Below are 54833 nucleotides of genomic sequence, written 5' to 3' on the forward strand. Positions count from 1 at the left end.
TTCAATCGACGTAAAATGAGTTTGAGCCGTTTGCATGATGATCCCCTTATTTGGATTGGTTAGCACCTCCAGTTTAGGAAATCGTTATGCCGACGGCTCTTTCTTTTACATCATAGGTTCTACGGGGGTGGCGTTACGGGTTTGGCGTCACAGGCCGGACGGATACGTTTCGGGCAATTCATCCCTGTGCCATAGCACCGACTGTTCCAGCGGCTGCACGGCATTGCTGCGGTCGACGTGGATCAGCGCATCGAACTGGCGTGTCACATCCGCGTGGAAATAGTGGCTGAGGCGCTCCGTGTCGGGGCGGTAAATCACGCCGATGGCCCGCTCCAGCTTGTCGCGCGGCATGCGCGCCTGTACCGTGCGGTTGCCCGTGATGGGCAGCAGGAAATCACCGATGCCATGGGCCACCGCGTGCATGACGCGCTCGATGCTGTCGATGCGGGACGGCGCCACGGGTTTCAACTCGGCATCGCCATCCCATTCCCCCGCCGCCGTGACAACACCCGTGTGCGTGGTAAAGCCGATCAGGAACGCTTCGCCGAGCCGGTAATTCTGGCGCACCAGTTGCCCCAGGTTCAATTGGCCGCGTTCGCCCATTTCCGTCGCCCGCGCATCGCCCAGGTGCGAATTGTGCGCCCACACGATAATGCGCGCGGGCTTGCGCCCCGGCCGGCGGTTCAGATGGGCGCGCAGCGCCTGCAGGGTGTCCGCCATGTGCGTATCGCGGATATTCCATGACGCATCGCCGCGCTGGAACATGGCGCGGTAATACGATTCCGCGTTTTTCGCCACCCGCGCATTTTGCTGCGCATAAAACAGTTCATCGGGCACGGCGCCGCCCGGGCTGCCCACGTACACGGCGGCTTCCGCATTCATTTCCCGCAACTGGCGCACCAGTTCATCTTCGCAATCCGCACGCAGCCCGAACGCGGCGGCATAACCGTAATGCTGCGGATCCGGCGACGCGTGTTCCATGCACGCATACCGTTCGCGCGCACGGCGCGCCGCTGCCGGGTCGGATTCGTCGAGATAGTCGATCACGGCTTGCATCGACGCGTGCAGGCTGTACAGGTCCAGCCCGTAAAAACCGATGCGCTGCTCGGGCTGCGGCACGTGGGCATTGTGGGCGCGCATCCATTCCACCAGCGACACGATTTCCGTGTTGCGCCACATCCATTGGGGAAAGCGCTGGAAGCCGGACAGCGCCTGCTCCGGCGACCTGTCCTCGGTGGCGCCATGCTGCACATAGCGGCTCACGCGCAGTGCATCGGGCCAGTCCGCTTCGACCGCGATCGCATCGAACCCCGCCTCGACAATCAGGCGCTTGCTGATCTCCGCCCGCAGCCGGTAAAACTCTTGTGTGCCATGGGTGGCTTCACCCAGCAGCACCAGCGACGCGTCGCCAATGCATTCCAGCACGTGGCTGTAATGTTCATCCAGCGCCAGCGGGATGGCTTCGCGCCGCAGCGCGTCGATGGTGGCGGTATCGGTCATGGCGGCTCCTCCCGCGAATCATGCTACCCGCGCCACGCCCGCCGCGTCGCACGGCTCACGCATGAAACCGTGGCATATGAGACACTAGCGCCCTTGCAAAATGGAAAGCTGAATCATGTGGAATGGCGTGGCGTGCGGGCTGCTGGCGGGGGCGATGTGGGGTATGGTGTTTATCGTGCCGGAACTGCTGTCCGCCTTTACGCCGGTGGAAATGGCCGTGGGCCGCTATACCGCGTATGGCGCCATCGCGCTGGGGCTGATGCTGCCACGCATAAAGAGGCTAATCAGCAGGCTGGACCGCAGCGATTGCCTGGCGCTGGTCCGGCACGCGCTGGCCGGCAACATCGTCTATTACATGCTGCTGGCGCTGGGCGTGCAATTGGCGGGCGTGGCGCCCACGTCGCTGATCATCGGCGTGCTGCCGATTTCCGTCACGCTGATGGGCCGCAAGGACCACGGCGCCGTGCCGCTGCGCCAGCTGGCCATGCCGCTGCTGGTGACGGCCACCGGCATTGCCTGCATCAATATCGATGTGTTTACCCATGCGCAGGCGGCTGGCGGCAGCCTGTGGCACACCACCTTGGGCGTGCTGTGCGCCGCCGGGGCGCTGGCGTGCTGGAGCTGGTACACGCTGGACAATGCGCGCTACCTGAAACAGCACCACCACTTCAGCAGCGCGGAATGGTCGGCGCTGTATGGCTTGTCCAGCGGATTGATTGCACTGGTACTGGGCGGTATCGCCTTCGCCATCTGGCATGCCGACATCACTGGCGCGGCCGGCGCCGCCAGCGGACGGGACTGGACCGCATTCTGGATCACCAATGGCTTGCTGGCGCTGGGCGCGTCCGTGATCGGCAACCATTTTTGGAATATTGCCAGCCGCCGCGTGCCCGTCACGCTGTCCGGGCAACTGATTTTATTCGAGACGCTGTTTGCGCTGTTGTATGGGTTTATCTACAAGCAGCAGTGGCCGCGGTTGCTGGAAGTGGCCGCGATTGTACTGCTGACTTGCGGCGTGCTGTGGTCGGTGCGGGTGCATGCTTTGGAGGAAGAGGTGCACGGGGGCTGATCGCGCTGGCGCTCGCAGCTGTGCGGGCATGTCGGCTTCCGCCTGGGGCGGAAACCGACCTACGGGGTTTATGCCAGGGTTGCCGCGACCAGGGCGGCCATGGCGCTTTCGCCATGCTGTTGCAGGCCGGCGGTGACGCCGGCGCGGTCTGCCGTGCTGCGGTTCTGGCTGGTTTTCCACTTGCCTGCGATCGCGCTAATCGGGATTTCAATGCCGACGATGGCGCGGCAGATGGATTCCAGGAAATCGGCGGGCGCATCGGCGACTTTCCACGGCTGTGGCATGCGCGCCTCGTGCGCGTCCGTCAAATCATCGAGCTGGCGGCGCAGCCACTGGCCGTCATCGACCAGCCGCGCATTGCCGCGCGCCTGCACCATCGTGAAGTTCCACGTCGGCACCACCTTGTGCGTTTCCGCCTTGCTGGCATACCACGACGGACTGACATAAGCATCCGGACCCTGGAACACCACCAGGCATTCCGCCCCCTCCAGCAAGGCGCCGCACACGGGATTGGCGCGCGGTGCATGGGCGCGCAGCACGCCGTATTCGCCTTCATCCGGATACAGGACAAATGGCAGCAAATCCGCCGTGACGCCGGACGGCGACGCGACAACCAGCGTGGCCAGCGGATGGCTGCGGATCAGCGCCTGCAGGATGGCGGGATCGTCTTGCTTGAATTGGGGCTGGCAATACATGGCGGCTCCGTTACTTAAAATTCAAGTATAACGGGCCGGTGGCGCTATCACGAGAGCCACAGCCGGTGGATTTTCTGGAGCCAGGCGGGAATCAGGTCAGCAAGCCGTTTTCGCTTAACACGTCCTGCACCAACTCCAGCCGCAGCACGGGATTCAATTGGGCCATCATGAGCTGCTTATGTTCCAGTCCCAGCCGCAGCAATTCGCACCAGCGGTTGGCGACCCAGCCGCAATCATGGAGTTTATAGGGTGGTCGCAGCGGCATTTGCGACGGCGGCATCTGGCGCTTTTCCAGCGAACGGATAATCGCGGCCAGCGCGTCGGCCACATCCTGCTGTTCTTCCGGCACGGGCAAGTTCATGTCCGGTTCCAGCATTTCCACTTCGCCCATCCACAAGCCATGTTTCAACTGTTCCGCCAATTCAATGCGGAAGCGCTGCGTACCGATGCAGGTAACTTGCAGCAATCCGGTCACGGGCGAACTCCATTGCGTAATGCGCGCCATGGTGCCGACTGCCGCCAGTTCTTCATGCTGTTCCGGGCGCTGCACTTCATCGCCGGCAAACAAGGCCACCACGCCAAATTCGTCACCATTGGCGATGCATTTGCGGATCAAGTCCAGATAGCGCACTTCGAACACCTGCAGCGGCAGGTGACCGTCCGGAAAAAGCACGGTATTGAGCGGGAATAATGGAATCTCGTGCATGTTTCATCTTCGCACGTCTTCGCGGAAATTTGGCTGCCGCGTGATGGAAATTCATGCTTCAGGGCCGGAACTGTCGCCTTTCAGCACGAAAGTCACCTGTTCCAGCCGCACAAAAAAAATCCGGCATAGCCCATCGCGGGGCCATGCCGGATTTCCCTTGCCTGCGCCGGATTGCCGGCGTTGCAAGTGGACGGCTTATTTAATCAGGAAGTCGTCCTTGTTTTTACCTTCGAGCCACTTTGGAGCACGGCCGCGGCCGGTCCAGGTCTGGCCAGTGGCTTCATCGCGGTATTTCATTGGAACCGGTGCGCGCGGTTTCAGGGTTTTAGCAGGTTTACCAACACCAGCCAGATCGGCCAGGCTCAGGCCGTATTCGCGCATAATCGTCGCGATTTGTTCCTTGGCTTTGCTCAGTTCCTCTTTGCGAGCGCTTTCAGCCAGGTTCTGGAGTTCAGCAATCTTTGCCTGATATTCCTGATAAGTAGTCATCTCTGCTTCCTTAATGATTGGTGGGCGAATTTTCCGACTGGCCCACGGTTGCGAGAAAAACCAGTGTGACAATCAGTGAGAATTCAATAACGCAATTTACCATAAGAAGACACACTTATTCTAGTCAATTTTAATATCGTGCGCATATCCGTTGCATGATGCGAAAATCGTACAACGCCGCGAAAGAAAATAAGGGAATTGCGTAGACGAAACTTATGATTCATGCCTTGCGCTTTTTCCTGCGCAGTAACCATGTAGTAATGCCGGTAAAAAAGAACAGCGCGGGCAGCAATCCGGCAAAGGCAATCAGCCATTTCACCACCGGTCCGCCCAGTTGACCTGAATGCAATGGGAATAGCGTGGCAAGGAAGGTATCCGCATATTCACCGGCGCGTGGATTGAATATCTGCAGGACTTTACCGGTCCGCATATCGATAAATAAACGGTAAGTACCGGTACGCTGCCAGTCGTCAGCCCGGCGCAGGCGGGCCTGATATAAACCCCGTTCGGGCTGGCGGGCAATGGCCACTAATTCGACGCCGTTTGTCATATACGGTACGGCGATAGCCTGCACGTCGTTCCACCCTATTGCCGCTTCACCTTTTTCCAGTGCAGGCAGCGCCAGTGCGCGGCGGTCCGTCGCCACCGGCGCCACGTTGGCCGCCAGCGAACGGCCCAGTTCCGGCAAGCCGTTATAAAAGCCCGTCAACGCCAGCACCAATAACAATGGCAGAAACAACAGGCCCGCAGCGCGGTGTAAATCGTAATGGGTGCGATAACGGTGCTGGTTCAGATTAACGTGCAATGCCCGGCGCCATTTCTGTATTCCCTTGCCGGATTTAGGCCATGCCAGTGCCAGGCCCGCGAGCATTAACAGCGCCACCGCCAGGCCGATATAGCCTTGCGCCATGCGGCCTTCTTTTCCCTGGAACATATTCAGGTGCCAGGTCTGCAAGGTGGGCATCAGGTGCAGCGCGTCGAACCGGCCCGCCTGCCGGTTGCGGCTGCCCAGCACGGCGCCACACTGGTCGACCATGGCTTCGTTATCGGTCACGCCCGGCGCCTTGAAGGTGACGCGGTACACGCCGCCGGCGCGCTCCGGCAACGCCACGAAGCCCGGCCTGGCGCCCGGCCAACGCGCCTGCACGGCTGCTGCGGCCAGCGCCGCCTGCGGCGTGCCGGTACAGGCGGCGGCTTCCCGGAACAGGGCCGGATTCAGTGCGGCATCGAGGTCATGCTCGAACACCAGCAAGGTGCCGGACAGTCCCATCAGCACGAACAGCAAGCCCAGCGTCAAGCCGGCCCACCGGTGCAGGGACGTCAGCAGGTGGCGCAGTGCGGGCGGCATGGCCTCAGAACGCGGTGCGCAACGTCACGTAAGCCATGCGCGGCGCGCCCGGCAGGATGCCGAGGTTGGTGTCCGTGGTGCGGGTATACGTTTTCTTGTTGGCCAGGTTGGTCGCGCCGGCCTGGATTTCAACGCGCTGGTCGCCGGGGATCACATAGGTGACGCTGGCATTCCACAAGCGGTAGCCACCGATCAGGCCCAGCGATCCGCTGGCGTTTTCCGCCACGGTATTGGCGTCATCGGCATATTGTTTGGACTGGTGGGTGGAACCGATGTCGGCGACAACGTTGCCGATCTTGTAGCGCGCCCCCACGGTGTCGACGATGCGCGAATAGAACGGCACGTCATTGCCCGCATACTTGCCCTGCCCTTGCGTGGCCTTGGTGTACGCAAACGTGCCATACACGGACAGACCGGCCAGTTTGCCGCCGAAGGCGTTGCCGAAAGCATATTCGGCGCGCGACTCCAGGCCGCGGTGGCGGGTCTTGCCCAGGTTCTGGTAAAACACCGGCGCCGTATTGACGAACACGATCTGGTTCGAGAAGTCCAGGTTGAACAGCGTGGCGTCCAGTTGCCAGCCATTGGCCGCATAGCGCGCGCCCAGTTCAGCCGTCTTCGCGGTTTCCGGCTTCAACGCATCGGCGGAACTTTGCAGGTTCAACTGCAAATGCTGGATGCTGCCAAACGACGTGTTGTAGTTGGCGAATAACGTGGTGGCCTTGTCGAGCAGGTACGCGACGTTCACCGATGGCAGCAACTTGGTGTTGCCAACCGACTGGCTGAATTTCGTCAGCACGTTATAGCGGCCCATGTCGATGTTTTCATAGCGCAGGCCGGGTGTCACGCGCCACTGGCCAAAGGCGATCTGGTCGTCCACATAGACGGCATGGGCGTCGGTGCTGTTTTCCGAATTGCGGGTTTCCGAGCGGACGCTGCCGGCCACGACGAAATTGATGTTCTTTTCATCGGCGCGCTCCTGCAGGTAGCGGTAGCCAGCCGTCACGTCGTGGCGGATGCCGCCCCACGTGAAGCGCTGCGTGTAGCGCGGCTCGATCGCGCCCACGTTGTAATGGCGCGGGCTGCTGGCAAGTTGCGTCAGGCTCGCGTCTTGCGCGTTGGCCAGCAAGCTCTGGCGGAAACTCTGGTTGAAATACGCGCGCACTTCCACTTCGCGGGTATCGGACAGCGTATTGACGTAGCTGACATCCAGGCCCTTGCGGTGCCCCTTCCAGGAGTCGACGCTGCGGAAAGCCCCATGGGGGTCGGCATCGTACTGGGCCCGCGTCAGGCCGCCCGGGGTATCCGAATACGCGTCGAAATACGAAAACTTCGCGTTGACTTCCGACGTGGCGCTCAGCGGATACGAGAACTTCAACGCGAAATCGTTGACCTTGTCGCGGTTGTGGACGCGCGGGCCGTCGCCTTCCAGGCCGGAATACATCATCGCCACGCCCAGGCCGCCATCGATGCGGCCGCCGACGAAGGCGCTGGCCATGGTCGCGCTGTTGCCGCCGTCATACTTGTTGACACGCACCGACGCATCCATGGCGGTGTCGCGCTCGGGAATCGCGCGGGTCTTGAAATTGATGATGCCGCCCACGTTTTGCGGGCCGTAGCGCACCGCGCCGCCGCCCCGCACCACGTCGACGGCGTCGATGTTGGCCAGCGACACCGGCGCAAACGACAGTTGCGGCTGGCCATACGGCGCCACCGACAGCGGCACGCCATCCAGCAGGATGGTGGAACGGGGCGAATAGCGCCCCTCCAGGCCGCGCACGCCGATGTTCAGGGAAATCGCGCTGCCGCCGGACGAGGAATTGTCGGTGACTTGCACGCCCGGCACGGCGCGCAGCACGTCGCTGATGCTGTCCGCGCCCGTCAACTGGAAATCGTCGCGCTTGACCACCGTGCGCGCGCCGCCAAAGTTCTTCACGCTGCGCTGGCCGGAACCCAGCCAGTTGCCCGTCACCTGGACGGTTTCCACCGTCGCCTCCGTGGTGTCGCTCTGCTGCGCGCAGGCGGCGCCGGCAATCAGGGTCAGGCAGGCGGCGGCAATAGCGCTGCGGCGTAAGGCGGGAACGTTGTACATGAGTGGCGAAATTATTTTATAAAGAAACTATTATAGTCATAATGAGAATTGTTCTCAATTACCAGAATGGTAACGATCGTGTAACATCGTGTAACCGCCACTGAATCGGAGCCACTATGAAAACCGTGCAACTGTCATCCGGCCGTACCGTGCCGTCCCTGGGACTGGGGACGTGGAACATGGGTGAGAACGACGCCCACCACCAGCGCGAAGTGCGCGCCCTGCAACTGGGGCTGGACCTGGGCATGAACTTGATCGACACGGCGGAAATGTATGGCGATGGCGGCGCGGAGGAAGTGGTGGGCGACGCCATTGCCGGCCGGCGCGGCAGCGTTTACCTGGTCAGCAAGGTCTATCCGCACAATGCGACATTCAAGGGCGTGCAGGCCGCCTGCGAGCGCAGCCTGAAGCGTTTGAAGACGGATTACCTGGATTGCTACCTGCTGCACTGGCGCGGTTCCGTGCCGCTGGCGGAAACCCTCGATGGTTTTAAGGCGCTGAAACAGGCGGGCAAGATCCGCGATTACGGCGTGTCGAATTTCGACCTGGACGACATGGAAGAAGCGCGTTCGCTCGATGGCGGCGACGGCATCGTCACCAACCAGGTGTTATATAACCTGACGCGGCGCGGCATCGAATGGAATCTGTTGCCGTGGTCGCAGCAGCACAATATTCCCGTGATGGCGTATTCGCCGCTGGAATCGTCGACGCCGGGCGAACAGCGTGTCTTGCTGGGTAACCGCAGCCTGCTCGCGGTGGCGGAACGGCACTCCGCCACCCCGGCGCAAATCGCGCTGGCATGGCTGCTGCGGCAAGACCAGGTGATCGTGATTCCGAAATCGTCCAACCCGGACCATGTGCAATTGAACCGCAAGGCGGCGGACATTATCCTGACGGCGGACGACCTGGCCGAGCTGGATAAAGGTTTTCCCCGACCGCGCAAAGGCACGCCGCTGGATATGAGGTGATTCGGCGCTGATTCGGCGTTGGTTTTATATGGCGGGACAGCCGCCGCCCTTATCCTTGCAATGGCAGGCAATCACGGAGCGGATAATTTGCACCAGCTGGCAGGCTGCAGGTCCCGGGCGCTCCGTATTGGCAATAATCAGCGACAGCGTGAGTTTGCGCTTTTGCCCGGTGCGCAAAGGCAGCGCCTTTAATTCGCCCCGTTCCAGTTCCCCTGCGATCTTGTGCGTGGCCATCCACGCATAACCCAGCCCCGCCTTCACCATTTCACTGCGGGTGGCGGGACTGGTCACGGTCCAGCGCTGCGTGGAATTGAGCCAGCCATAATCGCGGGGATTGAGCACGCCCGCATCGCGCACCACGATATGTAAATGCCGGTTCAAATCGTCTTCATTGAGCGGACGCCCCAATCCGTGTAACGGATGATCAGGATGGGCGACGGCAACGAATTCAATATCGAGCAAAGCGTCGCCTAAAAAACCCGCAGGCACATAATTGGCAATGACGATATCGGCGCGCTTTTCACGCAACACGTCTTCCGATTCCGACAGGATGGTTTCCGCCAGGTTGACCAGGGTATGCCGGGCCAGTGGTTCGAATTCGCGCAGGATACGCACCAGTAATTCGGAAGGAAACAGGCTGTCGACGGCAAAACGCAATTCGGATTCCCAGCCGTCATTCAGGCTGCGGGCAAATTCTTCCAGCTGGAACGCATCGTCCAATAACCTGCGGGCCCGTTGCAGCAGCGCTTCGCCATTTTTCGTCAGCCTGGCGCGGCGGCCATCGATTTCCAGCAATTCCACGCCCAGTTGTTCCTGCAGGCGCGCCACCATGTAACTGACGGACGACTGGCTGCGGTGCAGCGCGTCGGCCGCCTGCGCATAACCGCCGCAATCGACAATGGCTTGCAGCACCTGCCATTGTTCGAGCGTACTGCGGGGGATTTTCATTTACTTTGCATGATATAGACGCCATCCCAGTCTTCCGGCGGCGGATTCGCCTCCAGCCGGTCGCAGCGGTCGATATACATGGACGCCGCTTTATCGTCGGGATTTAACGCCAGCACTTCCTGGAACGACTGGCGCGCCGCCGCCCATTTCTGCTTGCGGTAATTGATGACGCCATTACGGAACAAGCCCATCGCGTCGATCAGGTGCGGATAGGTGTCCTCGGTGTGGAAATCCATCACTTCGTAAATCGACACGGGTTTGGTTTTACCTTGCACCACGACGATATCGAGTTCGCGCACGCGGTACGTGCCGCGCAGCGCGCGGTACGTGAATTCGCTGATCAGGATGTGCGCGCCATATTGCTTGCAGGCCGATTCCAGCCGCGCGGCCAGGTTCACGCCATCGCCAATGATGGTGTAGTCCATGCGCTTCTTGGATCCGATATTGCCCGACACCACGGAATCGGAATTCAAGCCGATACCGATATCGAGCGGCAGCTTGCCGTCGCGGATGCGCGGCAGGTTCCAGGCCCGCAGTTCGCGCATCATGGCAATGGCGGTGCGCACGGCGCGGTCCGGGTCGTCCTCGTGCGGCACCGGAATGCCGAACGCCGCCATGATGGCGTCGCCGATGAATTTGTCCAGCATGCCCTCTTCGCGCTGGATGCAATCGACCATCATCGTGAAGTATTCGTTGAGCAGCGCCACCGTTCCCTGCGCGCCCAGCTGCTCCGTGATGGTGGTGAATTTGCGCACGTCGGAAAACAGCACGGTCGCCGTGACGTTTTTACCGCCCAGCATTTCGGCCCCGTTGGCCACCATCTGGTCCGCGATGTTCGGGTCCATGTAGCGCGACATGGTGGCCTTCAGGCGCTTCTCGCCGGAGATATCGTCCAGCATCAGCATCCAGCCGATGCGCTTCTTTTCCACCGACAGCAGCGGCTGCACGGAAAAGTTCACGGAAATGGTTTCGTCACCCACGATCAGCGGCGCGTCCATCATGTGGCCCGCCGACTGGTTTTCCTCGACTTGCCGCAGTTTATCCACCACCCAGGTATTCGGCCCGGTGAAGAATTCGTTGGCGGAGCGGCCCAGCATGGTGGCGGCGTCGGCGCGCAGGATCGACAGGCCGGCGGCATTGCACGTGACGATTTTTTCCTGGCCGTCCAGCGTGATCACGCCGTTCGACATGGATTCCAGCATCGCCTCGTTGTAATTCTTCATTTGCTGGACGTCGGCAAACAGCTTGGCGTTTTCCAGCGCGATGGAAATCTGCGCCGTGAACGCCCGCAGCCGCGATTCGTCTTCGCTGGTGAACGGGCCGCCCCGCTTGTTCAACACCTGCGTCACGCCAATGGTCTTGCCGTTCTTGTTGACGATGGGGACGCACAGGATCGAACGGGTGAAGTAGCCGGTGCGCTTGTCGAACGCGGGGTTGAAGCGCAAGTCGGCATAAGCGTACGGGATATTGATGGTTTTGCCGGACGTGAAGACGGCGCCCGCGATACCGGCCGAATTCGGCAGCCGGATCTGCATCGATTCCAGCCCCTGCCCAACTTCGGACCACAATTCGTTGGTCTTTTCATCGTTGAGGAACAAGGTCGAACGCTCGGCGTTCAGCAGGCGCGTGGCTTCGCCCATCACGCGCTGCAGCAGCGACCCGAGCTTGATGTCGGCCGTCACTTCCGACACCACGTCGATGAATTCCATTTCCTGGCGCCGCACTTTCTTCATGCTTTCCAGGAAGCGCGCGCTTTGCAGCGCCAGCGTGCCTTGCGTGGTCAGCGCTTCCAGCAATTGCAGGTCGTTGCGCGTGAACTTGCCCTTGCGCTTGTTCAGCGTTTGCGACACGCCGATGATCTCGCCCTTGAAGGTGCGGATCGGCACGCACAGGATGTTGCGGGTCACGAAACCCGTTTGTTCGTCAATCGCGCGGTTGAAGCGGCCGTCGGCGTACGCATCGGCGATCATCAGCGGTTCGCCGGTGGTGAACACGTGGCCGGCAATACCGGACGTGTTCAAAAAGCGGATTTCACGCTGGGTTTCGCCCTGCGCGATGCGCGAAAACAGCTCGCCCGTTTCCGCGTCGTTGAGGAACAGCGTGCCCCGTTCCGCGCCCAGTTCTTCCGTCGTGACTTCCACCAGCGCCGTGAGGATTTCATCGAGCGTATCGAAGGCCGCCATGCGGCGCGATACTTCCAGCAACAGTTCCACCTGGCGCAGGCGGCGCGTTGTCGCGCCGGCCCTGGCGGCGGCGCTGCCCGCACTGGCGGGCGCGCTGTCAGGTTTTTTCATGCGCGGCTCGAGCGCGCTCTTGTCCATAAAGTTCATGCGGTCGACTATGCTTGCCTTGCTTCCAGTACATCGCGCAACGCGCGGATGGTTTCATGCAATTGCAACACTTCGCTGCGGTGGGCCGTGGCCGTTTGCTGCATGGCTTCGCCATGCTCGCGCGTGACCCGCTCCAGTTCCGACCGCAGCACCGCCACTGTCTCGCGCAACTGCGTAATTTCCGCCTGCGCTCCGGCCGTCGCGGACTTCAACGCCGCTTCCCGCTCCGCGCGCGATTGCTCCAGCGCGTCGCGCAAGGTCATCACGGTGGCGCGCACCTGCTGTACTTCATTGTGCGACGTGGCCAGCGCATCCTGCACTTGCCGTGCACGCTCGTGGTGCGCCAACTCCAACTCGGAACGCAATTCCATGATGGTCCGCTGCAACATGCGCACTTCCGACAGCGCCAGGTGCAGCGCATCGGGTTCCTCTGGTGCCGTGAGTAAATTAGCGTTCTTTGTCATGCATCAATCATACCATTCAGGCATGACCGAGTCATGGCCCCGCCCGCTGGCCATTCACGTCCAGCAAAGCAGATGCTTTTGCAATTTTTTTCCACAGACCAAACACGCCGTTATAATGCGTATTCATCTATATTGATAGGTAGCATAACTGTGTCCGACCGCCTTGCTGTATTACCGCAATATCTGCTGCCCAAAGGGGCGCTGACCAACTTTGCCGGCCGCGTTGCCGGTGCCAAAGGCGGCGCCATGACCACGCGCCTGATCCGCTGGTTTGTTGGCAAATATGACGTCAACATGGCCGAGGCGGCCAATCCGGACATCGCGAGTTATCACAGTTTTAATGAATTCTTTACGCGCGCGCTGAAGCCCGGCGCCCGTCCGCTGGCCAAGGCGGACTTCATCTGTCCCGTGGATGGCCGCATCAGCCAGTTCGGCCCCATCGACGACGACCAGATTTTCCAGGCCAAGGGCCACCGTTTTTCCACCACGGCGCTGGTGGGCGGCGATGCCGCGCTGGCCGCGAAATTCCGCCACGGCAGCTTCGCCAACCTGTACCTGAGCCCGCGCGATTACCACCGCATCCACATGCCGTGCGACGGCCGCCTGACGCGCATGATTTATGTGCCCGGCTCGCTGTTCTCCGTGAATCCCACCACGGCGCGCGGCATCCCCGGCCTGTTTGCCCGCAACGAGCGCGTGGTGTGCGTGTTCGACACGGCCAACGGCCCGTTCGTGCTGGTGCTGGTGGGCGCGACCATCGTCGGCAGCATGGCCACCGTGTGGCATGGCGTTGTGAATCCGCCACGCCATGCCGACGTCAAGGAATGGACTTACGACGACCAGCACATCGTGCTGAAAAAAGGCGATGAACTGGGCCGCTTCCTGCTTGGTTCCACCGTCGTCATGCTGTTCCCGAAAGACCAGTTGCACTTCAACGACGCCTGGCAACCCGCCGGCCCGGTGCGGCTGGGCGAGACCATGGCCAACCTTCGCTAATCCGTTCGTCAATCCGTTCGTTAAGGACTTCCTATGCGTATGATCCGTGCCGCCATGATGGCGGCTGCCCTGCTGTCGGCCGGCCTGGCCATGGCATCGCCCACCGCACCGCGCAACGGCGCGGAATACACCACGCTGGCGTCGCCGATGCCGGTGGCGCCGGCCGGCAAGAAAGTCGAAGTCATCGAATTTTTCATGTACCACTGCCCCGCCTGCAATGCGCTGGAACCGGCGCTGGCCGCATGGGTGAAAAAACAGGGCGACGCCATCAACTTCCGCCGCATCCACATGCCGCACATGCAGAATGATCCGGAAGCGCATTTGTTCCTGGCGCTGGAAGCGCTGCAACTGGATGTCGCCATGCACGACAAGGTGCTGCACACGTGGCACGTGGAACACCAGCGCCTGCGCAGCGACGACGACAATATCGCGTGGGCTGTCAAGCAGGGGATCGACAAGCAGAAGTTCCTCGACGCGTACAACTCGTTCGGCGTCCAGACCCGCCTGCGCAATCTCGACAAACTGCTCAGCAGCTACAACGTCGACAGCACGCCGACCCTGGTGGTCAACGGCCGCTACCTGACGTCGCCATCGATGGTGATGGAAAAGAACCCGGACGTGCCGCGCGCATCGCTGGACGCGGCCACGTTCCAGGTGGTCGATGCGCTGGTGCAGAAGGCGCAGCAGGAAATGGCGAAGTAGACTGCCATCGCGGCCAACCACGCCCGGGACTTGCCGCGGCGTCGGCTGCGTTTCCAGCATGCACCCCGGATGCAAAACTCATCCTGGCAACAGACCCGGCAACTCGGATATCGACACCGCGGTGCCGGTGACGACAATCCCGCCAGCAGCGGGAATATCAACCACAATCCGGCTCGGCCGTCCTATCGCTTCGCCCTGGCGTATAAGAATCGTCGCGGGCACGGAAACCAGACCGGCGTCCCGCAGGTATCCGCCAAGTGCGGCCGCCGCAGCGCCGGTAGCGGGGTCTTCGATGACACCTCCGACCGGAAATGGATTTCGTGAATGGAAAACGTCAGGGCGCTCTTGCCACACGAGTTGCAGCGTAGTGATCCCTTCACGAAGCATCACCGCCTTGAGCCGGTCAAAGTCGTATTCCAGCGCGGCCAGCCTCCCCTTGTCGGAAACAGCCAGCACCAGGTGCCAGGCGCCGGCAAAGGCCATGGCGGGCGGGATCGCCCGGTTCAGTTCACTTGATTCCCAGCCCAGCAACGACAACACTTCGCGGACGAGCGCATCGGGCGCGGGCTTATATGCCGGCTTGACCGAGGTCAGCGAGGCTTCACGCAAGCCGTCCCGTGACCGGACGGTCACCGGCACATCGCCAACGGTGGTCTCCAGCGTATAGATTCCATCTCCGGCGGTGTCGCCGAGAGCGACGCCAGTGGCGATAGTGGCATGGCCGCAAAATGGCACTTCCCTCTCGGGACTGAAGTACCGGATGGTGCGCGTCGTGCCCCGGCATGGCGCCACGAACGCGGTTTCCGAATAACCGACTTCCGCCGCGATTCGCTGCATGACATCGCTGGCTGGCAGCGTTTCCCCGATCCAAACGCCGGCAGGGTTGCCGCCGTCAGGCGTTTTGGAGAATGCCGACAACCGGTAAAGTGTTCCATTGTTCATGTGTGGTCCTGGATGAGTTTATTTTCAGCCGCCCCGCCTCAGGGAAGCTGCGTGACGGAATGGTTGCGCGGCGTGGCGTGTTCATGAAACAGGTCGGCCAGGTATTCCAGCAAATCGGCTTCCGCGATATCGCCCGGGACAATGAAATCCGCAGGCCGCCGCTTGCCGTCCGGCCCCGGATAAAACGCTTCCCATGCGCCGGCGCTGCCACGGATCAGCACCAGTTTGCCAAATACATTAAATCGGTATTCCGCCATCGGCGCCTCTCTTGCATAACTCCATCAAAACATCGCCGCCGTCGGTGCCAGTCATGCCCGGGATATCGCTGACCAATGCCTGCCGGATCACCTCACTCGCCAATTTTTTCTCCACTTTCATTCATCGATTCCAGCATATCCAGAAATGCCCGCGTCTTGGCCGGCATCAGCCGGCGCCCCGGGAACACGGCCCATCCCGTGACGGCCGGTATGCACCATTCCGGCAGGATGCGCACCAGCTCACCGCTTTGCAGGAATTTGCGGGCAAACAATTCCGTGCCCAGCGCAATGCCGGCGCCGGCGCACGCCATCCGCACCAGCAATTCCGGCGAATTCGCCATCATACGCACCGGCAGTTCGCGTTGCCATTCAGTCTTCCCCCGGTGCAGCGTCCAGCGCGTCATGCCGTTGTGCGCCTTCGGCAAGCTCAGCAAATCATGTTTGAATAAATCGTCCGGATGTTCCGGCAAGCCATGCACTGCCGTGTATGACGGCGCCGCATACAAGCCGATACGGCTGATGGCGACGGGCCGCGCGGCCAGGGTCGAATCGTCCGGCAAGGCGCCCATGCGGATCGCCAGATCGAAATTTTCCGCCACCAGGTCGACACGCCGGGGTGACAAGTCCAGTTCCAGTGAAATCGCCGGATATTGCTGCAGGAAGCGCGCCAGCACCCGGTCCATCGCGTAATTGGCGAAGTCGCCCGGCATCGACACGCGCAGCAAGCCGCTGGGCGCCTGTTGCCGGTGCTGTGCCAGCGCGCCGGCCGCTTCGGTTTCTTCGGCCACCTTGCGCGCATGATCCAGCAGGCTGGCGCCGAATTCCGTCAGCACCAGCTTGCGCGTCGTGCGCTGCAACAGCCGCTCGCCCAGCACGCCTTCCAGCAGCGACAGGCGGCGCGAGACGGTGGATTTCGGCAATTGCAGCCGGTCGGCCGCCAGGCTGATGCTGCCGCATTCGACGATGCGGGCAAACAGCAGTAAATCGTTGGGATCGATCGCCATCGCTCAATTGTTCCATTTATGGACGAATGTTATCCATTTTACCGTCTTTTTCTTCATTTTTGGAATTGGTAAAGTACACCCATCGCAGCAATCAATCGAACAATCACGAACCAACACCAAGGAGATCCACATGAACATCCTGCAAATCAACTCCAGCGCCCGCAGCACCGGTTCCGAATCGACCCGCATTGCCGACGCCATCGTCGCCAAACTGACCGCCACCAATGCCGGCGCCACCGTGACGCGCCGCGACCTGGCCACCGATCCGCACCCGGTACTGGATGAAGCGACGTTGCAGGCCCTGTTCACGCCGGCCGACCAGCGCACCGCAGCCCAGGCCTCCCGTGTGGCGCTGGACGATGCGCTGATCGCCCAGGTACAGGCGGCGGACGTGATCGTGATTGGCGCGCCGATGTACAACTTCGGCATCACCGTGCAGCTGAAAGCGTGGTTCGACGCGATTGCCCGCGCCGGCGTGACCTTCAAATACACGGCGACCGGCCCGGTCGGCCTGCTGGAAAACAAGAAAGTGTACGTGGCGCTGGCGCGCGGCGGCATGCACCGTAACGGTCCGACCGATACGCAGGAACCGCACCTGAAAGTGTTCCTGAAATTCCTGGGCCTGACCGACGTGCAGTTCGTCTACGCGGAAGGCATGGGCCTGGGCCCGGACGCCGTCGCCAAGGCGCAGGCCGACGCGGACGAGCAAATCAACGCCATCCTGGTTTAATTGAGTACAAGGGCGCCACCGGCGCCCCGGCTGTCCAACACAAGGAGCAAGACCATGAGTACCGTAAGCACAGAAACTGTCCGCCACCCGCGCGCCATCGAGCGCATCATCCAGGGGCAGTCCGTGATGGACGGCGCCGGCGTCAAAATCAACCGGGTGCTGACCAACACGCTGCAGCGCCGCCTCGATCCGTTCCTGATGCTGGACAACTTCGGCAGCGACACTGCCAACGATTACATTGCCGGCTTCCCCGACCACCCGCACCGCGGCTTTGAAACCGTGACCTACATGCTGGAAGGCCGCAAGCGCCACCGCGACAGCGCCGGCAATGAGGGGCTGCTGGCCAACGGCGGCGTGCAATGGATGACGGCCGGGCGCGGCGTGATCCACTCGGAAATGCCGGAACAGGAACAAGGCCGCATGGAAGGTTTTCAGTTGTGGCTGAACCTGCCCGCGAAAGACAAGCTGTGCAAGCCGTGGTACCGCGACTTCACGGCGGAACAGGTGCCGTCATTCACGACGGACGCCGGCGCCAGCGTGCGCGTGATTGCCGGCGGCAGTCACGGCGTGCAAGGCGCGGTGCAGCGCGCCGTGACGGAACCGGTCTATGTCGACGTGACCTTGCCGCAAGGCGCGGCGTTCAGCCAGCACATTCCGGCCGGGCATAACGCGTTCATCTTCGTCTACCGGGGCGCCGTGCAAATCGACGGCAAGCCGGTCGCCAGCGGCCGCATGGCCATCTTCGAGAATGCGGCCGACAGCGACGGCGTGCAGGTACAGGCTTCCGAAGACGCCCGCTTCATCCTGCTGGCGGGGCGGCCGCTGAACGAACCGATTGCCCAATACGGCCCGTTCGTCATGAATACACAGGCGGAACTGATGCAGGCGGTGGAGGATTTCCGCGCCGGCATCCTGGGTGAGGAAGCCCATACCGCGTAACAAACACACCACGATCACCATCGGCCTCTGGGGACGGCAACGCCCCAGGGCCGCTCTTTTTTGTGCGCATCCATTACAATGCCGGCATGAATGCACTGATGGATTGGCTCAAGCACCTGAGCCGGATTTGCGGCTTCGAGACAGCCGATTCGTTCCCGCCCGGGCACGCGTATGCGCGCACGCGCTGGGTTGCCGCGTATTTCGACATTGCGTCGGATGTGAAGCCCGAGGAAATGGAGCGCCGCATCTGCGACGCGATCGCCAACACCCCGCTGGTGTTTGCCCACATCACGAACCCGACCCCGCGCATGCAGCGCGCGCTGTTGGGCGTGATCGAAGCGCGCGTGCGCCACAACCGCCGCAACGATGCCGCGCCCTTGGCCGCCCTGCTGATCAAGGCATTCCACAGCCCCCATACGCAGGAATGCATGCCGGGCCTGCGCCACGCCATCGACAGTACGCGCGGTGAGGAAGCGCCGTACCGCGTCAATGCCCTGCTGGCGTTCCTGGCGGACGATACGCAGGCGCCGTTCGACGTGATCGAAATGCGGCCGTAACAAGCGCACGCCGCGTATTGGCCGGGAACCACCGGTCGCGCAGCTTCATGAACGGCGTCTCCACCACCGCGTACAACAGCCATCCGGCGGCGATGCTGGCCGCCGCCATCACGGCGGTCGACGCCGACGTATCCGGCGCCAAGCCCAGCTCCTGCAATTCCGGCTTCAGCAAGATGCACAACTGCTTGTGCAGCAAATAAATCGCATACGACCACAGCGCCAGCGACTGCGCGCCCGGAATACGGGTGCGCGCCAGCAGCCCGCCAGGGCTGAGCGCCGCCACCAGCAAAACAAACACCGCCAGCGCCAGCAGCGGGTAGCCGAAGACCGTCACGCCATGGCCGTAATGGTCGTCGTAAAACACGCGGCAGGCCAGGCCGAACAGCAGCGCGCCCACACCGAAGGCCGCGTTACCGTGCGATGTCAGGCGCGTCCATGCGGCGCCATGGTAATTCTTCAGCAGCGCCAGCGCCACGCCCGCCACCAGTTCGTCGAAGCGGCACCACGACGCGTAGTAAATCAGGTTATAAAAATGAAAACCGCCCTGCTGCGCCATGCCATCGTCCCACAGCGATGCGCGGATCGCCGCGCCGCCAGCCAGCGCGCCGATGATCGCGAGCCAGCCCACCAGCAGCGGTCGCCGCACCATCCCGATCAGCAGCGCCGCCGCCGGCAACAGCACATAGAACTGTTCTTCCACGCACAGCGACCACGCATGGGAAAACGCCGTGCCCGGCGTCAGGTTGATGTTTTGCGTGAAGGTCAGGAATTCCCACAGCGGCGGCATCGGGGCGCCATGGCGGAACCATGGCCAGCACGCATACAGCGCCAGCACCACGTAAAAATTCGGCAGCGTGCGTAAAAAGCGGCGCGCATAAAACACGGGCAGCGACAGCCCTTCCTGCGTGCGCATGGCGGCGAATATCTGGTTGCCGATCAGGTAGCCTGACAAGCCGAAAAACAGGTCGACGCCGATCCAGCCGATCTCGCCCAGCCAGCCAAACGGCGATGCCTTGCTGACGAACAGCAGGTGGTGGTTGGCAAACACCAGGACGATCGCCAGCGCGCGCAGCGTGTCGAGTCCGTGAATGCGATGCAGTGGAGTTATGGCTTTCATATGGTGGGTTAGAATAGCGCCCATTCTTTGGAGAACTACATGACTGCCGCCAGCGAACTGCAATTCAAATCCGTCAATTATACCGGCCAGGGTAACGGCCCGAAACTCATCGTCCTCGGCGCCGTGCACGGCAACGAGACTTGCGGCACCAAGGGCATCCTCAAGGTAATGGAACAGCTGGACAGCGGCGCGCTGCGTATCGCGGCCGGCAGCGTCACCTTCGTGCCGGTCACCAACCCGCTGGCTTACCTGAAAAACCAGCGCTCGGGCGACCGCAACCTGAACCGCAACCTGTTCCCGAACGAAAACCCGCAGGATTTCGAAGACCGCATCGCCAACTGGCTGTGCCCGCTGCTGGCGCAACACGATGTGCTGCTGGACTTGCACTCGTTTAATGCACAAAGCCAGCCTTTCGTCATGGTCGGCCCGCGCAACAACGACGGCGCGCTGCAACCGTTCCAGCACGAGGAAAAAGAACGCGCCATGGCCCGTATCCTGGGCGTGCACCGCTTCGTCGACGGCTGGATGGCGACCTATGGCGCCGGCGTGCAGCGCCGCCTGCGCGACGATTCGCAGGTGGAAACCGTGCTGCGCTACGGCGTCGGCACCACGGAATTCATGCGCTCCACGGGCGGCTATGCACTGACCCTGGAATGCGGCCAGCACGCCGACCCGCAAGCGCCGGACGTGGCGTACCGCGCCATCATGAACACGCTGGCGCACCTGGGCCTGATCGAGGCGCCCGCGCCACAGCCGGTCACCGGGACGGAATACCTGTCGATGGTGGAAGTGCACGACCGCCTGCACCCGGACGACGCGTTCGTCAAAGTGTGGTCCAGCTTCGACAAGGTCGCCAAGGGCGATGAAATCGGCCGCCGTGCCGATGGCACGCCGGTCACGGCAGGCTTTGACGGCTTTGTGCTGTTCCCGGACGTGAACGCCAAGCCCAACGCGGAGTGGTTCTACCTGGCGAAGCCGAACGGCGCCTTCTAAATCGCTGGCGGCGGCCTTCCTGCAACGCTACAATCGCTTGCAGGAGAACAACATGCCAATGCCTCACCCGCTGCCGCCGCTTGCAGGTGCTGTACTGTTCAGCCTGGCCATGAATAGCCAGGCGCACACGATTGCCGTCCGTATCCTGGGCCAGGAAAGTATTCCGCCCAAGTGGGTCGCCAAAGACAGCGGCGGCCTGGAAGGCATCTGCCCCGATATCCTGTCCGCCATGGAAAAGGCGGAGCCCCGCCTGAAATTCACTGGCCATGACGAATTCCGCTCCGTTCCCGTGATCGAACAGGGATTGGAAACGGGCGCCGTGCATGCCGCCTGCGCCCTGCTCGATTCCGACAAGCGGCGCAAGATCGCCTACCAGTCCGTGCGCCTGTATACCGTCAAGCACCGGCTGGCGGCCACCGCCACGGACAAGGCCGTGGTCGAGTCCATCGACGATCTCGTCAAGCTGAAACCCCTGATCACCACGTCGCGCGGCGCCGCGTATTCCGAGCAGTTGCGGCAACTGGGCCTGGAAGTGGACGACAGCACGGGCGACAACGTGACGAATTTACGCAAGATCCTCGGCGGCCACGGCCGCTTCGTCTATATGAACGAGATGACCCTGGTCTGGCTGATCCGCGAGCAGCGCCTGCAGGAGAAGGTGCGGATCTTGCCGGCCATACTGAAAGAAGAACCGATTTATTTCTGGATCAGTAAAAAGACCGATGCGCAGGCCGCGCAACTGATGCAGCAGGCGCTGCAAAAATTGCAAAGAAATGGCGAATTGAACCGCATCTATGAGCGCTGGACCTCGGTGACGAACCCGCCCTGACGTGTCAATGCGCCAGCTTCAGCCCCAGGATGCCGCACGTGATCAGCGCAATACAGACCAGGCGCAGCGTGCCGGACGGTTCACCCAGCACGACAATGCCGAACAGCGCCGTCCCGATGGTGCCGATCCCCGTCCACACGGCATACGCCGTGCCCAGCGGCAAATCCTTCAGCGCCACGCCCAGCAAGCCGACGCTGCCCGCCATCGACGCCAGGGTCAACGCGGACGGCACCAGCCTGGTGAATCCTTCCGTGTACTTCAAGCCGACAGCCCAGCCGATTTCCAGCAACCCTGCAATGAAAAGCCATACCCATGCCATGCCATTCTCCAGGCAAGGCCGTCCCCGCCAATCAGTTACCCGTGTAAACCCTCTAATGATGCGGGGCCGTCCCCGCAGGCAATGGGGAAAAGTATATCATTTGTTGATTATTCACATATAAAGGAAGACCGCCATGCCGTTCGCCGCAAAGCTCGTCACCATTGTTGTGCTGCTGATCCACGTGTATATCGTGCTGCTGGAAACCGTGCTGTTCCGCACGCGGGGACGGCGCGTGTTCGGCCTGACTGCGGAAAAGGCTGAGATCGTGCAACCGGCCATGTCGAACCAGGGTTGCTATAACGGCTTCCTGGTGGCGGCGCTGGCGCTGGGCTTGCTGTATCCGGATGCGGCGGTGGCGCGGGCGTTCAATTTGTTCGGGCTGGCGTGCGTGGCCGTGGCCGGGATTTGGGGTGCAGCCACAGTATCGACCCGTATCCTGTTCGTGCAGACCGTGCCTGCCGTCGTGGGGCTGGCTTTACTGTTGGCTTGAAATCCGTAGGGCGGGTTTTACAAACCCGCCGTGCGTGCGCCGCGTTGACGCCGGCAGGGTTGGCGATACGGGTTGAGTCGTGTCCAGCGGCCTGTCAGCCGTATGGGATGTACGAATAGCCATTGCCGATCACCGTGGCGACCGCCGCCACGTTTTCCGGGCCGTCGGCAAAATACGCCAGCACTTCGGCAGTCGTCGCTTCCTTGTTGTTGAGGACGTTGAGCCAGTACTGGTAGCCTCCCGGCTCCGGCGCCCGGTGCAGCACGTTTTCATAGAAGCGCGTAACGATCTCGTCATTGGTGGGATTGGCGCCATAGCGCGCCAGGAATTCTTCCGACCGCACAAAGGCGGCGGCCACCTCGCGCAGGCTGGCGCCCTGGTCCATCACACTGATCCAATACCCTACGCCGGCCGCATCCGGCGTGCGGTTGAATGCCGCCTGGTAGATGCGGTAGGCCTGCCCCGCCACGGCGGCCCCGGTATCCAGCGCCACGTTCCCGTCCGCGAAATGCAGCCGCTCGATCCCGGTCAACTGGTCGACGCCCAGCCCGTCCGTGACATTGATACCCCCGGCCGACACCGCCACCGTGTAGGCGCCGCGGACGCCGCTGTATTCCACGGTATCGACGCCGGCGCCGCCATCGATGCGCACCGTGCGCTCGCCTGGCGTGAACACATCCTTGCCGGCGCCGCCCAGCAAATTCAGGTACACATCCGATGCATACAGGTGCAGGTTGCCGCTGCCACGCCCCAGCGCCAGCAAGGCGGAATCGATGGCGTGGCTGCCGTCGCGCGCCACCAGGCTGCTTGCCGCCAGCGCGGGATCGGCCACCACGTCCAGCGACCAGTGCCCGTCCACCCCGGCGGTCGTGGTGCCCAGCAATTTGCCATGTTCCAGCACGCTGGTCGACGCCCCCGGCGCCGACGTGCCGGACACTTTCACCAGGTTGCTGGCCAGGCTGACGGAGCCTTGCGCCACGATGGTGGGCGTCACCTGGCCTTTGCCGGTCAGCGCGGAATACGACAGCGGCAGGGTTTCCGGTATCGTCACATTGAAGCCCAGGTCGCGCAGCACCATCAGGTCGAGCTGGCTCATGTAGTAGCGGTTGCCCAGGTAAAAGTACAAGCCATTCATCAAATCGTCGACATAGCCATTGGTGACGTTGTTGAGGTTGGCAAGGTGGGCATAGTTTTGCGATACGGACGTGCTGGTGATTTCCACTGGCTTCACGCCATACAGCGCAAAGGTCGGGCTGGCCAGCAGGTAGCTGGCGCCCGACTGCACCGTGTACTTGTCCAGCAAGGTGCGCGTGCTGCCGCCATAAGCGCCGGTGGAAAAATTGCGGTAGGAACCGAAACCCAGCCCGTGCATGATTTCATGCAGCAACACCGTCTGCCCGTCCGTCATGTTGGAGGGCACGTTGCGGCTAGCCAGGTAGGGGTTGGTGTCGAATGACAGCGACTGGAAATAGGTGCTGGTGGGGTCGACATAAATCGTGAGATCGGCCGACCCCGCGTTCTGGTTGGCCCCGCCCCCCAGTTCGCGCGCGGCGCTGGCCAACACATAGGTCAGCCCGCCTGCGGACGATTCGGTATACACTGCACCGCCGCCGGCAAAGCGCCCGGTCGATGTTTGCGATACCTGCACGGTCAGGTCCAGGGTTGCACTGCCCTGGATGAACGTGTTCAGGTAATTGACCACCGACTGCAGCGCACCACTGAACAAGGTCTTGTCGGCGAGGAAATTTTGAGGATCGTCATATTTGATGGCGACATTCCACATGATCACCTCTTATTTTTATTTATTGCCAACAAGTATGCACCTTTTGAACAGGTCCCTGCACGTTTTTCCAATATATCGTAGTATGTCGATGTTGGTATCGGACTTTAACGATATTGACATCGGAAGTTTTCGATGAACACTGACATGAACATGGATATCGATGCCATCCACAAGGCGCTGGCCAACCCCGTGCGGCGCCAGATACTGGCCTGGCTGAAACAGCCGGAAGCGTATTTCGCCGATCAGGCCCACCCGCTGACGTTTGGCGTGTGCGCCAGCCTGATCGACCAGCGCACCGGCTTGTCGCAGTCGACTGTGTCGGCCCACCTCGCCACGTTGCAAAAGGCGGGGCTGGTGACGGTACAGCGGGTCGGGCAGTGGAATTTCTTCAAGCGCAACGACGAAGTGATCCAGGCGTTCATCGGGCATATGAATGACGGACTATGAAGTCACCTCAAGGAAACTCACCATGGCAAACCTGTTTGAACCCCTGAAAATCGGCGACCTGACCCTGAACAACCGCGTGATCATGGCGCCGCTGACCCGTTCGCGCGCCGTGGGCGGCGACCGCGTGCCCAATGCGCTGATGGCGGAATACTATGTGCAGCGCGCCTCGGCCGGCCTGATCCTGTCGGAAGCGACGGCCGTCACGCCACAAGGCGTCGGCTATGCCGATACGCCGGGCATCTGGTCCGACGAGCAAGTCGCAGGCTGGAAAGTCGTGACAGACGCCGTGCATGCGGCCGGCGGCAAGATTTTCCTGCAACTGTGGCACGTGGGCCGCATTTCCGACCCCAGTTTCCTGAATGGCGAAGCGCCTGTCGCACCGAGCGCGATCGCCGCCGCCGGCCACGTCAGCCTGCTGCGTCCGCAGCGTCCGTATCCCGTGCCGCGCGCGCTGGCGCTGGACGAAATTCCCGGTATCATCGCCGCTTACCGCAAGGGAGCGGAAAACGCCAAGCTGGCCGGATTCGACGGCGTGGAAATCCACGGCGCCAACGGCTACCTGCTGGACCAGTTCCTGCAAGACGGCACGAATAAACGCACGGATGCCTATGGCGGCCCGATTGAAAACCGCGCCCGTTTGCTGCTGGAAGTGACGGACGCCGCCATCGAAGTCTGGGGTGCGGGCCGCGTGGGCATGCACCTGGCGCCGCGCCGCGATTCGCACGACATGAGCGATTCCAACCCGGCGGCCACCTTCGGCTACGTGGCGCGCGAACTGGGCAAGCGCGGCATCGCGTTCATCTGCGCGCGCGAAGCGGTCGGCGACGACAGCCTGGGCCCGCTGATCAAGAAGGAATTCGGCGGCATTTATATTGCCAACGAAAAGATGGACAAGGATACCGCGGAGCGCATCATTGCCGCTGGTGAAGCGGATGCGGTGGCATGGGGCAAAGCCTTCATCGCCAACCCGGACTTGCCGCGCCGCTTGCGCGACAATGCGCCGCTGAATGCGGCGAAGCCGGAGACGTTCTATGGGGGGATGGCGGAGGGGTATATCGATTACCCTGCGTTGGGGTAAATCCGTAGGGCGGTTTCCGCGCAGCGGAAGCCGCCATGCTTGCGCCGCATTGACGCCGGTTACGCAGTTGGCGCCGCGATTTCAAAACACGTCGCGGGGTTGCTTTTAGCGCGGCACGGTGTAGTTCACGGGTACGAACGTATAGCCCTTGCCCTGCGCCCGCAGGTGCCCCACACCCGGGAATTGCAGGTGCGCCGCGCCGATCAGGTAGCCCTGCTTGGCCGCTTCCGCAAATGCGGCCTTGCGCTGCGCCAGCGCCGCCTTGGCGTCCGTGTCGTACTGGATCGTCACGGACGGATCGTCGAACTGCACGGCCTGCACGTGCATCAGGTCGCCGATCAGCACGAGTTTCTGGCCACGGCTTTCCACCACGTACGTCGTGTGGCCCGGCGTATGGCCATGGCTGCCGACCGCCTTGACACCAGGCACGAGGTCGGTGTCGCCTTCAAACGGCACCAGTTTGCCCGCATCGCTGTACGGGCCGATGGACACCATCGCGCCCTGGAAGAACCCCTTCATTTGCGGCGGCGCTTTTTCCATGTTGACCTTGCTGAGCCAGAAATCCGTGTCGTGCTTGTCGGCGCGCACCACGGCGTTCGGGAACACGGCTTTGCCATCTTTCACGAGTCCGCCGACGTGGTCGCCGTGCAAGTGCGTGATATAGACTTCGTCGACCTGTTCCGGCTGGTAGCCGGACGCTTTCAGGCTGGCCGCCAGGTTGCCCAGCGTCGGGCCGAACAGGTTAGCCGCGCCCGTGTCGATCAGCACCAGCTTGCTGCCGGTGTTGACCAGGAAACCGTTGACGGACGTTTCCAGCGGCGCTTTCAGGAAAGATTTTTCCAGCGCTTTCTGGGTTTTCGCGGCAGGCTGGTGCAAAATCTGATCAACCGGCAATTCCACCGTACCATCGTTGAGCACCGTTACTTCAAAGTCGCCCAGCATCATCCGGTAATAGCCCGGTCCCTGGGCTTTGACCATGGGCGCGGCGGCGGAAGCGGCGGTACAGGCAACTGCGGCGGCAATCGCGACGCAGGTCTTGGTCAGGCATTTCAACATCGTGTGTCCCTCAAATAATGTTATCTGAATCGCTAAGATAGCTTAGAAACAAGAAACATGCAGAAACACCACACCCGCGACACAGTTCTTGCCGTAGCTTGTCGGCAACGATAGAATCCCGGGCGCATTTTTTTGTTGGAGTACACCATGCAAGACGAAGTAAAACCAGCCGAGCTGCCCGGGGCCGGACAACGCCTGGCGCTGCGCGTGCTGAACTTGTTCGGCTGGCGCATGCTGTACCGTCCCCTGCCCGGCCCGCGCGGCATCTGCGTGATTTATCCGCACACGTCGAACTGGGATTTCATCATCGGCATTCTTGGCAAATGGGCATTGAATTTGCCGTTCCGCTGGCTGGCCAAGGATTCCCTGTTCAAGATTCCCGTGCTGGGCCGCTGGTTCGTCGCCATGGGTGGCGACCCGGTCGACCGCAGCGCCAAGACCGGCATGATCCAACGCCAGGCCGACCGCATGAACGCGGCGGACTGGTACTGGGTCGGCATCACGCCGGAAGGCACGCGCGGCTACCGCCCCCATTGGAAAAGCGGTTTTTATCACCTGGCGCTGGCGGCCAAAGTACCGCTGTGCCTGGTGTACCTCGATTACCCGAACAAGATCCTCGCCGTGCGCGACCACGTGTTCCTGACGGGCGACCAGGAAACCGACCTGGCCGCGATCCGCGCCGGCTTTGCCGGGCACGAGGGCTTGCATCCGGAAGATGCGGCGCCGATCGTGTTTGCCGACAAGAAGCCGAACTAAGCCAACTTAAGCCAGCATCAGCACGCCCGCGACCGCGATGCCGGCGCCGGCCATCCGCAGCATGCGCGCCGAGACCCACGCGCCCAGCCGCCGTCCAGCCACCAGCAACAACGCGCTGCCCGCCAGATAACCGGCCGCGCTGGCCAGCGGCAATTCCAGGCCGTGGGCATTACCGTGCAGGGCGGCAAACACGGCAAACGCCGCGAACGGCAACAATGGCGCCGCCGTCCCCGGCGCTGGCACCCACACCGTGGCGGCCGCCAGCAACAGACCGCAAGCCACCACCGTGGCGGCGATTCCCGTTTCCAGACCCGGCATGGCAAAACCCGCCATCCCCGCCGCCGCGCCCAGCAGCATTGCCGCCAGGAACACCGGCAACAAACGATGCCCCTGTGGCTGGCGCGCGCTCCACAGGCCGGCCGCCGCCATGGCCAGCAGGTGATCCCACCCGGTCATCGGATGCAGCAAACCCGCCGCCAGTGCGCCATCGTGCCAGCCCGGATGCGCCAGCGCGGGCGCGGCGCACGAAGCCAGCAGCATTGCCAGTACGGCGTGGTGTCGGTAACGGTTCGTCATGGCAATTCCTCCAGGTCCAGTAAGCCTTGCTTGCGGATAAAGTCAATCACAGCCGGCACGCCTTCGCCGCTGCGTAAATTCGTGAACAGGAATGGACGCTCTCCCCGCATGCGCTTGGCATCCTGCGCCATGATGTCGAGGTTGGCGCCGACGTACGGCGCCAGGTCCGTCTTGTTAATGATGAGCAGGTCCGAGCGCGTGATGCCGGGGCCGCCCTTGCGGGGAATCTTTTCGCCGCCCGCCACGTCGATCACGTAAATCGTCAAGTCCGACAATTCGGGACTGAAGGTGGCCGCCAGGTTGTCGCCGCCGGATTCCACCAGGATCAAGTCCAGGTCCGGAAAATCCGCCTGCATGCGGGCAATGGCTTCCAGGTTGATCGATGCATCTTCGCGGATGGCGGTATGGGGACAGCCGCCCGTTTCGACACCCATCAGGCGGTCGGCCGGCAGCGCGTTGGCGCGCAGCAGGATTTCCATGTCTTCCCGCGTATAGATATCGTTGGTAATGACGGCCATGTCGTAATGGTCGCGCATGCCCTTGCACAGCATTTCGCACAGCGCGGTCTTGCCGGAGCCGACCGGGCCGCCGATGCCGACCCGCAGGGGATTCGAAGTAGTCATAGTGTTTCCTTGTTTATGATCGGTACAGCCGGCTGTACTGGGTTTCATGACGCATCGACAGCAGCGACAGCGCGGGCGCCCAGTTGCCCATGTCGTCGTCGGCCACCTGTTGCGCATGGCGGGCGGCGGCGGCGATTTCGTCGCGCAGCGACAGCAGCATGCGCTGCCCCGCCACCTGCCCCAGCGGCACGGATTTCACGCACACCAGCACCTGGTTTTCCGCCCACGCAAACAGCATGGCCAGCAGCGCTTCCTGGGGTGGAATATCCAGCGCCGCCACGGCGCACGCATAGGCGACCGGCAACGTGGTTTCCGTCTCGGGCGGCAGCATGCCCGCCATGTCCGGATCGGCGATGCCCAGTTCCGCCACCAGCCGCGACAGCGAATAGCCCATCTGCAAACTCTCGGCGCGGAATTCCGCCGTGTCGCGCGACGCCAGGTAGCGTTCGCTCCACGCCGCCACCGCATCCGCATCGCGGCGCGAAAACGCGTGCATCAAACGCCAGCAGACGGGGGCATCCCATTGCGCCACCACGTCGTGCAACTGGCGCGTGATCCACGCACCGGCGCTGGCCGCATCGGTCACCAGTCCCGCCTCCAGCGCGCCTTCCAGGCCTTGCGAATAACTGTAGGCGCCGATCGGCAGCGCGGGGCTGGCGAATTGCAGCAGGTTTAACAGGGCGGCCGCTTGCATCAGCGCGGGTCCGACGGCCGGTGGATTTTCTGCCGCGCGGGGATCGGCGCCAGCGGATGCCCGTGGTCATGGCCATGATGGTGGCCGCCGCCATACGCGCCCGCCTCCGGTTCGAACGGGGCCTGCTCGTCTTCCACCGACGCGCCCAGTCCCAGCAGCATGTCCTTCAGCACGGTATCGGCGCGGATGCGTAAATATCCGTCGCCCAATTGCGCCTGTGTGTGGCGGTTGCCGAGATGGAAAGCGCAGCGCAGCAAGGCGTGCGCATCGGCGCACGTGACCTTGTACACCGGTTCGCTGGCCGCCACCACCTGCACCACGGTGGCGGGATCTTCGCCCGCCAGCAAGTCGCCGTCGCGCAAGACGGTGCCGCGCGCGGTATACACGGCCGCTTCCTGCCCGTTCGACAGCACGGCGCGCAAGCGGGACTTTTCCCGCAATTCATAAGGCAACACCAGTTGCGCGTACACGTGCGCAGCATCACGCACCTTGGTATGCAACGTCAGCATCGAAGTCTCCCAATATTCTTAGAACAGAAAATAACGCTGCGCCATCGGCAGCACGGCCACCGGATCGCACGTCAGCAAACGGCCGTCGGCCCGTACTTCATAGGTTTCCGGATCGACTTCCATCACCGGCGTCAATCCGTTGTGCACCATGTCGCGCTTGCGCAGGGTGCGCATGTTTTTCACCGCCATCACGGGCTTGTTCAGTTTGAGCCGCTCGCCGATACCGGCATCGAACGCCGCCTGCGACACGAAGGTGACGGATTTTTTCAGGCCGCCGCCAAACGCGCCGAACATGGGGCGGTAATGCACCGGCTGCGGCGTGGGAATCGACGCATTCGGATCGCCCATTTGCGCGGCCGCGATCATGCCGCCTTTCAGGATCATCGACGGCTTCACGCCAAAGAACGCGGGCTTCCACAGCACGATATCGGCCAGCTTGCCCGGTTCCAGCGAACCGACGACATGCGAGACGCCGTGCGTGATGGCGGGGTTGATGGTGTACTTGGCGATATAGCGTTTCACACGGAAGTTGTCGTTGCGGCTGGAATCCTCCGCCAACGGGCCCCGCTGCACTTTCATCTTGTGCGCCGTCTGCCACGTGCGCAGCACCACTTCGCCGACCCGGCCCATGGCCTGGGAATCGGACGACATCATGGAAATCGCGCCGATGTCGTGCAGGATGTCTTCGGCCGCGATGGTTTCGCGGCGGATGCGCGATTCCGCGAACGCCACGTCTTCCGCGATGGCGGCATCGAGGTGGTGGCACACCATCAGCATGTCAAGGTGTTCGTCCAGCGTGTTGACGGTGTACGGGCGGGTGGGGTTGGTCGACGATGGCAGCACGTTGCCCTGCCCCACGGCCGCGATGATGTCCGGCGCATGGCCGCCCCCCGCCCCTTCCGTGTGGAAGGTGTGGATGGTGCGGTCCTTGAATGCGGCCAGCGTATGTTCGAGGAAGCCGCCCTCGTTCAGCGTATCGCTGTGGATCGCCACCTGCACGTCGTGGCGGTCCGCCACGGACAGGCAATTGTCGATGGCGGCCGGCGTCGAGCCCCAGTCTTCGTGCAGCTTCAGGCCGATCACGCCGGCCGCGATCTGTTCTTCCAGCGGCAGCGGCAAACTCACGTTACCTTTACCCAGGAAGCCCAGGTTCATGGGGAAAGCGTCGGCCGCCGACAGCATGGCGTGGATGTGCCACGGCCCCGGCGTGCACGTGGTGGCGGCCGTACCCACGGCCGGTCCCGTGCCGCCGCCGATCATCGTGGTGACGCCGCTCATCAAGGCTTCATCGATCTGTTGCGGGCAAATGAAGTGGATGTGCGAATCGATACCGCCGGCCGTCACGATCATGCCTTCACCGGCAATGATTTCCGTGGCGGCGCCGATCACGATGGTAACGCCGGGCTGGATATCGGGGTTGCCGGCTTTGCCGATGGCGGCAATCAAGCCATCTTTCAAACCGATGTCGGCCTTGACGATGCCCCAGTGGTCGATGATGACGGCATTGGTGATGACGGTATCCATCACTTGCGCATGCGGGCGCTGCGACTGGCCCATGCCGTCGCGGATTACCTTGCCGCCGCCAAACTTCACTTCTTCGCCATAGATCGCGTAGTCCTGTTCGATTTCAATGAACAGTTCCGTATCGGCCAGGCGGATGCGGTCGCCCACTGTCGGGCCATACATTTCAGCATAGGCTGCGCGGGAAATTGTCGCCATGGTTATCCTTTGGGCGGGGTATCGGAGAGTTTTCCGTTGACGGCCCCATTGAAGCCATACACTTCGCGCCCGCCGCCCAGTTTCACCAGTTCCACCGTGCGCTGCTGGCCCGGTTCGAAGCGCACGGCGGTGCCGGCCGCGATATTGAGCCGCATGCCATAGGCTTTCCACCGCTCGAACGACAGCGCGGGATTGACTTCAAAAAAATGAAAATGGGACCCGACCTGCACGGGGCGGTCGCCACGGTTGGCGACGGTGACGACGGCGGTTTCGCGGCCTTTGTTGAGGCCGATTTCGCCTTCTTCCAGTATGGTTTCACCAGGGATCATGGTGTCCTCCTTCAAGGTATCGGGTGGTGCACGGTCACCAGCTTGCTGCCATCGGGGAACGTGGCTTCAACCTGGATATCCGGAATCATTTCGGGCACGCCGTCCATCACGTCGGCGCGGCCCAGGATGCGCGTGCCTTCGTCCATCAGCTCGGCCACGCTCTTGCCGTCGCGCGCCCCTTCCATGATGGCGGCCGTGATCAGCGCCACCGCTTCCGGGTGGTTGAGCTTCAGGCCCCGGGCGCGGCGCCGTTCCGCCAGCAGCGCGGCGGTAAATATCAGTAACTTGTCTTTTTCGCGTGGGGTCAGGTCCATCGGGTCTCCTTGTGTCTCCTTGTGTCTGCTTGTAAGTGCCGTCACGTGCGCCAGCTGCGTGGCGTCAGCGCCGGGCGTCCCAGCAGTTCGGGCCGCACGATACGCATGGCGGCCAGCATCAGTTCGCGCGCCGCTTCGCTGTCGTGGCCCAGGTGGCGCACCACCAGCACGTGCTTGCCGGCCATCGTCGCGCCCCAGCGGTTATCGCCGGGGCCTTCGCTGCCCAGTGCGCGCAGCGCCTGCAACAGGCCGTTGGCTGGCAGTTGGCCCACTGCCAGCAAAGTGGCGCAGACGGTCTGTCCCGCCAGTCCCAGCGGACTGGCGATCGATTGCGGCGTCAGCACGCCCTGCTCCCACCACAGCAATTTGCCGGCGCGGCGGATGCGCGTGCGCTGGCGGATGCGGCCACGGTTGAATGACTCGCCCGACGCGCGCCGCCCCATGCACAGGATTTCGCAGCCCAGGTAAGATGCGCCCTCGGCCAGTTCCACACTGTGCTCCAGTTCGACATCGGCGTCGTCATAAAAAATGCTTTCCTGCGGCAGCCATTCGATCGTGGCGTCCGGGCCTGCCGACAATTGCACGTGCTGGCCCGACGTCTTGCCATTGGCGCGGTACCACTTGCCGGCGCCCGGCGTGGTCAGCACCGCGTGCGCGCCAGCGCCGGCCTGCACATCAAGCGCCAGCCGGTCGCCGCCGACCACGCCGCCCGGCGGGTGGATCACGATCGTGTGGCAGATTTCCGGCCCTTCCGGATACAGCGGCTTTTGCACGCGCAGCGGACCGTGGTGGCGGCGGCCCGTCAGGCGCGTGGCGGCGCCGTCGCGGCCAAAGGCCAGCGACAATTGCGCCAGCCAGCCGTTACCGCTACCAGCGGAATGGCTTGCTGCATGTGGCATCTGATCGCGATTGTCCGGCATATGTTTCCTGGTCTCCTGTGCATGATTACCGCAAAAACTATGCCAGCTGATAACTGCAATTCTCTCGGCGCGATGCACCAAAATGGCTCAGTCTACGAGTGCATGCACCACGGCGGCGCACGCCAATTTTGATGCCGCATGGAAACGGGACGCGGGCCGTACTCACCGGCGCGTATAGTGGGACAGCATGACTGCTTACCTCTGGTTCATGCTGATCGGCTGCCTGATGCTGGCACGCGGACTGGCAGCCACCACGCTGGCGCGGCTGCCCGTGACATCAGCCATCGTTTATCTCGGCGTCGGCCTCGTGCTGGGTCCCGCCGTACTGGGCGTGTTTACCGTCAATCCACTGGCGCAAGCGCCTCTGCTGGAAACCATGGCGGAACTGGCGGTCCTGATTTCCCTGTTTTCCGCCGGCGTGAAAATGCCGGTGCCGTTCACATGGCAACGCTGGCAGGCGTCGATCCGGCTGGCGTTCCTGTCGATGGCGATCTCCGTCGCACTGGTCGCCCTGTTCGCGTGGAGCGTGCTGGAATTGCCGCCCGGCGCGGCCATCCTGCTGGGGGCGATCCTGGCCCCGACCGACCCGGTGCTGGCCACCGACGTGCAAGTACGCCATGCGGGCGACCGCGACAAGCTGCGCTTTGCACTGACGTGCGAAGCAGGCATGAACGATGGCAGCGCCTTTCCCCTCGTGATGCTGGGCCTGGGTTTGCTGGGTTTGCATGACCTGGGTGACTTCGGCTGGCGCTGGGCAGTGGTAGACGTGCTGTATGCCACGTGCGCGGCAATTGCCATCGGCGTGGCGGGCGGGACGCTGCTGGCGCGCGCCGGCTGGGCGCTGCGCGGCCGCGATCCGCGCCATGAAGTGCTGGACGATTTCGTCGGACTGGGATTGATTGCCGTCGTGTACGGCGTCAGCGTGTGGCTGCATGCGTGGGGATTTTTGGCCGTGTTCTTTGCCGGCGTCGCGCTGCGGCAAGCGGAATTGACGTTGGCCGGCATGCCGCGCGACCGCCACGGTTTATTGAAGTCGGCGCCGCCGTCCACCGCGCGGGCCGATAACGCCGAGGCCGGCGGCGACGCGGCGGCCCCGGCCGACGCGCCGCTCACCGTCAGCGGCGAGTCGCTGATTTTCAAGGAACACCTCGAGCGCTTGTCGGAACTGACGCTGGTGCTGTTGCTGGGCGCCGCGATTTCACTGTACACGTGGGACTGGCGCACGTGGAGTACGGCCTTGTTCCTGTTTGTGGTGGCGCGGCCGCTGAGCGTGTATCTCGGACTGGCGGGCGCGGGCGTGCGCGGAAGGGTCAAGGGGATTGCCGCATGGTTCGGCGTGCGGGGCATCGGTTCCGTGTATTACCTGATGTTTGCCATCAACCACGGCGTGCCTGCCGTGCTCGCCAGCACGCTGATGGACATCACGCTGGTCACCATCATGCTGTCCATCCTTGTGCACGGCACCAGCGTCAAACCATTGTTCGACAGGTTCTGGCCGGACCGCTGAATCTCCCCGTGCGTGGTGCACCGCACGGTCACTGCCGTCGAAACGCGCACACTTAAGCCTCGCAATAGGGAGGTAATCATGGCACACGACAACGTACTGGAATCCGAGCCGGAAGCCAACGAGCGCATCAACGTGCTGGTGGAATCCGAGTTGGCTTACTGGACCCGCGAACTGGGCGTCCCGCGCGAACGCCTGGCGCAAGCGATCCAGGCAGTCGGGGCGCGGGTGGCCGATATCCGCGCCTACTTCGCGGCGCCGGGAAGCTGAGCCTCAGTGCTGACCGGCAGAGACTGCAAGCTTTAGCCCCAATCCACCCAAGATGCCGCCAGCCAGACGGTCCACCCATTTTTTGTAGGAAAGGTAGGCGCCTCTTGGTCCGTTGGAGGATAAAACTGTCGCAACAATGGCGTACCAGCCAGCGTCGATAACGAATGCTAACGAAACAACCGTAAAATTGTATTGTATGCTGGGCGTAGCGGGCAGGAACGCCGCGAAGACACTCGCATACACTATTGCGGTTTTTGGGTTACTCATTTGCGTGACAAGGCCAAGCAACAAGTAACTTTGACCGCGGCTCGTCAAACGGTCCGACGTGGCGTTAATCGAGACGTCAAGCGGCTGCGTTGCTCCTTGCCAGATACGAAACCCCAGGTATGCAAGATAGAGGCCGCCGATAAGCTTTAATGCAAGATAAAGCGCAGGTACGGCGACGAATGCGGCATTCAAGCCAAGCAGCGATAAAACCGCAAAAATCAATGTGCCGAGGCCCATGCCGAGAGCGGCATGCAAGCCGTTTGAGCGGCCCGCTGATGCGGCGGTCTTTGCCACCATCAGAAAACTCGGGCCAGGGCTTACTGCGCCGATGCAAAGGGCTACCGCGATACTGAGCAGGGATGTGACTTCGATCATGTGATTTCTCCCGTGTTGTTACAGGGGCTTGCAGGTGGATGAAAGCAACAATTCAGCATCAACAGGTCTAACGCATGTAGCGCAGGGCCACCGATGAATTTCTCAGAGTCGCTTTTGCATGAACACGCTCAATGGATGTTCAGGGTAGTCGCCGAACGCGCCGCAGGTCTGAAAACCATGCTTCGTGTAAAACGCCAGCGCCGCAAGTTGATATGGTCCGGTTTCGAGCCTTATCAACCGACACCCCCGCTTTACCGATTCGACTTCGAGTTGCGCCAACACCTGCGCCGCCGCCCCCTGCGCGCGACTGGCCGGGCGCACAAACATGCGTTTCAATTCCCCGGACTCACCATCCAGTACGACAGCGCCACATGCAACAGCGGCTCCGTCATCGGCACGTCCAACGACAAACAGCACGTTTTCCCTTTCCAGCGTAGTCAGATCGAGCGCGTATCGGGCCTCCGCTGGATATAAGGTGTCCTGATAGGCATCAAGCTCGGCAATGAGCGAAATAATTTCCGGTTGGTTTGGTGATTCCAGTTGAAATTGCATTCCTGATCCTTCTGCCTCTGATAGTGGTCGTCAATGGCGTTCATGTTAGGCAAGCGTGGCTACCCGACTTCATTTCGCTTGACTGGTTTGATGGGGAAAGTCGTCAGCGCAACGATATAGTGCGCAGGTGATTGCTCGGGATTGAAATAGACAATGGCTTGATCCAGTTGCATGGCAAGACAATCACCGGCGGTCAGGCGCCAATGCTGGCTCCCAACGCTTATTTCCATGATGCCATCGATCATCCAAATCTGTTGATTCAGGTCCGCGTCGCGCGTGATCGCATCGTAGACGACGCGTTGACCGGGCGGAAAAGTGACTTCCACGAGTTGAATCGGCGATGGAGCAGCGGGCGAGAGTTTGCGCCGCTGGTAACCCGACGCAGGATCGGTCCACACGAGTTGCTCTGCCTGGCGAGACACTGGCGACGGCGCGGTGGCTGGGGAATTGCTGTCTTCAAACAGCGCGGAAAGCGTGACGCCAAGGGCTGCTGCGAGTTTGTCGAGAACGGTGGCCGATGCACTGCTCTGTCCACGCTCGATAAGTGAAATGTTGGATCGGCTCACCCCGCTACGTGTTGCCAGGGAATCCAACGAAAGTCCCAGCGCATCGCGAAGCTCACGTACGCGGCGGGAAATGATTGTATTGATATCCATGCAATCATTATACTGGAAATTTCAATCCAGTATACTGCCGACCATCTTTCCCTACAGATTTTGCATGCTCCCAACGCTTTATTTAAATACCAAACTCAGCAGCAGCCTTCGCAGCCCAGATCGCCTGGTCGCGGTTGGGATAAGGTTCGTCGTAGCAATCGACTTCGCCATTCTCGCCGATGAAACACGTCCACCACCCCGCGTCGTCATGACGGATGGCGATGCAGTTGGGCACGCAGTGCTCCAGCATGGCTTCGTCCTCGGCAAGAGTGACGATGGGAACACCGCGGTGGATGATTTTGCTCGGCATAATGTTTGGGATGACGGTTTGCGGAGGTGCCCGGCCAGTCTAGCCGCAGGCGGCGCCATGCAGCGCCACCTATCCGGCCGGACACACTGTGAGAACGATTACTCGTCCTTCGGATAAGGGCTCTTGCCCCCGTCCGCGATAAACGCATCGATACGCGCCTGCAGCACAGGCAGCGGCACGGAACCCAGGTTCAGGACCGTGTCGTGGAAGTTGCGGATATCGAATTTCGCGCCCAGCGCTTTTTCCGCGCGCTGGCGCGCTTCGAAGATCGCCATTTCACCGAGGTAGTAGGACAGCGCCTGCCCCGGCCACGAAATGTAGCGGTCGACTTCCGTTTCCACTTCGTGGTTCGACAGCGCCGTGTTGTCGCGCAGGTAGGCTTGTGCCTGTTCGCGGGTCCAGCCTTTCGCATGCACGCCGGTGTCGACCACCAGGCGCGACGCGCGCCAGGCCTGGTAGCTCAGCATGCCAAAGATTTCATACGGGGTTTCATACATGCCCATTTCCACGCCCAGGCGTTCCGTGTACAGCGCCCAGCCTTCGCCAAACGCCGAGATATATGCCTTGCGGAATTCCGGGCGGCCTTTCAGTTCCAGCGCAATCGGCATCTGGAACGCGTGGCCCGGCGCGGATTCGTGCAGGGTCAGCGCCGGCATGCTGTACAGCGCGCGCGATGGCAGGTTGTAGGTGTTCACCAGGTACACGCCCGGACCGCCGCGGCCCGACGTGTAAAACGGCGCCTGTTCCGGCGGCACGGGAATGATGGCAAAGCGCTTGCGCGGCAGGTAGCCGAAGTAGTCGGCCACCTTGCCGTCAAAGCGCTTGGAAATATACGCGGCGCGCATCAGCAGTTCTTCCGGCGTCTTCGCATAGAACTGCGGGTCGGTGCGCAGGAAGTGCAGGAAGGCCGGCAAGTCGCCGTCGAACTTCACCTGCTTCATGACGTCCAGCATTTCCGCGCGAATCTTCGCCATTTCCTTCAGGCCGATCTCGTGGATCTGGTCGGCGGACAACGACGTCGTCGTGTATTCCGTGATCTTCGACTGGTAATACGCCTTGCCGTCCGGCAGGCTGGTGGCGGCCAGCGCTTCCGTCGCGCCCGGAATGTATTCATCGCGCATGAACGCCAGCAAGGCCGCGTGCGCGGGCACCACGGCTTCGCGGATGGCCTTCAGCGCCGCTTCGCGCAATTTCGCCTGCTCATCGGCGGGGATCGACGCCGGCATGTCGCGGAACGGTTTATAAAACACCAGCTTGGTCGCATCTTTTTCATCCACCACGGACTTCAGCGACCCTTCACGGCCCAGCAGCGTGACTTTCGGCGGCGTGAAGCCCCGCTTCAGGCCCGCCCGCATGTTCGCCATCTCTTCGCGGAAGTAGCGGGGCACGTCATTCAACTGCGCCACGTAGTTGCGGTATTCCGGCAAGGTACGGAAGGTCTTGCGCGCCTCGCCCGCCATGTTGGACCAGAACGATGAATCCGCATTGAGCGGTTTTTCATATTCGCGGAAACGCTGGTTGTCGATCAGCGCGCCGATCTGCGCGCGGTACACCAGGTAATTGATACGCTCGTCGTTCGACAGCCGGGCCGGCGCCACGCCGTCCAGCTTTTTCATCACGCCCTGCCAGTAGGCCAGGCGCGCCTGCTGCGTGGCCGCATCGACCTTCGGCAGCATGGCGCTGATGGCGTTGTCATCGTCTTCGTCGTCTTCCAGCTTTTGCTGCTGGCGCCACTTCCATTCCTGCGTATAGATCGCCTTGAACTTCGCATCTGCCGCGCGGGTGGCGGCGGAAACCGCCGGGGCCACCGCAGCATGGGCGTGGGCGGTAGTGGCGGCGGTGGCGGATACGGCGGCACAGGTTGCCGCGCACAGCAGTGCTGCCGCGATAGCGGCGCTGGTTTTCTTCATGGGGGTGTCCTATTCCTGGTCAAGGTCTAACGAGCGCGGGTGGCGCAGCAGCGAAGTGAAGTCGGCCGCGGTCAGCGGACGGCTGTACAAATAGCCTTGCATCGCATCGCAGCCGTGCGATGCAAGGAAACGGGCTTGCTCGGGCGTTTCCACGCCTTCCGCGACCACCCGCATGTTCAGGTTATGGGCCAGTGAAATCACCGACAGGGCAATCGCGGCATCGCTGGCCGCGTGGGCCACGTCATCGACAAACGATTTATCGATTTTCAGCACATCGATGGGGAAGCGCTTCAGGTAGGCCAGCGACGAATAGCCGGTACCGAAATCGTCCAGCGAAATACCGACGCCGATGGCTTTCAAACGGCGCAGCGCGCCGACGGATTTGTCCGGGTCGCCCATCACGCAGCCTTCCGTGATTTCAATCCCCAGGCAGGATGGCGGCACGCCGTGGCGGGCCAGGGTTTCTTCCACCAGCGGCACCGTGTCCGCGTGGCCGAACTGGCTGCCCGACAGGTTCACCGCGACGCGCACGTCGCCCAGCCCCTGGTCTTGCCACGCGCGGATTTGTTGGCACACGGTATCGAGCACCCACACGCCGATCGAATTGATCAAGCCATACTCTTCCGCCACGGGGATGAATTGCCCCGGCGGCACCTGGCCCAGCACCACGTTATGCCACCGCAGCAGCGCTTCCGCCCCCGTCATGCGCCCCGTGCGCAGGCACACCTGCGGCTGGTAATGGACGGAAAATTCGCCGCGCGCCACCGCGCCCCGCAACTGGCTTTGCAGCGCCAGCCGGCGGCGGACGTCCGCATCCATGCCTTCCGTGTAGAAGGCATAGCCATCGCGCCCCAGGTCCTTGGCGCGGAACAGCGCCATTTCCGCGTGCTGCACCAGTTCATCGAGCGTGGCGCCGTCCGCCGGCGCCGTGGCGATGCCGATACTGGTGGTCAGCGCCACCGCGTGGCCCTCGACCGGGAAATCGCGCCGCAAGCCGTTAAGAATGGTTTCCGCCATCGCGGTCGTCACGCTGCATTGCAGGTCGTCCGCCACCATGACGAGGAATTCGTCGCCGCCGTGGCGCGACACCATGTCGCCTTCGCGCACGCAGCTGCGCAGGAAGCGCGCCACCGTCTTCAGCGCTTCATCGCCGATGGCCGCGCCATACGAATCGTTGATGCTCTTGAAGCGGTCCAGGTCCAGGCACAGCACGGCAACGCACTGGTCAGGACCGCAAGCGGCCAGCAATTCGTCGAAGCGGCTGCGCGCCTGCGTGCGGTTCGGCAGTCCCGTCAACGCATCGTGGTACGACAGGAAATCGATCAGGTGCTGTTCCGCTTTCCGCTCCGTCATGTCGATGAAGGCGACAATGAAGTTTTCAATGGCGCCATCGGCCGACTGCACGGTGGAGACGCTGAGCAGTCCCGTGTACATGCCGCCGCCCTTGCGGTGCGCCGTCATTTCGCCGGACCAGTGGCCGCTGGCGTTGATGGCTTGCACCATGCTGCCATACGCGTTGCCGCCCTGCGCCGTGCGCAGCATGGTGACGGGCTGGCCCATCGCCTCGTCGGCCGTGTAGCCGGTAATACGGGTAAAGGCGGGATTGACGGCCACCATGTTGCCGGCGGCGTCGGTGATCACGATGGCGTCGCGCGTGGCGGCAAACACCTGGCCGGCCAGGCGCAGCGCATCTTCGTTGGCGCGGCGGAGCCCCACTTCCGCCTCCAGCGACATGGCCACGGCGGCCAGTTCCGCCGTGCGCTGCATCACCCGTTCTTCCAGGTGGGCGCGTTCGGCCGCCAGCGCCTGCTGGGCGCGCCGCAAGCGCACCTGGGCATCCGTGCGGGCCAGGATTTCCTCGGCCTGGAACGGCTTGGCGATGAAATCCACGCCGCCCAGCGCAAAGCCGCGCAATTTATCGTCCGTATCGTGCTGGGCCGACAGGAAGATCACGGGCACGTCGAGCAAGCCGGGCATGGCCTTCAGGCGGCGGCATACTTCGTAGCCATCCATGCCGGGCATGCGCACATCGAGCAAAATCAGTTCCGGGGGACGTGACTGGGCGGTCCACAGCGCCAGCTCGCCATTCGGCGCCTGCCGCACGTAATAACCGGCGCCCGTAAGCAAGTCGCTCAACAGCTTCAGCGACGCCGCCGTGTCTTCGACGATCAGCACTTCGCCCCTGGACGCCTGCCCCGCCGATGGCCCGGCGGTGTGCCCGATTACTTGATCCTGCCGCATTGCTCCCTTTCGCCGCGCCCGTCCAGTAAAAACCCTGCAACGCTACCACAGATTCGACGATGCCCCAAGCGCTGGCGCGCTCATCGGCAACCGCATGTCGAACCAGACGCCCGGCCGCTCGCCGCCACTGTGCACTTCGATGGTGCCACCCAGCACATTGGCGATCAGGTTATGCACCACATGCAGTCCCAGCCCGCCCGTGCCCTCGCCCATGCGGGTGGTATAAAACGGTTCGAACACGCGGACCATATGGTCGGGCGGAATGCCGACGCCGTTATCGGAAAACTCCAGGCACGCGGCAGTCCCGTCGGCCCACACCTTGACCTGGATGGCCCCGCCCGTGCCGGGCGCGAACGCATGCACCAGCGTATTGCGCGTCAGTTGCGTGATGATCTGGCACAGCGCGCCCGGGTAGCTGTCCATCGTCACACCGGGCGCCGCATCGATGTCCAGCGCCACGCCCGCGTCGCGCAGCGAGGGTCCCAGTGTTTTCGCCATGCCGTCGACCAGCGTGGCCAGATCGAATTCCCGGCGCTGCGAGCTGGTCTGGTCCACCGCCACCTGTTTAAAACATTCAATCAGGTCAGCCGCCCGGTGCAGGCTGCGCAGCATCAGGCCCGTGGCCTTGGTGGTGTCGGCGCCGAAGCGCTCCAGGTCCGAGCGCCGCAAGCCCTGGCCGATATTGGCGAAGAATTCCCGGGCCCGGTCATCCAGCGCGCTGGCCGCCAGCACGGAATTGCCGATCGGCGTATTCAATTCATGGGCAATGCCGGCCACCAGCGCGCCCAGCGCCGCCAGCCGTTCCGAGCGCATGATTTCCTGCCGGGCCGATTTCAATTCGTCCAGCGCGCGCGATAATTCCGTATTGCTGGTTTCCAGCGCCGCCTTGGTGCGGGCCAGGCGGATGTGGGCGCGGGTACGGGCCAGCACTTCTTCCGACTGGTACGGCTTGGCGATGAAGTCCACCGCGCCCGCCTGGAATCCCCGCACCTTGTCGTCCGTGTCATATTGCGCCGACAGGAAAATCACGGGCGTATCGTGCAATTGCGGGTCCGCTTTCAGCCGGCGGCACACTTCATAGCCATCGATGCCCGGCATGCGGATATCGAGCAGGATCAGTTCCGGCGGCCGCGCATGGGCGCTCCACAGGGCCAGCTCGCCATCGGGCGCCTGTCGCACCATGTAGCCCGCATTGCCCAGCAATTCGCTCAGCAGTTTGAGCGAGGCGGGCGTGTCTTCCACCACCAGGATTTCACCTTCGGTCGCGCCTTGATTCATCAGGCTTGCTCCTGCATGTCGATGCCCTGTTCACCCAGCAAGGAGCACAGTTGCGGATAGGCGTGCTGCTGCAGCATGGCTTCGATGCCGGCCACCACGTCATCCAGTTCTTCCGGCAGCGGCGCCAGCAAATCGCGCACGTGCTGCAAATTCAATTGCAGCACGGCTTCGCGCAGCGCCTGCCGGACGGAGGGCTGCAGGCGGGCCAATTGCTGCGCCGACAGGCCGGCCGCCGGTCCGGGCTGCGGCATCGCGCTGTCGGCCGGCGCGGCCGAGGGCAAAACCAGCTGGCCGGAATGTACGCCTTCGGCCGTGACGGAAAAACGGAACGTGGCGCCCTGTCCCGGCGCCGACTGCACGGCCAGGGTGCCCCCCATCAATTGCACGAATTCGCGTGAAATCGCCAGCCCCAGTCCCGTTCCCTCGACCGCGCCGCCGTGGCCCGCCTGGACAAAGGGTTCAAAGATACGCTGCTGGTCGGCCGGCGCGATGCCGGGGCCCGTGTCGCTGACGGCAAACGACAGCAGCCACCCGCCCGCATCGTCGCGCGCGGCGCGCGCTTCCAGCCTGACGCTGCCTGCCCGCGTGAACTTCACGGCGTTCGACATCAGGTTCAGCAACACCTGGCGCAGCTTGGTGCCGTCGACCCGCACCCGCGGCGGCAATCCAACGCTGTCGAGGATCAGTTTCAGGCCCGCCTGCGACGCCCGCACGCTGACCATGTCCGCCACGTCCTGCACCATTTCCGGCAACAGCAAGACATCGGCCTGCAATTGCGCGCGGCCCGCTTCGATGCGGGACAGTTCCAGGATATCGTTGATCAGCACCAGCAAATGCTGGCCGGAGCCATGGATGATGGACAGGTTGCGGCGATCTTCCGGCAGCGTATGGGGGGCGTCGGCCAGCAGCCGCGAAAAGCCGATCACCGAATGCAGCGGCGTGCGCAATTCGTGGCTCATGTTGGCCAAAAACACACTCTTGGCCTGGTTGGCCGCTTGCGCCTGCGCCACCGCGACGGACAGCGCCCGGGTGCGCTCGCCCACCAGTTCTTCCAGGTGATGGCGGTGCCGCTCCAGCTCCTGCTGCGCCAGTTTATGGGCCGTGATGTCGTAATTGACGCCCACCATGCGCAGCGGGCGGCCGTCCGGCGCGCGCAGCACCAGCGAATCGGTCTGGATGTGGCGCACCGAGCCGTCCGGCCACACGATGCGGAACTGGTGCGCGGTTTCGATGCTGCTGCCGTCGAGCACGCGGCGCAATTGCGCTTCGCTGTCGGCCACGTCTTCCGGATGCAGCATGTCGCGCCACAGCTGCACCGGCGAGTCCACTTCATCGCGCCGCGCGCCATACAGGCGGTACATCTGGTCGTCCCAGTCGGCCACGCCGCTTTCCACGTTCCAGTCCCAGATCCCGATACCGGCCGCGCGGGTGGCGATTTGCAGCCGCTGCTCGCTGGCGTGCATGGCTTCATAGCGGTGCTGTAACAGCCCCACCATTTGCCGGATCGCCCCGTATAAGCCCTTCAATTCGCCGAAATACCACGCGCGCGGCATGGTGGCGTCGGCATTGAGCCCCGCTTGCACCAGCACCGCGTAGCGGCCGATGGCGCGCACAGGTTTCAGCATCACGTGCCACAGCAGCAGGTACAGCCCGCCCACCAGCGCCACGTCCAGGCCCACGATCATGCCGGCGATGGCGACGCTGCGCTGGCGCAGTTCCGCCAGCAGCGGCGCGGGCGACGCGTACAGCGTGATGGCGCCGATACTTTGCCCTTCCACCATCATGTCACGCTTTTCCACCAGCAAATCCGGGTCTTGCGGCGCCACCAGGCTGGACACCAGTTGACCCGCTTCGTTGCGCTGCAGGATATAGGGGTGATGGGCGCCTGCCGGGGCCACCATGCTGGCGTGCAGCCCCCGGTTGCTCAAGCCGCTTTTCATGATGGTGATAATTTGCGCTTCGTCGAAGTTCCAAACAGGCAACGCCACGGCGGCAGCCAGTTCGTCGGCGCTGGTGGCCAGGCCGTGGCGCAACTGGTCCCAGCGCTGTTCTTTTTCACTGAGGTAGAAATAGCAGGCAAAGGCGGCCAGCACGGCCGTCACCACGGCGGTCAGCGCCACGCTGACCAGCAATGCAATCGACACTTCGCCGCGCGCGCGTGCGCGGCGCACGGCTGCCACGCCGGATGCCTGCTGTGTCGCTGTTGCCATTTTTCATGCCGTATTGGTCAGCCCGTAACAAATGATAAGTTCAACCGCCAGGCAAGTCCAACCTTTCCACCCCGGCCCAATCCTTTGTCGCACTCACGCCACCTCGGATTCCCGCACTGCGCGCGCCAGCAGCAGCGGCTCGGCACGGCTGTCCCTGACAACCCGCAGCGATGGCGCTCCGGGAGGCGTTTCCGCATGTTGCGCCAGGCGGAACACGCTGACGGCCTGTTCCAGCTCCCGCGCCTGGTCTTGCAGCGCTTCCGCGGCAGCCGATGCCTGTTCCACCAGCGCCGCGTTTTGCTGGGTCACGGTGTCCATTTCCGCCACGGCCTGGTTGATCTGGTCCAGGCCCCGGCTCTGTTCTTCACTGGCCGTGAGGATTTCCGACATGATGCGGGTGACCCGTTCCACGCTGCCCACCACCTCGCCCATGGTGGCGCCCGCTTCGTTGACGAGGCGGCTGCCTTCGCCCACCTGGGCCACGGAATCGCCGATCAAGGTCTTGATTTCCCGCGCGGCGGCAGCCGAACGCTGCGCCAGGTTGCGCACTTCCGACGCCACCACGGCAAAACCCCGGCCCTGTTCGCCGGCGCGGGCCGCTTCCACAGCCGCGTTCAGCGCCAGGATATTGGTCTGGAACGCAATGCCGTCGATGACGCCGATGATGTCGGCAATCTTGCCGGACGACGCATTGATGGCGCCCATCGTGGCCACCACTTGCGCCACCACCTGCCCGCCCCGCACCGCCACGGCCGAGGCTTCGTGCGCCAGCCGGTCCGCCTGGCGGGCGTTGGCGGTATTGTTTTGTACCGCGCCATTCAACTGTTCCATCGAACTGGCGGTCTGCTGCAGGCTCGATGCCTGGCTCTCCGTGCGAGCCGATAAATCGCTGTTGCCGGTCGCGATTTCACCCGACGCCATGGCAATGGTTTCCGTACCCGAGCGCACCTGCGTCACGATGCCCGCCAGACTACGGCTCATGCGCTCCAGCGCCCGCGTCAACTGGCCCATTTCATCGTTGGCGCGCACGTCGATGCGCTGCGACAAATCGCCCTCGGCCACGGCTTCCGCCACGCCGATGGCTTCCTTCAACGGCTGCAGGATGGCGCGCAGCAGCCACCAGCCCATGACCACGCCCACCACCAGGCCCACGAGTACGGAAGCAATGGAAATCAGGCGGAACACGGCGTAATGCGCCTGCGACGCGTCATATTCCTGGCGTCCCACATCCAGTTGCAATTGCACCAGTTTTTCCACCGAGGCCAGCGCCTGCGCCATCGACGGATCCAGCACCGCGTGCACCAGCGCCGCGGCTTTCTCCTTGTCGCCGGCCGCCAGCGCATCCACCATGGGCTGCATCGCCTTTTGTCGCATGGAAATTATGTGCGCACCAAAGGTATCCGCCAGCTGTTTTTCTTCCGGGGTCAGGTAAGTCTGCATGTATCCGTCCCACGTGCGGTCGACCTCAGTACGGCGGGCCAGTACGTCGGCCAGCAATTGCTGCACGGCGGGACCAGGGTCCATGTCCACGGCGTTGCCCAGGTCCAGCTGGTTGCGCTGCAGGGCGCCGCTAATCTTGTGCAGCATGCCCATCGCCACCAGGCGGTCGTCATACACGGTTTGCAGCGAGGCGTTTGTCTGCGACAGGCTGTTCATGCCGGCCAGCCCGATTGCGGTCAACAGCAGCGACAGGAACGCCATGGCGGCGATCAGCCGCGCTTTGATGGTCAGGTTTTTCATGTGCTTTTCCTAATGGTGAACGGCTTGATCCAACGCGCGCAGCAAGTCCCTGGAATCGAACGGCTTGCGCAGGTAAGCCAGGCAGCCAAGACGCTGGGCCGCGGCTTCATAGCGGTCTTCGGCCTGGCTGGTCACGAACACGATCGGCGGGGCATCACCGGCCCCCACCAGCATTTGCTGCAATTCGATGCCGGACAGGCCGCCCAGGTCGATATCGAGGACCAGGCAGGCCACATCCATTTTTTCAGTGCGCTGCAGGTACAGTTCGGCCGATGCATACAATTGCGTCATGTAACCGGAGGCCCGTAACAGCCGCCCCAGCGCCTTCAGCATGGCTTGATCGTTTTCCACGACTGCGACGACGGTTTTTGCTGTATCCATGACACCATCCGGACAGGCGCGCGGCGCCGATGGGATGACTGTAGAGAGGATCAGGACACTTGTAACGTGTCCTTTGGTACAAGTTGTTGGATTATTCGGCGCTGGCGGCGGGGCTGGCGATCCCGAGGCGGTTCGCCATCTGCACCAGTTCGGCCAGCGAACCGGCGCCCAGCTTTTCCATCAGGCTGTGGCGGTGTGCCTTGACGGTGCGCTCCGTGTTGCCCAGCTCATAGGCGATCTGCTTGTTCAGCATGCCCTGCACCACCAGCGCGAACACTTCCCGTTCGCGCACCGTCAGCGTATCGGCCCGCTTGCGCAATTCCAGCAGCGCGCTGTTGTGTACCGCAGCCGATTCATAGCGCTGCATGGCGCGGCCGATGGCGTCCAGCAGTGCATCCTTGCCGATCGGCTTAGGCAAAAAGTCTTCCGCGCCGGCCTTGATGGCCCGCACGCTCATGGCAATGTCGCCGTTGCCCGTCAAGAACACGATGGGCAGGATGCTTCCCTTGGCACGCAAGTGGTCCTGCAATTGCAGGCCGGACAAGCCGGGCATGTCGACGTCGAGCAGGATGCAGCCGGCCTCGCTGCCGTTTTCCGCGCGCACGAAGGCATCACCCGATTCATAGACGGACACCGCATAACCGCAGGCGCCCAGCAGGCGCGCCAGCGCCGTGCGCAGCGCGTCGTCGTCGTCGATGATATGGATTCTCATGGCTGTCCCGGCAACGCGAAACCCACGGTGGCCCCGCCATCGGCATTGTTGCGGGCCCAGATGCTGCCGCCGTGCGCCTGCACGATGGCGGCCGCAATCGACAGGCCCAGTCCCATGCCGTGCGGCTTGGTGGTGAAAAACGATTCAAACACGCGTTCATGCCCTTCCGGAAAACCACACCCCTGGTCCGATACCAGCACTTCGGCGGTATTGCCGTTGCGCCGGGTCGCCAGGCACACGGCGCGCGCGCCGTCCGCCAGCTGCGCCATCGCATCGAAGGCGTTCAAGACCAGGTTGATCAATACTTGCTGCAATTGTATGGGATCCGCCGCCACCGGCAATACCTGCGGCGCCAGCTGCATTTCCAGCACGATGCGGCGCATGCGCGCTTCGCCGGACAGCAGGGTGCACACCTGGCGCACCACGTCGTTCAAGTCCAGCTTTTGCACGACGGGATCGGATTTCTTCAGCAATTCGCGCATGCGCTGTATCAGGTCGCTGGCGCGGCGGTCGTCGCGCTGGATATCGGACAGGATTTCCGCCACGTCGTCCAGTTGCGGCGGATTCATTTTCAGGAACAGTTCCGCCGCTTCCGCATTGCTCATGATGGCCGCCAGCGGCTGGTTCAATTCATGCATCAGCGCCGCGCAATATACGGTGGCGCTGGCGTTGCGGTTCAGGTGGGCGATTTCCGCCAGGCGCTGGCGCGATTCCTTTTGCAGGCGGTCGTTGTGGGCCGCCAGTTGCTGCTGCAGGCGGCGGATCTTCAAATGCGACTGCACGCGCGCATTGACTTCTTCGAACTGGAACGGTTTCGAAATGAAGTCCACGCCGCCGACCTGGAAACCGCGCAGCTTGTCGTCCGTGTCGCTATGGGCCGACAGGAATATCACGGGCACTTCATCGAGGCCCGGCATGCGTTTCAGGCGGCTGCACACTTCATAGCCGTCGATGCCCGGCATGCGCACGTCGAGCAGCACCAGTTCCGGCGCCTGCGCCTGCGCGCTCCACAGCGCCAGTTCGCCATTCGGCGCTTCACGCACGCGGTAGCCGGCATCGGTCAGCAGGCGCGACAGCAGTTGCAGCGAGGCCGGCGTGTCTTCCACCACGAGGATATCGCCACGCACCGGGTCCGCGTGCGCGCCTTGCGCCCCCACCTGCGTTCCCCCCGCCTGCCCCGTCTGGTCCATCCTTCCCCCTCAACTATGCGGGCCAGTATAGGGTATGCGGAGCGGCACGCGCCATGTTGCTTTGCCTGCCACGGGCAGGTCGTTGCAACATGACAACATCGATGCGCGCTGCACGGTGGCGCCATACCAGCGCCCGCCCTGCAAGCCGGGGATGCCGCGCCGGTTCAGCGCCGCCGCGATCGCGTTGAAGGAAATACCGGCCGCCCGCAGCGCATCGATCTCGATGCGCACGGCGTCATCCAGCGCGGACAGGGTTTGCAGCACATGTTTCATGGTTCAGACTTTCTGTAGCAGGAAGCAACCCCATTGTCCCCCTGCGCACAGCACATACCCTTGTCATTTCCTGACACTTCCCTGTCATTTCCGGACAGGAATGTCTATGATGAAAGTCCAAATCAAGACCAAAAATAACGATAAGCAGGATGGGGAAACTTTGAAACCTGATGAATTATTCATTCCGGCGCGCTACTACGCGGCGCTGTTCGACCACCTCGAAAGCCAGGGCATTCCCTGCCGCGATGCGCTCAGCGCAGCCCAGATCCGCACCCTGAATGATCCGCAAGCGCGACTGACCGTGACGCAGGCGGAAACCCTGATGATCGAAGCGGCGCGCCTGACGGGGCGGCGCGACCTGGGCTTCGAGATGGGCCGCCTGATCAAGCTCAATTCCCACGACATCCTCGGCTACGCCATCATCAGCTGTCCCACCATGGACCACGTGCTGCGGCTGGCGTCGCGCTATTACAAGCTGATGACGCCGTTGTTTGCCATGCGCTATTCGCGCCATCCGACCCACGCGGAAGTCACGTTCCGTCCCGTGCAGGGCATGCCGCAATCCGTCTACGAAACGTACATGGAAGTGTTGCCGGTGGCATTTCATTGCCAGTTGCAGGCGGTCACGCAAGGCCGCCAGCCGACCTATGACATTTACCTGACCACGGCGGCGCCGCCGCACGCCCTGCGCTACCGGGAATTGCGCAACGTGCGCATCCACTTCGGCGTGGCCGAGCAGCCGGGCATGCGCGTGATGCTCGATACGTCCGAGCTCGACGTGCCGCTCGCCATGACGGACCTGCGGGTGCTGCAACAGGCCGAAGCGCGCTGCAAGCAGATGCTGCAGCACATGGACCAGCAGGGCAACTGGTGCGACTGGGTCTCCATGATGTTGCGCGAAGCGGAAGATGCGCAGCCGACATTGGAGGAACTGGCCGGCATTTTGAACGTGTCGTCGCGCACGCTGGACCGCCACCTGGCCAAGGGCGGCGTCAGCTTCCGCGAGCTGTCGCTGCGCATCCGCAATGAACGGGCGTGCGAATTGCTGGCGAGCGGCAAATACCCCGTGTCGCAAATCGCCTACCGGCTGGGCTACACGGACATTGCCAACTTTTCACGCTCGTTCCGCAAGCTCAACGGCGTCAGCCCCACCGCGTGGGTGGAACAGCATCAGGCCTTCTCGCCGTCGGCGGAGAGCGCGCCGCCCGGTTGAATCGTCCGCAGCACCTTGCATGGATTGCCGGCCGCCAGGCTGTTGGGGGGAATATCGCGGTTCACCACGCTGCCGGCGCCGATGGTGCAATTGTCGCCGATGGTGACGCCGCCCAGGATCGTCACGTTGGCGCCGATCCACACGCTGTTGCCGATCGTGATCGGGTGTTCGACAAACACGCCCGCATTGCGCGCCACCGGGTCGACCGGGTGGCCCGCGGCGGATATCACGGTATTCGGGCCGATCATCACGTGGTCGCCCAAGGTCACCGGGGCGCAATCGAGGATCACCACATTGTGGTTGGCAAAGCAGTGGCGGCCCAGCGTGATGTTGGTGCCGACGTCGCAGTAAAACGGCGCTTCGAAGTGCGCATCCGTGGGCTTGCCGAGGATTTGCGCCAGGATGCGCAAGCGCTCATCCTGCTCATCGGCGCGGTTGTAGGCCGCGCACAGTTGCTTGACGCGGCGGCGCTTGTCGGCGCCCGGCCAGGCGGACGGGCCTTGCCCGGCATGCAGGTCAAATGTATTCGGCATAATCGCCCTCTCTTCCCTGGTGCAGTTTTTGCGCCGCCATGGCGGCGGACAGGAAAATCGGCCCCGCCAGTTGCGACGTGAAATCGCTTTGCTTGAGGCGGTCCAGCACCGGCCCTTTGACTTCGGCCAGATGCAGCGCCACGCCGCGCCGTTTCAAGCCGGCATTCCACTCGCCCAGCGCAAACAGCGCGGACGTATCGATGGAACTGACCGCCGTCATGACCAGCACCAGGTGGCGCGCCGTCGGATGCGCGCGCACTTCATCCTCGATGCGTTCTGCCACGGCTTCCACGTTGCCGAAGAACAGGTTGGCGTCGATGCGCAGCAACAGGACGTCCGGCTGGGTTTCGGCCGGATAGCGTTCGATATTGCGGTAGTGTTCCGTCCCCGGAATCCGGCCCAGCACGGCGATATGGGGGCGGCTGGCGCGCCAGATCAGGGTGCCCATCGACAGCAGCACGCCCACCACCACGCCCGCCTCCACGCCGAGCACCAGCACGCCGGCGCACGTGACCAGCCATGCGGCGGCGTCGCCCCGGTCGTAGCGCCACGCGGTTTTCAGGGTATCGAGTTCCAGCATGCCCAGCACGGCCACGATGATGGTGGCGGCCAGCACGGGCAGCGGCAAGAGCGCCAGCCAGCCCGTCGGGGCCACCAGCGCCCCCGCCAGCAGCACCGACGTGATGACGGACGCCAGCGGCGTTTGCGCCCCGGCCGCGAAATTCACGGCGGAACGGGACAGGCTGCCCGTGACGGGAAAACCGCCGGATGCCATGGCCGCCACGTTGGCCGCGCCCAGGCCGATCAATTCATGGTTGCTGACCAGTTTTTCATTGCGCTTTTGCGCCAGCGCCTGCGCCGCCGACATGCTCATCAGGAAAATCACGAAGCCGATCAGCAAGCCCGGTTGCAGCAGCGCGCGCCAGTGGCCCGGCGACAGCGCCAGGTTCAGTTGCGGCAAGCCCGATGGCACGTCGCCGGCCAGCGCGACACCCCGCTGCTGCAAGTGCAGCAGCGACACCAGCGCCAGGCCGCCCAGCACGACCAGCATGGGCGCCAGCTTGGTGGCCACGCCGGCCGCATTGGCCGGCATGCCGCACCGTTTCAGCAGCGGTTCCAGGTAGCGGCGCGCCAGGAACAGCGCCGCCACGGCCCCCAGCCCCAGCGCCGCGCTGGGCGCATGCCAGTGCGGGAACGTTGCGCCCAGCAGCGGCTTGACCTGCCCGGCCGCAATGGCCAGCGCGCAGCCCACGGTAAAACCACTCATCACGGGGCGGGAAAAGAAATTCGCGAGGAAACCCAGGCGCAGCAAGCCGCACAGCAGCAGCACCAGGCCGCAGACCAGCGCCAGTTGCGCGGCCAGCACCGAATACAGGCCGGAGCCGGCAGGCGCCAGCGGCGCCAGCACGGCGCCCGTCATCAGCGACACGATCGCCATCGGGCCCACCGATTGCGTCATCGACGAGCCGAACAATGCATACATGACGGGGGGCAGGATGCTGGCGTAAATGCCCGCGACGGGCGGCAAGCCCGCCACCAGCGCATAGGCCATGCCCTGCGGGATCATCATCATGGCCACGACGAGGCCGGCGCCGATATCGCCAGGCAGCATCGCGCGCCGGTAGTGCTTCAGCCAGTGCAGCATAAGAATTGTTCGAGCATGAAAGCCGAAGCCTACCATGCCGGGTAGCAAGCCTACAATGCGCGCAAACGCTTGTTTATGTCGCGTGCAGCGTGCTCCTGACGGCGTCCAGTATTTCGTTTGCCTGCGCTTCGTCGGCAAACAGGCGCGCCAGCAAGACGCCGCCCACCATGGCGGCATAATCGGCGATGGCTTGCCGGCGTTTTTCCGCATCGTCCGCGCCGGGTTCCAACGGGGCCAGGATCGCCAGTTGCTCGCGTACGCCATGCGCCAGCGCATCGCGCGCCGCCGGTCCGCAGCGCGATACATCTGCGCCCAGCGCGGTGACTGCGCAGCCGGCGCCGGGATTGCCGCAGTGGCGCGGCGTCAGGTAAGCGTCGATGATGGCGCCGCGCGCCTGCTCCGGCGCGTGGGCCGCACGCTGGCGCCATCTTTCCGCCGAATGTTCCAGCGCCTTGGCGCACGCTTCGGCCAGCAAATCCTCCTTCGAACCGAAGTGGCCATAAAAGCCGCCATGCGTCAGGCCTGCGGCTTTCATCAGGTCGGCCACGCCGATGCCGTCATAACCCCGTTCGCGGAACAGGGTTGCCGCCGTTTCAACGATACGTTCGCGGTTCAGTGCCGCCTGTTCCCTGCTGACTTTCATGGGACACCTCCTTTAGCCGCATTATACATTACGAATATAATATATGATGCAGACGGCTCACCATGCAAAGCTCGTCATTACCGTATGCGGGTCCAGCAAGGCGACATGCACGCAATCGCGGTGGCCGGCGCGCCAGTCCGGGCACAGGGTTTCCATGGCCGTGAAATGCAGTTCGCCCTGCGCCACATCGAGCGCATCGATACGAACGGCTTCGAAGCCGAAATAGCGGCCCACAGCGGGGAACAGCGCCTTGTAGATGGTTTCCTTTGCGGAAAAAGCGGCGGCCAGCGCCAGCGGATACGGCATCGTGGCCTGACCTCGCAGTACGGCCAGTTCGTGCGGCTGCATCGCGCAGTGCTCGGTGCTGGCAATGGCGTCGGGCCTCAGCGCCCCTTCGACATCGATGCCCACACCCCGGAGATGTCCTGCCCGCACCACCGTGGCGGCAGCCCACACATCGGTATGCGTGATGGCGCCCAGTGCGCCGGGCGGCCACAGCGGTTCGCGCTGCGGCCCGGTGCCAACCTGCGCGTCCGGCCAGCCGTTGTCGGCCAGCGCGCGCCTGGCCGCCAGGCGGCCGAACAGGTATTCCGCCTGGCGTTTCGGCACGCAGCGGTCCATCGCAGGCGGATAGGCGACGCCTGCCTGCGCAAAGGCGGCCACGTGAAAATGCGCCAGGTCGTAGCGCAACAGGTGCACGGGCAGCGTGCCGCTACCGGTGCGGCAATGCACCAGTTGCGCCTCCAGCAGGCCGGCGACGATCAAGGGGAAATGGGAAATGATTTATTGCGCCATGGCCAGTTCCACGCAATTGCGTCCGGCCCGCTTGGCGCGGTGCAGCGCAGCGTCGAGGCGCTCCAGCAATGTGGCGGCGCCCTCTTCCGGTCCCGCTTGCGCGACACCCAGGCTGATGGTCACATTGTCGCAACCCGGCAATTCCGTATTGGCGATGGTTTCCCGCAATTTTTCCGCCAGTTTCAATGCGTCGATGGCGGCCGTGTGGGTGGCGATGATGAGGAATTCCTCGCCGCGCATGCGCACCAGCGTATCCGACGTGCGCAGGCGGTCCTGCACCGTCATGGCCACCGTGCGCAGCGCCTTGTCGCCGCAGGGGTAGCCGTAAATATCGTTGACCGAGCGGAAGTTGTCGATGTCAAACGCGATCACGCCCAGCGGAATGCCGTAGCGGCGCGCGCGGCGGATTTCATTGTCCAGCTGCGCTTCGCCGTGGCGGCGGTTGACGGCGCCTGTCAGCGCATCGGTGGTGGTGATTTGTGTCAGCTGGCCGGCCAGCGCATCGTTTTGGTGTTTCAGCTCGCTCATGGCCAGGCCGAAGCTGATGAACTGGGCCAGGCTGCCAAAGCACGAGAATTGCTCGCGCGACGGATGGATCAGGCGGTCGAACATCAGGCTGACCGCGCCCAGCACCGGGCCGCCCGCTTCGCTGCGCAGCGGCAGCGACAGGATGGTGCGCACGCCATGGTCGTGCAAGCCCATGGCCAGCATCGGGTCGCCGGCTTTTTCCGGCGCATCCATCAGCACCAGCTCGCCCGTGCCAACGGACAGCAGCGGCGGAAACGCTTCGTGCACCGGTAATTGCAGCAACTGGTCCGTGCGGCCCAGCAAGTGCGCGATATCGAGGTGG

General features: G+C 63.0%; 59 protein-coding genes (1 of these 59 running past the window's edge). 16 read left to right on the plus strand and 43 right to left on the minus strand.

Translation table 11 applies throughout. The features are described 5' to 3' along the window. Positions 1-147 precede the first annotated feature (147 nt). Complete coding sequence (locus GJ700_RS00005) at positions 148-1500, minus strand: erythromycin esterase family protein (protein ID WP_154370612.1); 1353 nt, start codon at positions 1498-1500, stop codon at positions 148-150. Between the two features lie 115 nt (positions 1501-1615). Here GJ700_RS00005 and GJ700_RS00010 point away from each other — a divergent pair, with 115 nt between their 5' ends. Beyond that, the gene (locus GJ700_RS00010; protein WP_154370613.1) at positions 1616-2569 is read left to right on the plus strand and encodes a DMT family transporter; all 954 of its coding nucleotides are present in this window, start codon (positions 1616-1618) and stop codon (positions 2567-2569) included. A 68-nt stretch (positions 2570-2637) separates the two neighbouring features. Here GJ700_RS00010 and GJ700_RS00015 read toward each other — a convergent pair whose 3' ends face one another. From GJ700_RS00015 to GJ700_RS00035, 5 genes are all read right to left on the minus strand, one after another. Next, on the minus strand, positions 2638-3264 hold the full coding sequence (locus tag GJ700_RS00015) for an FMN-binding negative transcriptional regulator (RefSeq protein WP_154370614.1): 627 nt from the start codon (positions 3262-3264) through the stop codon (positions 2638-2640). Between the two features lie 91 nt (positions 3265-3355). Continuing rightward, the gene (locus GJ700_RS00020; RefSeq protein ID WP_154370615.1) at positions 3356-3970 is read right to left on the minus strand and encodes an LON peptidase substrate-binding domain-containing protein; all 615 of its coding nucleotides are present in this window, start codon (positions 3968-3970) and stop codon (positions 3356-3358) included. 195 nt (positions 3971-4165) lie between these two features. Continuing rightward, positions 4166-4459 carry an H-NS histone family protein gene (locus tag GJ700_RS00025; RefSeq protein WP_154370616.1) on the minus strand — a complete coding sequence of 98 codons (294 nt, stop codon included), beginning with the start codon at positions 4457-4459 and terminating at the stop codon, positions 4166-4168. A gap of 220 nt (positions 4460-4679) precedes the next feature. Further along, positions 4680-5807: a PepSY-associated TM helix domain-containing protein gene (locus GJ700_RS00030; RefSeq protein ID WP_154370617.1), complete on the minus strand. Its 1128-nt coding sequence runs from the start codon at positions 5805-5807 to the stop codon at positions 4680-4682. Between the two features lie 4 nt (positions 5808-5811). Then, positions 5812-7896, minus strand: coding sequence for a TonB-dependent receptor family protein (locus GJ700_RS00035; protein ID WP_154370618.1), 2085 nt, complete (start codon positions 7894-7896; stop codon positions 5812-5814). Between the two features lie 116 nt (positions 7897-8012). Here GJ700_RS00035 and GJ700_RS00040 point away from each other — a divergent pair, with 116 nt between their 5' ends. Then, positions 8013-8864 carry an aldo/keto reductase gene (locus GJ700_RS00040; protein ID WP_154370619.1) on the plus strand — a complete coding sequence of 284 codons (852 nt, stop codon included), beginning with the start codon at positions 8013-8015 and terminating at the stop codon, positions 8862-8864. 24 nt (positions 8865-8888) lie between these two features. On the opposite strand, the gene GJ700_RS00045 is transcribed toward GJ700_RS00040, so the two are convergent. From GJ700_RS00045 to GJ700_RS00055, 3 genes are read right to left on the minus strand one after another with little or no spacing between them, the layout of a single operon-like run. Then, on the minus strand, positions 8889-9812 hold the full coding sequence (locus tag GJ700_RS00045) for a LysR family transcriptional regulator (RefSeq protein ID WP_154370620.1): 924 nt from the start codon (positions 9810-9812) through the stop codon (positions 8889-8891). Beyond that, positions 9809-12106 carry a GAF domain-containing protein gene (locus GJ700_RS00050; protein WP_154370621.1) on the minus strand — a complete coding sequence of 766 codons (2298 nt, stop codon included), beginning with the start codon at positions 12104-12106 and terminating at the stop codon, positions 9809-9811. Before GJ700_RS00050 ends, GJ700_RS00045 begins: the two co-directional genes overlap by 4 nt. Before the next feature lie 44 nt (positions 12107-12150). Next, positions 12151-12606, minus strand: a complete 456-nt coding sequence (locus tag GJ700_RS00055) for a hypothetical protein (protein WP_154370622.1) — start codon at positions 12604-12606, stop codon at positions 12151-12153. Positions 12607-12756: 150 nt separating this feature from the next. Between GJ700_RS00055 and asd the strand changes: the two genes are divergently transcribed. Both asd and GJ700_RS00065 read left to right on the plus strand, forming a co-directional pair. Further along, positions 12757-13602 (plus strand): archaetidylserine decarboxylase, encoded by an 846-nt coding sequence (gene asd, locus GJ700_RS00060; protein ID WP_371867761.1) that lies wholly within the window; start codon positions 12757-12759, stop codon positions 13600-13602. A 33-nt stretch (positions 13603-13635) separates the two neighbouring features. Then, on the plus strand, positions 13636-14304 hold the full coding sequence (locus tag GJ700_RS00065) for a thiol:disulfide interchange protein DsbA/DsbL (protein WP_154370624.1): 669 nt from the start codon (positions 13636-13638) through the stop codon (positions 14302-14304). A gap of 78 nt (positions 14305-14382) precedes the next feature. Here GJ700_RS00065 and GJ700_RS00070 read toward each other — a convergent pair whose 3' ends face one another. Genes GJ700_RS00070 through GJ700_RS00085 form a run of 4 tightly spaced genes read right to left on the minus strand, consistent with a single transcriptional unit; the run spans position 14383 to position 16507 of the window. Then, positions 14383-15246 (minus strand): PhzF family phenazine biosynthesis protein, encoded by an 864-nt coding sequence (locus tag GJ700_RS00070; protein ID WP_154370625.1) that lies wholly within the window; start codon positions 15244-15246, stop codon positions 14383-14385. Positions 15247-15284: 38 nt separating this feature from the next. Continuing rightward, positions 15285-15503: a DUF7661 family protein gene (locus GJ700_RS00075; protein ID WP_154370626.1), complete on the minus strand. Its 219-nt coding sequence runs from the start codon at positions 15501-15503 to the stop codon at positions 15285-15287. Then, a complete protein-coding gene (locus tag GJ700_RS00080; protein WP_154370627.1) occupies positions 15484-15624 on the minus strand; it encodes a hypothetical protein in 141 nt (46 codons plus the stop codon). The genes GJ700_RS00075 and GJ700_RS00080 overlap by 20 nt, the downstream gene beginning before the upstream one ends. Then, positions 15596-16507 carry a LysR family transcriptional regulator gene (locus GJ700_RS00085; RefSeq protein ID WP_154370628.1) on the minus strand — a complete coding sequence of 304 codons (912 nt, stop codon included), beginning with the start codon at positions 16505-16507 and terminating at the stop codon, positions 15596-15598. The genes GJ700_RS00080 and GJ700_RS00085 overlap by 29 nt, the downstream gene beginning before the upstream one ends. 130 nt (positions 16508-16637) lie before the next feature. Between GJ700_RS00085 and GJ700_RS00090 the strand changes: the two genes are divergently transcribed. From GJ700_RS00090 to GJ700_RS00100, 3 genes are all read left to right on the plus strand, one after another. Then, entirely contained in the window at positions 16638-17237 is a 600-nt protein-coding gene (locus GJ700_RS00090) for an FMN-dependent NADH-azoreductase (RefSeq protein ID WP_154370629.1), read from the plus strand. Positions 17238-17291: 54 nt separating this feature from the next. Continuing rightward, entirely contained in the window at positions 17292-18176 is an 885-nt protein-coding gene (locus tag GJ700_RS00095) for a pirin family protein (protein ID WP_154370630.1), read from the plus strand. Between the two features lie 98 nt (positions 18177-18274). Further along, on the plus strand, positions 18275-18733 hold the full coding sequence (locus tag GJ700_RS00100) for a hypothetical protein (protein ID WP_229506702.1): 459 nt from the start codon (positions 18275-18277) through the stop codon (positions 18731-18733). Here the strand turns inward: GJ700_RS00100 and GJ700_RS00105 are convergent. Beyond that, positions 18663-19850, minus strand: coding sequence for an acyltransferase family protein (locus tag GJ700_RS00105; RefSeq protein ID WP_154370632.1), 1188 nt, complete (start codon positions 19848-19850; stop codon positions 18663-18665). The genes GJ700_RS00100 and GJ700_RS00105 overlap by 71 nt on opposite strands. A 39-nt stretch (positions 19851-19889) precedes the next feature. Between GJ700_RS00105 and GJ700_RS00110 the strand changes: the two genes are divergently transcribed. Both GJ700_RS00110 and GJ700_RS00115 read left to right on the plus strand, forming a co-directional pair. Beyond that, positions 19890-20843 carry a M14 family metallopeptidase gene (locus GJ700_RS00110; protein ID WP_154370633.1) on the plus strand — a complete coding sequence of 318 codons (954 nt, stop codon included), beginning with the start codon at positions 19890-19892 and terminating at the stop codon, positions 20841-20843. Positions 20844-20895: 52 nt separating this feature from the next. Beyond that, on the plus strand, positions 20896-21672 hold the full coding sequence (locus GJ700_RS00115; protein WP_154370634.1) for a substrate-binding periplasmic protein: 777 nt from the start codon (positions 20896-20898) through the stop codon (positions 21670-21672). A 4-nt stretch (positions 21673-21676) separates the two neighbouring features. Here GJ700_RS00115 and sugE read toward each other — a convergent pair whose 3' ends face one another. Further along, positions 21677-21991: a quaternary ammonium compound efflux SMR transporter SugE gene (gene sugE / locus GJ700_RS00120; RefSeq protein ID WP_154370635.1), complete on the minus strand. Its 315-nt coding sequence runs from the start codon at positions 21989-21991 to the stop codon at positions 21677-21679. 133 nt (positions 21992-22124) lie between these two features. Here sugE and GJ700_RS00125 point away from each other — a divergent pair, with 133 nt between their 5' ends. After that, positions 22125-22481: a DUF1304 domain-containing protein gene (locus GJ700_RS00125; RefSeq protein WP_154370636.1), complete on the plus strand. Its 357-nt coding sequence runs from the start codon at positions 22125-22127 to the stop codon at positions 22479-22481. A gap of 94 nt (positions 22482-22575) precedes the next feature. On the opposite strand, the gene GJ700_RS00130 is transcribed toward GJ700_RS00125, so the two are convergent. Beyond that, positions 22576-24264 carry a DUF4214 domain-containing protein gene (locus tag GJ700_RS00130; protein ID WP_154370637.1) on the minus strand — a complete coding sequence of 563 codons (1689 nt, stop codon included), beginning with the start codon at positions 24262-24264 and terminating at the stop codon, positions 22576-22578. Between the two features lie 150 nt (positions 24265-24414). Here GJ700_RS00130 and GJ700_RS00135 point away from each other — a divergent pair, with 150 nt between their 5' ends. Next, positions 24415-24711 carry an ArsR/SmtB family transcription factor gene (locus tag GJ700_RS00135; RefSeq protein WP_308700639.1) on the plus strand — a complete coding sequence of 99 codons (297 nt, stop codon included), beginning with the start codon at positions 24415-24417 and terminating at the stop codon, positions 24709-24711. A gap of 22 nt (positions 24712-24733) precedes the next feature. Next, the gene (locus tag GJ700_RS00140; protein ID WP_154370638.1) at positions 24734-25789 is read left to right on the plus strand and encodes an alkene reductase; all 1056 of its coding nucleotides are present in this window, start codon (positions 24734-24736) and stop codon (positions 25787-25789) included. Between the two features lie 105 nt (positions 25790-25894). On the opposite strand, the gene GJ700_RS00145 is transcribed toward GJ700_RS00140, so the two are convergent. Further along, the gene (locus GJ700_RS00145) at positions 25895-26845 is read right to left on the minus strand and encodes an MBL fold metallo-hydrolase (protein ID WP_154370639.1); all 951 of its coding nucleotides are present in this window, start codon (positions 26843-26845) and stop codon (positions 25895-25897) included. A gap of 147 nt (positions 26846-26992) precedes the next feature. Here GJ700_RS00145 and GJ700_RS00150 point away from each other — a divergent pair, with 147 nt between their 5' ends. Next, positions 26993-27601, plus strand: coding sequence for a 1-acyl-sn-glycerol-3-phosphate acyltransferase (locus GJ700_RS00150; protein ID WP_154370640.1), 609 nt, complete (start codon positions 26993-26995; stop codon positions 27599-27601). Positions 27602-27607: 6 nt separating this feature from the next. On the opposite strand, the gene GJ700_RS00155 is transcribed toward GJ700_RS00150, so the two are convergent. From GJ700_RS00155 to GJ700_RS00190, 8 genes are read right to left on the minus strand one after another with little or no spacing between them, the layout of a single operon-like run. Next, complete coding sequence (locus GJ700_RS00155; RefSeq protein WP_154370641.1) at positions 27608-28177, minus strand: HupE/UreJ family protein; 570 nt, start codon at positions 28175-28177, stop codon at positions 27608-27610. Continuing rightward, positions 28174-28800: an urease accessory protein UreG gene (gene ureG / locus GJ700_RS00160; RefSeq protein WP_154370642.1), complete on the minus strand. Its 627-nt coding sequence runs from the start codon at positions 28798-28800 to the stop codon at positions 28174-28176. Before ureG ends, GJ700_RS00155 begins: the two co-directional genes overlap by 4 nt. A gap of 13 nt (positions 28801-28813) precedes the next feature. After that, complete coding sequence (locus GJ700_RS00165; protein ID WP_154370643.1) at positions 28814-29494, minus strand: urease accessory protein UreF; 681 nt, start codon at positions 29492-29494, stop codon at positions 28814-28816. Further along, positions 29494-30003, minus strand: coding sequence for an urease accessory protein UreE (ureE, locus tag GJ700_RS00170; RefSeq protein WP_154370644.1), 510 nt, complete (start codon positions 30001-30003; stop codon positions 29494-29496). Before ureE ends, GJ700_RS00165 begins: the two co-directional genes overlap by 1 nt. Before the next feature lie 18 nt (positions 30004-30021). Then, positions 30022-31722 (minus strand): urease subunit alpha, encoded by a 1701-nt coding sequence (gene ureC, locus GJ700_RS00175; protein ID WP_154370645.1) that lies wholly within the window; start codon positions 31720-31722, stop codon positions 30022-30024. Positions 31723-31724: 2 nt separating this feature from the next. Continuing rightward, positions 31725-32051 (minus strand): urease subunit beta, encoded by a 327-nt coding sequence (locus GJ700_RS00180; protein WP_154370646.1) that lies wholly within the window; start codon positions 32049-32051, stop codon positions 31725-31727. Between the two features lie 11 nt (positions 32052-32062). Continuing rightward, the gene (locus GJ700_RS00185) at positions 32063-32365 is read right to left on the minus strand and encodes an urease subunit gamma (protein WP_154370647.1); all 303 of its coding nucleotides are present in this window, start codon (positions 32363-32365) and stop codon (positions 32063-32065) included. Between the two features lie 41 nt (positions 32366-32406). Continuing rightward, positions 32407-33264: an urease accessory protein UreD gene (locus tag GJ700_RS00190; protein WP_195763725.1), complete on the minus strand. Its 858-nt coding sequence runs from the start codon at positions 33262-33264 to the stop codon at positions 32407-32409. Between the two features lie 208 nt (positions 33265-33472). Between GJ700_RS00190 and GJ700_RS00195 the strand changes: the two genes are divergently transcribed. Then, positions 33473-34792, plus strand: coding sequence for a cation:proton antiporter (locus GJ700_RS00195; RefSeq protein ID WP_154370649.1), 1320 nt, complete (start codon positions 33473-33475; stop codon positions 34790-34792). Between the two features lie 78 nt (positions 34793-34870). Further along, on the plus strand, positions 34871-35059 hold the full coding sequence (locus tag GJ700_RS00200; protein ID WP_154370650.1) for a DUF3606 domain-containing protein: 189 nt from the start codon (positions 34871-34873) through the stop codon (positions 35057-35059). Positions 35060-35062: 3 nt separating this feature from the next. Here GJ700_RS00200 and GJ700_RS00205 read toward each other — a convergent pair whose 3' ends face one another. The 13 genes from GJ700_RS00205 to GJ700_RS00265 form a co-directional block, all read right to left on the minus strand. After that, on the minus strand, positions 35063-35701 hold the full coding sequence (locus tag GJ700_RS00205; protein WP_154370651.1) for a LysE family translocator: 639 nt from the start codon (positions 35699-35701) through the stop codon (positions 35063-35065). A gap of 102 nt (positions 35702-35803) precedes the next feature. Beyond that, positions 35804-36253: a GNAT family N-acetyltransferase gene (locus GJ700_RS00210; protein ID WP_154370652.1), complete on the minus strand. Its 450-nt coding sequence runs from the start codon at positions 36251-36253 to the stop codon at positions 35804-35806. Positions 36254-36312: 59 nt separating this feature from the next. Further along, positions 36313-36909, minus strand: coding sequence for a helix-turn-helix domain-containing protein (locus GJ700_RS00215; RefSeq protein ID WP_154370653.1), 597 nt, complete (start codon positions 36907-36909; stop codon positions 36313-36315). Between the two features lie 82 nt (positions 36910-36991). Next, the gene (locus tag GJ700_RS00220; protein ID WP_154370654.1) at positions 36992-37219 is read right to left on the minus strand and encodes a hypothetical protein; all 228 of its coding nucleotides are present in this window, start codon (positions 37217-37219) and stop codon (positions 36992-36994) included. 98 nt (positions 37220-37317) lie between these two features. Next, positions 37318-39129, minus strand: a complete 1812-nt coding sequence (locus GJ700_RS00225) for a DUF885 domain-containing protein (RefSeq protein ID WP_154370655.1) — start codon at positions 39127-39129, stop codon at positions 37318-37320. 9 nt (positions 39130-39138) lie between these two features. Continuing rightward, positions 39139-41370 carry a two-component system response regulator gene (locus tag GJ700_RS00230; RefSeq protein ID WP_154370656.1) on the minus strand — a complete coding sequence of 744 codons (2232 nt, stop codon included), beginning with the start codon at positions 41368-41370 and terminating at the stop codon, positions 39139-39141. 42 nt (positions 41371-41412) lie between these two features. Beyond that, a complete protein-coding gene (locus tag GJ700_RS00235; protein ID WP_154370657.1) occupies positions 41413-42648 on the minus strand; it encodes a hybrid sensor histidine kinase/response regulator in 1236 nt (411 codons plus the stop codon). Next, entirely contained in the window at positions 42648-44858 is a 2211-nt protein-coding gene (locus GJ700_RS00240) for a PAS domain-containing sensor histidine kinase (RefSeq protein ID WP_154370658.1), read from the minus strand. The genes GJ700_RS00235 and GJ700_RS00240 overlap by 1 nt, the downstream gene beginning before the upstream one ends. Positions 44859-44951: 93 nt before the next feature. After that, a complete protein-coding gene (locus tag GJ700_RS35995; protein ID WP_154370659.1) occupies positions 44952-46598 on the minus strand; it encodes a methyl-accepting chemotaxis protein in 1647 nt (548 codons plus the stop codon). A gap of 9 nt (positions 46599-46607) precedes the next feature. Further along, complete coding sequence (locus GJ700_RS00250) at positions 46608-46979, minus strand: response regulator transcription factor (protein ID WP_154370660.1); 372 nt, start codon at positions 46977-46979, stop codon at positions 46608-46610. A gap of 91 nt (positions 46980-47070) precedes the next feature. Beyond that, on the minus strand, positions 47071-47691 hold the full coding sequence (locus tag GJ700_RS00255; RefSeq protein WP_154370661.1) for a response regulator transcription factor: 621 nt from the start codon (positions 47689-47691) through the stop codon (positions 47071-47073). Then, the gene (locus GJ700_RS00260; protein WP_154370662.1) at positions 47688-48881 is read right to left on the minus strand and encodes a sensor histidine kinase; all 1194 of its coding nucleotides are present in this window, start codon (positions 48879-48881) and stop codon (positions 47688-47690) included. The genes GJ700_RS00255 and GJ700_RS00260 overlap by 4 nt, the downstream gene beginning before the upstream one ends. Positions 48882-48890: 9 nt before the next feature. Continuing rightward, the gene (locus tag GJ700_RS00265) at positions 48891-49154 is read right to left on the minus strand and encodes a recombinase family protein (protein WP_154370663.1); all 264 of its coding nucleotides are present in this window, start codon (positions 49152-49154) and stop codon (positions 48891-48893) included. Between the two features lie 106 nt (positions 49155-49260). On the opposite strand from GJ700_RS00265, the gene GJ700_RS00270 reads away from it, so the two are divergent. Next, on the plus strand, positions 49261-50367 hold the full coding sequence (locus GJ700_RS00270; protein WP_229506703.1) for an AraC family transcriptional regulator: 1107 nt from the start codon (positions 49261-49263) through the stop codon (positions 50365-50367). Here GJ700_RS00270 and GJ700_RS00275 read toward each other — a convergent pair. The 5 genes from GJ700_RS00275 to GJ700_RS00295 all read right to left on the minus strand — a co-directional run. Beyond that, positions 50325-50900 carry a sugar O-acetyltransferase gene (locus GJ700_RS00275; protein WP_154370664.1) on the minus strand — a complete coding sequence of 192 codons (576 nt, stop codon included), beginning with the start codon at positions 50898-50900 and terminating at the stop codon, positions 50325-50327. The genes GJ700_RS00270 and GJ700_RS00275 overlap by 43 nt on opposite strands. Further along, a complete protein-coding gene (locus tag GJ700_RS00280; RefSeq protein WP_154370665.1) occupies positions 50884-52545 on the minus strand; it encodes a SulP family inorganic anion transporter in 1662 nt (553 codons plus the stop codon). The genes GJ700_RS00275 and GJ700_RS00280 overlap by 17 nt, the downstream gene beginning before the upstream one ends. Before the next feature lie 73 nt (positions 52546-52618). After that, the gene (locus tag GJ700_RS00285) at positions 52619-53188 is read right to left on the minus strand and encodes a TetR/AcrR family transcriptional regulator (RefSeq protein WP_154370666.1); all 570 of its coding nucleotides are present in this window, start codon (positions 53186-53188) and stop codon (positions 52619-52621) included. 57 nt (positions 53189-53245) lie between these two features. Then, on the minus strand, positions 53246-53953 hold the full coding sequence (locus GJ700_RS00290) for a 4'-phosphopantetheinyl transferase family protein (RefSeq protein ID WP_154370667.1): 708 nt from the start codon (positions 53951-53953) through the stop codon (positions 53246-53248). Positions 53954-53971: 18 nt separating this feature from the next. Beyond that, positions 53972-54833, minus strand: partial view of a GGDEF domain-containing protein gene (locus tag GJ700_RS00295; RefSeq protein ID WP_229506704.1) — the 3' portion only. Its footprint extends 623 nt past the window's final position; 862 of the gene's 1485 nt are visible here — the last part of the coding sequence; its start codon lies off the right edge, out of view; its stop codon occupies positions 53972-53974.

This window comes from Pseudoduganella rivuli (assembly GCF_009674485.1).
In the GTDB taxonomy this organism is placed as follows: domain Bacteria; phylum Pseudomonadota; class Gammaproteobacteria; order Burkholderiales; family Burkholderiaceae_D; genus Rugamonas; species Rugamonas rivuli_B.

Excerpts from the sequence above, each read along its gene's own strand:
- GJ700_RS00005 (WP_154370612.1), bottom strand. The coding sequence starts at position 1,500 with ATGACCGATACCGCCACCATCGACGCGCTGCGGCGCGAAGCCATCCCG.
- GJ700_RS00010 (WP_154370613.1), top strand. The coding sequence starts at position 1,616 with ATGTGGAATGGCGTGGCGTGCGGGCTGCTGGCGGGGGCGATGTGGGGT.
- GJ700_RS00015 (WP_154370614.1), bottom strand. The coding sequence starts at position 3,264 with ATGTATTGCCAGCCCCAATTCAAGCAAGACGATCCCGCCATCCTGCAG.
- GJ700_RS00020 (WP_154370615.1), bottom strand. The coding sequence starts at position 3,970 with ATGCACGAGATTCCATTATTCCCGCTCAATACCGTGCTTTTTCCGGAC.
- GJ700_RS00025 (WP_154370616.1), bottom strand. The coding sequence starts at position 4,459 with ATGACTACTTATCAGGAATATCAGGCAAAGATTGCTGAACTCCAGAAC.
- GJ700_RS00030 (WP_154370617.1), bottom strand. The coding sequence starts at position 5,807 with ATGCCGCCCGCACTGCGCCACCTGCTGACGTCCCTGCACCGGTGGGCC.
- GJ700_RS00035 (WP_154370618.1), bottom strand. The coding sequence starts at position 7,896 with ATGTACAACGTTCCCGCCTTACGCCGCAGCGCTATTGCCGCCGCCTGC.
- GJ700_RS00040 (WP_154370619.1), top strand. The coding sequence starts at position 8,013 with ATGAAAACCGTGCAACTGTCATCCGGCCGTACCGTGCCGTCCCTGGGA.
- GJ700_RS00045 (WP_154370620.1), bottom strand. The coding sequence starts at position 9,812 with ATGAAAATCCCCCGCAGTACGCTCGAACAATGGCAGGTGCTGCAAGCC.
- GJ700_RS00050 (WP_154370621.1), bottom strand. The coding sequence starts at position 12,106 with ATGAAAAAACCTGACAGCGCGCCCGCCAGTGCGGGCAGCGCCGCCGCC.
- GJ700_RS00055 (WP_154370622.1), bottom strand. The coding sequence starts at position 12,606 with ATGACAAAGAACGCTAATTTACTCACGGCACCAGAGGAACCCGATGCG.
- GJ700_RS00065 (WP_154370624.1), top strand. The coding sequence starts at position 13,636 with ATGCGTATGATCCGTGCCGCCATGATGGCGGCTGCCCTGCTGTCGGCC.
- GJ700_RS00070 (WP_154370625.1), bottom strand. The coding sequence starts at position 15,246 with ATGAACAATGGAACACTTTACCGGTTGTCGGCATTCTCCAAAACGCCT.
- GJ700_RS00075 (WP_154370626.1), bottom strand. The coding sequence starts at position 15,503 with ATGGCGGAATACCGATTTAATGTATTTGGCAAACTGGTGCTGATCCGT.
- GJ700_RS00080 (WP_154370627.1), bottom strand. The coding sequence starts at position 15,624 with ATGAAAGTGGAGAAAAAATTGGCGAGTGAGGTGATCCGGCAGGCATTG.
- GJ700_RS00085 (WP_154370628.1), bottom strand. The coding sequence starts at position 16,507 with ATGGCGATCGATCCCAACGATTTACTGCTGTTTGCCCGCATCGTCGAA.
- GJ700_RS00090 (WP_154370629.1), top strand. The coding sequence starts at position 16,638 with ATGAACATCCTGCAAATCAACTCCAGCGCCCGCAGCACCGGTTCCGAA.
- GJ700_RS00095 (WP_154370630.1), top strand. The coding sequence starts at position 17,292 with ATGAGTACCGTAAGCACAGAAACTGTCCGCCACCCGCGCGCCATCGAG.
- GJ700_RS00100 (WP_229506702.1), top strand. The coding sequence starts at position 18,275 with ATGGATTGGCTCAAGCACCTGAGCCGGATTTGCGGCTTCGAGACAGCC.
- GJ700_RS00105 (WP_154370632.1), bottom strand. The coding sequence starts at position 19,850 with ATGAAAGCCATAACTCCACTGCATCGCATTCACGGACTCGACACGCTG.
- GJ700_RS00110 (WP_154370633.1), top strand. The coding sequence starts at position 19,890 with ATGACTGCCGCCAGCGAACTGCAATTCAAATCCGTCAATTATACCGGC.
- GJ700_RS00115 (WP_154370634.1), top strand. The coding sequence starts at position 20,896 with ATGCCAATGCCTCACCCGCTGCCGCCGCTTGCAGGTGCTGTACTGTTC.
- sugE (WP_154370635.1), bottom strand. The coding sequence starts at position 21,991 with ATGGCATGGGTATGGCTTTTCATTGCAGGGTTGCTGGAAATCGGCTGG.
- GJ700_RS00125 (WP_154370636.1), top strand. The coding sequence starts at position 22,125 with ATGCCGTTCGCCGCAAAGCTCGTCACCATTGTTGTGCTGCTGATCCAC.
- GJ700_RS00130 (WP_154370637.1), bottom strand. The coding sequence starts at position 24,264 with ATGTGGAATGTCGCCATCAAATATGACGATCCTCAAAATTTCCTCGCC.
- GJ700_RS00135 (WP_308700639.1), top strand. The coding sequence starts at position 24,415 with ATGGATATCGATGCCATCCACAAGGCGCTGGCCAACCCCGTGCGGCGC.
- GJ700_RS00140 (WP_154370638.1), top strand. The coding sequence starts at position 24,734 with ATGGCAAACCTGTTTGAACCCCTGAAAATCGGCGACCTGACCCTGAAC.
- GJ700_RS00145 (WP_154370639.1), bottom strand. The coding sequence starts at position 26,845 with ATGTTGAAATGCCTGACCAAGACCTGCGTCGCGATTGCCGCCGCAGTT.
- GJ700_RS00150 (WP_154370640.1), top strand. The coding sequence starts at position 26,993 with ATGCAAGACGAAGTAAAACCAGCCGAGCTGCCCGGGGCCGGACAACGC.
- GJ700_RS00155 (WP_154370641.1), bottom strand. The coding sequence starts at position 28,177 with ATGACGAACCGTTACCGACACCACGCCGTACTGGCAATGCTGCTGGCT.
- ureG (WP_154370642.1), bottom strand. The coding sequence starts at position 28,800 with ATGACTACTTCGAATCCCCTGCGGGTCGGCATCGGCGGCCCGGTCGGC.
- GJ700_RS00165 (WP_154370643.1), bottom strand. The coding sequence starts at position 29,494 with ATGCAAGCGGCCGCCCTGTTAAACCTGCTGCAATTCGCCAGCCCCGCG.
- ureE (WP_154370644.1), bottom strand. The coding sequence starts at position 30,003 with ATGCTGACGTTGCATACCAAGGTGCGTGATGCTGCGCACGTGTACGCG.
- ureC (WP_154370645.1), bottom strand. The coding sequence starts at position 31,722 with ATGGCGACAATTTCCCGCGCAGCCTATGCTGAAATGTATGGCCCGACA.
- GJ700_RS00180 (WP_154370646.1), bottom strand. The coding sequence starts at position 32,051 with ATGATCCCTGGTGAAACCATACTGGAAGAAGGCGAAATCGGCCTCAAC.
- GJ700_RS00185 (WP_154370647.1), bottom strand. The coding sequence starts at position 32,365 with ATGGACCTGACCCCACGCGAAAAAGACAAGTTACTGATATTTACCGCC.
- GJ700_RS00190 (WP_195763725.1), bottom strand. The coding sequence starts at position 33,264 with ATGCCACATGCAGCAAGCCATTCCGCTGGTAGCGGTAACGGCTGGCTG.
- GJ700_RS00195 (WP_154370649.1), top strand. The coding sequence starts at position 33,473 with ATGACTGCTTACCTCTGGTTCATGCTGATCGGCTGCCTGATGCTGGCA.
- GJ700_RS00200 (WP_154370650.1), top strand. The coding sequence starts at position 34,871 with ATGGCACACGACAACGTACTGGAATCCGAGCCGGAAGCCAACGAGCGC.
- GJ700_RS00205 (WP_154370651.1), bottom strand. The coding sequence starts at position 35,701 with ATGATCGAAGTCACATCCCTGCTCAGTATCGCGGTAGCCCTTTGCATC.
- GJ700_RS00210 (WP_154370652.1), bottom strand. The coding sequence starts at position 36,253 with ATGCAATTTCAACTGGAATCACCAAACCAACCGGAAATTATTTCGCTC.
- GJ700_RS00215 (WP_154370653.1), bottom strand. The coding sequence starts at position 36,909 with ATGGATATCAATACAATCATTTCCCGCCGCGTACGTGAGCTTCGCGAT.
- GJ700_RS00220 (WP_154370654.1), bottom strand. The coding sequence starts at position 37,219 with ATGCCGAGCAAAATCATCCACCGCGGTGTTCCCATCGTCACTCTTGCC.
- GJ700_RS00225 (WP_154370655.1), bottom strand. The coding sequence starts at position 39,129 with ATGAAGAAAACCAGCGCCGCTATCGCGGCAGCACTGCTGTGCGCGGCA.
- GJ700_RS00230 (WP_154370656.1), bottom strand. The coding sequence starts at position 41,370 with ATGCGGCAGGATCAAGTAATCGGGCACACCGCCGGGCCATCGGCGGGG.
- GJ700_RS00235 (WP_154370657.1), bottom strand. The coding sequence starts at position 42,648 with ATGAATCAAGGCGCGACCGAAGGTGAAATCCTGGTGGTGGAAGACACG.
- GJ700_RS00240 (WP_154370658.1), bottom strand. The coding sequence starts at position 44,858 with ATGGCAACAGCGACACAGCAGGCATCCGGCGTGGCAGCCGTGCGCCGC.
- GJ700_RS35995 (WP_154370659.1), bottom strand. The coding sequence starts at position 46,598 with ATGAAAAACCTGACCATCAAAGCGCGGCTGATCGCCGCCATGGCGTTC.
- GJ700_RS00250 (WP_154370660.1), bottom strand. The coding sequence starts at position 46,979 with ATGGATACAGCAAAAACCGTCGTCGCAGTCGTGGAAAACGATCAAGCC.
- GJ700_RS00255 (WP_154370661.1), bottom strand. The coding sequence starts at position 47,691 with ATGAGAATCCATATCATCGACGACGACGACGCGCTGCGCACGGCGCTG.
- GJ700_RS00260 (WP_154370662.1), bottom strand. The coding sequence starts at position 48,881 with ATGGACCAGACGGGGCAGGCGGGGGGAACGCAGGTGGGGGCGCAAGGC.
- GJ700_RS00265 (WP_154370663.1), bottom strand. The coding sequence starts at position 49,154 with ATGAAACATGTGCTGCAAACCCTGTCCGCGCTGGATGACGCCGTGCGC.
- GJ700_RS00270 (WP_229506703.1), top strand. The coding sequence starts at position 49,261 with ATGATGAAAGTCCAAATCAAGACCAAAAATAACGATAAGCAGGATGGG.
- GJ700_RS00275 (WP_154370664.1), bottom strand. The coding sequence starts at position 50,900 with ATGCCGAATACATTTGACCTGCATGCCGGGCAAGGCCCGTCCGCCTGG.
- GJ700_RS00280 (WP_154370665.1), bottom strand. The coding sequence starts at position 52,545 with ATGCTGCACTGGCTGAAGCACTACCGGCGCGCGATGCTGCCTGGCGAT.
- GJ700_RS00285 (WP_154370666.1), bottom strand. The coding sequence starts at position 53,188 with ATGAAAGTCAGCAGGGAACAGGCGGCACTGAACCGCGAACGTATCGTT.